We start from the raw sequence: 55,863 nt of genomic DNA, 5'->3' as shown, positions 1-55,863 counted from the left end.
GACCGGCCGGCGGTGGCGTACCGCGTCGGCGACGGTGAGCAGGACCCCGGCGTCCGGGGTGTCGAACTCGCCGGGCCGGTCCGTGAAGGCGAGGGCCTCCAGGAGGGTGTCGAGGCGGCGCGCGAGGTGCCTGGGCAGCACCCGCCGGATCTTCGCCGCCGCCGTCTCGCTCGCCGTGAGCTCTGTCGTCAGCCCGGCCCGGCGGCCGGCGACCAGGCCGAGCAGGACGGCCAGCGCCTCGTCGTCGCCGAGCATGAGCGGCGGCAGGCGGTACCCGGGGGCGAGCCGGTACCCGCCGTAGCGGCCGCGCACCGACTCCACGGGCACGTCGAGTTCGATCAGCTGGTCCACGTACCGCCGTACGGTGCGCCCTTCGACGCCGAGCCGGTCGGCGAGTTCGGCCACGGTCCGGGTGCCGCCCGACTGCAGCAGTTCCAGGAGGGTCAGCACACGGCCGGTGGGTCGGGACATGGACACAATCTAGCGCGAATACCGGACCGATTCTGTCCACTATTTCTCCTAGCCTGCGTGGTGTCAGGCTTCAAGCACAGCCAAGGGAGATCCCATGGACTTCGTCTCGATCCGCATCATCACCGGCGACGTGGCACGCCTCGTCGAGTTCTACGAGCGAGCCACCGGGGCTCGGGCGACGTGGGCCACGGAGGACTTCGCGGAGCTCAGGACGGCCGGCGCGACCCTCGCGATCGCCGGCACCCGCACCGTCCCGCTGTTCGCCCCGGGCTCCGCCCGCCCGGCGGCGAACCACAGCGTGATCACCGAGTTCCTCGTCGACGACGTGGACCGCGTCCACCGGGATCTGAAGGGCTTCGTCACCGACTTCGTCACCGAGCCCACCACGATGCCGTGGGGCAACCGGTCGCTGCTGTTCCGCGACCCCGACGGCAACCTCGTCAACTTCTTCACCCCCGTCACCCCGGCGGCCGTCGCGAAGTTCGGGCGCTGACGCCTCGGCCGTGGCCTCAGAGGGCGGCCAGCCAGGCCGCCGTGTCGTCGGGGTGCGCGAAGCGGTGGGTGTCGAGAGGGGCGAAACGGGGATCCCCGACCCGGCGCCCGATCTCGCGGCTTCGCGGGCCGTGCTGGGACCAGGCCCACCAGGCCGGGTGCTCCCGTCTCAGCCACCCCGACCAGGTCTCCCTGTTGCCGCCGAAGAGGGCCTCGCGTGTGACGGTCCGCCGGACGGAGCGGCGCAGCACACGGGGCATGACGACGCGCCTGGGGTAGTCCAGCCAGACCACGGTGTCGGCCCGGTCCCAGAGCAGGTCACGGACTTCCGGATAGCCGAGTGAGTCGATGATCCAGCGCGGCCCTGCGGTGAGCCGGGCCACGTCCGCGGACAGTTCGCCGTTGACGGCCCAGCCGGGGCCGTTGAAGTACAGGGCGTCCATCTCGAGGTAGGGCAGGCCCAGACGACCGCTCAGGGCCCGGGCGAGCGTGGACTTGCCCGCTCCGGTGACACCCACCACCAAGATCCGTTCCATCGGTGCACCCTATCCCGCGGCCCTCAGCCTGGGCTCCCCTGAGTACGGCTACTCATGCCGCCGCGCGGCCGGGCGGGGACGATGGGCCGTACCGGCGGGCGGGAGACGGGGGGACAGGGGTCATGGGCAGGTTTCTCGGAGCGGTGGCGGCCGTCGTCGCGGCGGCCGCGGCGTTGATCGTCGCGTACGTGGCGGGGGCGCCGGCCGCCGTGGTGTTCGCCGTGGGCGCGGGAGTGCTGAGCCTGCTGTGGCTGCTGCTCCTGCTCACCCTGCCCTGGAACCTGTACTTCCGGGCGCATGCGGTGCTCGCGGAGATCGCGGTCAGCCGGGAGAAGGGCATGACGGTCCCGGCGGCCCGGGACGCCGAGGCCGCGCGCATCGCCCGCGCGATGCTCCGGGCGGCGGTCGCGGGGCACCTCGTGACGGCCGCGGTCCTGATCGCGGTCACTTGGGCGACGGGCGAGTTCACGGGGTACTGGTTCGCCGCGTTCTTCCTGCTCAGCACCTTCTTCCGGCCGGCCGGAGCCTACTTCGGCCAGCTCCGCAGGCGCCTGGGCAGCCTCCTCAAGGACGTCACGTATCCGCGGGACGACGTCGTCGAACTGCACGCCCGGCTGGACCGCGCCGAGACCGGGTCGCGGGTCCTGGAGGAGAAGGCGGCGGAACAGTACCGGGCCCTGGCCGACCTCCGGCGCACCGTCGACGCGTTGGCCCAGCGCCACGACGAACGGGCCGAGGCGGCGGACCGCCGGATGGTGGCGCTGGGCAGGCAGTTCGAGTCCACGGTGAACCGGCTCACCGACAACCAGGAACTCATCGCGGGCGTCAAGGCGTTCCTGCGGCTGCTGCGGTCCGGCGACGCCGCCGACGGCACCCCGGCCGCCGGGTGACCGGCCGCTGTTCCCGCCCGCACTGTCTAGGGTTGGAGCATGGACGCCAGTACAACACCTCCCGCTCCGGCCGCCGTTGACCCCGCGGAGCTGCTCACCGACCCGTACGCCGGGTACGCCCGGCTGCGGGAGGCCGGGCCCGTGCACCGGGTCGCCGGCACCGACGGGCTGCCGGCCTGGCTGGTGACGCGGTACGAGGACGTACGGCAGGCCCTGGCCGACCCGCGGCTCTCCCTCGACAAGGCCCACGCCAAGCCCGGTGGTTATCGCGGGCTCGCGCTGCCGCCCGCGCTCGACGCCAACCTGCTGAACATGGACCCGCCGGACCACACCCGCGTCCGGCGCCTGGTGTCCCGGGCGTTCACGCCCCGCCGTGTCGCCCTGCTGCGCGAACCCGTCCGGGTGACCGCCGGCGCGCTGCTCGACGCGATGGCGCCCCTCGGCCGTACCGACCTGATCGCCGCCTACGCGGCGCCGCTGCCCGTCGCCGTGATCTGCGAGCTGCTGGGCGTACCCGAGGAGGACCGGCCGGACTTCCGGTCCTGGACCGACGCGCTCGTCGTCCCGGACCCCGCCCGCCCCGGGCGGGCGAAGGAGGCCGTCGGGGCGCTGCTGGCCTTCTTCGCCGGGCTGCTCGCCCGCAAGCGTGCCGAGCCCGCCGACGACCTGCTCTCCGCCATGATCGCCGTGCGGGACGAGGAGGACCGGCTCAGCGAGGACGAGTTGATGTCGCTGGCCTTCCTCATCCTGTTCGCCGGGTACGAGAACACCGTCCATCTGATCGGCAACGCCACGCTGGCCCTGCTGGAGAACCCCGGGCAGTTGGCCGCGCTGCGCGCGGATCCGGCCCGGATCGGTCCGGCCGTGGAGGAACTGGTCCGCTACGACGGGCCGGCGCCGCTCGCCATCCGCCGCTTCCCGACCGAGGACGTCGTCATCGGCGGGGTCACCGTCCCGGCGGGCGAGACGGTGCTGCTGTCCCTGGCGGCGGCCCACCGCGACCCGCGCCGCTTCCCCGAGCCCGACCGGCTCGACCTCGCCCGCGACGCCACCGGGCACCTGGGCCTCGGCCACGGCATCCACTACTGCCTGGGCGCGCCGCTGGCCCGGCTGGAGACCGAGATCGCCCTCGGCGCGCTCCTCGCACGCTTCCCCCGGCTCGAACTCGACGTCCCGGCCGACCGGTTGGAGTGGCGTCCGACGATGCGCACCCGCGGGCTGCGCGCCCTGCCCGTGCGCTACTGAGCGGGCCGGCCGACATGCGGCGGCCCCCCGGGTACCGCCGCGTGGGCGTCTCCGGGGGGCCGCTGCCGGCGTGCTCCGCCGTCAGGTGCTGGTGCGCCGGCGGGCCGGTGCACGGGAGGCCGACTTGGGCTCCCGGGGCAGCGGCTTCGTCGGCGCGGTGCCCCTGGCGTCGAGCACCTGGTTGTCGTCCGCGGTGCGGGGCACCAGGTCGCCGTCCTCGGTGGCCAGCACCTGGTCGCCGTAGAGGTCGTGCAGCCAGTTGGTCTGGTAGATGGTGTCGAGGTAGCGCTCGCCGAGGTCCGGTGCGATGGCGACCGCGGTGAGGTCGCGGGCGTCGTGCCGGGTCAGCCAGTCGGTCGCGCCGCTGACCACGGTCCCGGTGGAGCCTCCGAAGAGGAAGCCGTGCCGGGCCAGGCGGTGGCACATCCGGATGGTGTCCGGCTCCTCCACCTGGATCACCTCGTCGACGAAGGACTCGTCGAGCAGCGGCGGGCGCATGCTCATGCCGAGGCCCGGGATCATCCGGCGGCCCGGCTCGCCGCCGAACGCCACCGAACCGGCCGCGTCCACCGCGACGATCCGCACCGGCCGGTGCCACTCGCGGAAGTAACGGGCGCAGCCCATCAGGGTTCCGGTGGTGCCGGCCCCGACGAACAGCACGTCGAGTTCCGGGAACCGGCGGGCTATCTCCGGGCCGGTGGTGCGGTAGTGCGCCGTCCAGTTGCCCACGTTGGTGTACTGGCTGAGCCACACGTACCGGTCGTCCGACTTGCACAGCGAGCGGACGTACTCGATCCGGGTGCCCAGGAACCCGCCGTTGGAGTCCTGGTCGGCCACGATGTGCACCTCGCTGCCGAGCGCCTCCATCAGGAGCCTGGTCGACAGGTTGCAACGGGAGTCCGTCACGCACAGGAACCGGTAACCCTTGCTCGCGGCGATCATGCTGAGCGCGACGCCGAGGTTGCCGGAGGAGGACTCGACCAGGACGGAGTCCGCTTTCAGGATTCCGTCCCGCTCGGCGTTCTCCACCATCTCGTTGGCGGCCTTCAGTTTGATGGATCCGGCGAAGTTGAAGGCCTCGCACTTCAGGTAGAGCGGGTGTCCGCAGATCGACTCCAGGTCGACGTAGAGGTCGCCCTCGTTGAAGGCGTAGGGAGCGGAGATGACAGGCACGGCGGGCCTCCTGGTGCCGGGCCGAGGACGACGGCCTCAGCCGTAGCGGCGCAGTTCGTGGAAGAAGTCATCGATGAGACTGAGGTCCCCGGCCCGGGACACCTCGTCGTAGACGTACTTGCCGACGGCGAGGTCGAGGACGCCGAGTCCGAAGGGCGAGAAGATCACCGGGCGGTCGGGCGGCGGGGCGGCCCGGCCGGCCATGACGTCGCCGAGGGTTCCGTTGAGGAAGTCACGGTTCCCGGTGAGCTGTTCGACCAGGTGGGGTGACGTGTCGGCCTTCAGGCAGTGGTCGACGTCGTCGACGAAGTTGGCCGCGCCCATGAGGACCTCGGGGGCGAGGTCGCGCAGGGACACGTGCAGGACCAGCGGGTTGTGGGTGAACCAGGCCGGGTCCGTGACGTGGGGCTGTCCCGCGATGGTGGCGAAGACCACCAGGTCGCTGCCGCGGACCAGGTCCTCGGCGCTGTCGTGGACGGTGATCCGCGCGCCGGTGCCGGTCTGTTCCAGGTAGCCGCGGAAGCCTCCGGCGCTGTCGGCGGACAGGTCGTGCACGCCGATCTCGTCGAAGTCCCAGCCGCTGCCGGCCAGGAAGGTGTGGATGTAGCGGGCGATCAGGCCGGTGCCGAAGAAGCCGACCCGGCGGGGGCGGGTGCGGTTGCGGCTGAGCCAGTCGGCGGCCAGGGCGGCGGAGGCCGCGGTCCTGGTGGCGCTGATGATCGAGCTCTCCAGGCAGGCGAACGGGTAGCCGGTGTCGTGGTCGTTGAGGATCAGCACCGCGGAGGCCCGTGGCAGCCCGGAGCCCACGTTCTCCGGGAAGCTGGAGATCCACTTCAGGCCGTCCACCTGGACCGTCCCGCCGAGGGAGGCGGGCAGCGCGATGATCCGCGAGGTCGGCCGGTCCTCGAAGCGCAGGAAGTACGACGGCGGGTTGACCGAGTCCCCGGCGTCGTGCAGCCGGTAGACGGTCTCGACCAGCTCCACGAGTTCCTTCTCGCGGCCGCTCAGGGCGCGTTGCACCCGCTCACCGGTGATCACCGCGAAGGTCGGCGCGGATCCGCGCCCGGGCCGGGCCGCCCGGGCGGCCGTGGACAGTACGTCGGTCATCGCTCGCTCGCCTCCACGGCCGGGCAGTCCTCGGCCGGCCGAACGGGTTCGCCCATGCCGACGAGCACCTGCCGCTCACCGGTGAAGGCCTCTCTGCTGTGCGCGGTGCGGATGTTGTCCACGAGCAGCAGGTCACCCTGGTGCCAGGGCTCGCGCCGGGTGTGTGCCTCGTAGGTGCTGTTGATCAGCCGGACGACGTCCTCGCCGACCGGACTGCCGTCGCCGTGGCGGGTGTTGAACGGCAGCCCGTCGGCCCCGTAGACGTCCACCAGGTACTCGCGGACCTCGGGGGCGAGGGTCCACTCGTTGAGGAAGGCGATCTGGTTGAACCAGCAGCGGCGGCCGGTGACCGGGTGCCGGACGACGGCGTTGCGGCGCTGTTCGGTGCGCAGGGTGCCGTCGGGCTGCCAGGTGAAGTCGATGGCGTTGGCCCGGCAGTAGCGCTCGATCCCGGCGCGGTCGGCGGTGCCGAACGACTCCGCGAGGCCGGCGCCGATCTCGTCGTTGTAGGTGCGGGTCAGGATCCAGCCCTCCCGCTCGAACCGTTCGACGAGCCCGGCGGGCAGCGCTTGCAGCACCTCTTCGGCGTCGGCCACCGCCGTCGCCCCGCCCTCCTCGGGCGCGGTACGGCAGGCGAACAGCATCAGTCCGGGCACCTGGAGCTGGTAACTCAGCTCGTGGTGCATGCACATGGGCTGGTTGGCCGGCCAGGGCGTGGACGCGTACACGCCGGGCAGGTGGGCTTCACGGGGAGCGAAGGCCTCCCGCTCCGTCATGAGCTCCCCGGCCAGCTGTCCGAAGACGGCACCGACCTGGGCGGTGTCGCGCAGTCCGAGGCCGCGGACGACCAGGGCCCCGTGCTCGGTGACCTGGGCGCGCAGCGCCTCGCGGTGCTCGGCCGCCCACTTCGGGGGGTCGTCGGGGGGATCGACGCACAGCAGGGCCGGCTTGTCCGGCCGCAGCTCCACGTCGAGCGGTGATGCCAGGGAGGAGAACGGCATCTCGGTTCCTTTCGGTCGCCCGCCTGGGGTGTGACGGGTCAGGAGGAGGCGAGGGGGAGGACGGTGGTCAGGACGGCCTGCGCGGCCTCGGTGGGGCGAGTGCGCAGGAAGTGGTGGCCGCCGTCGGCGAGTTCGTGCAACTCGACGCGGTCGGCAAGGAGCTGCCAGTCCCGGTGCAGCCGGTCGTGGCCGGCGGTGTGCGGGTCGTCGGCGGCGACGACCACCGAGACCGGGGCGGACAGCTTGGCGGACGGCGGGGCTTCCAGGGCCGCGCCGAAGTAGCGGTGGGCCGCGGCGCAGTCGTGCCGGTAGGCGGCGGCGATGTGGGCGGCGTGCCGCGGGTTCAGCTCGGCGAGTTCGGGGTGGCCGCCGTCCGCGGCCAGGCGGCCCGCGATGTCGGCGTCGCTCAGGTGTGCCAGCTCGGTGGCGGCGGTGCGCCGTTCGGCGGCGGTGCCGAGCAGGTGCGCGGCAAGGAAGAGCCGTTCCACGGGTACGCCCCGCCGCTGGAGCCTCCTGGCCGTCTCGACGGCCGGTGCGGTCCCCGAGGAGTGGCCCCAGAGCAGGACCCGGGTCAGACCGCGTGCCGTGATCTCGGCGGCGACCTGCTCGGCCACCTCCTCGACGGACGCGAACGGCTCGGGGGGTTCGGCCAGGTTGTGGCCGGGCAGGTCCACGGCGAGGACCGCGAGGCCGCTGCCCGCGAGCGCGCCCGCCATCGGCTGGTAGTTGACCGCGTTGCCGCCCGCGTACGGGAAGCAGACCAGGGCGCTCCCGGGGGTGCCGCTCCCCTCCGCCAGGGTCAGCAGCAGCTCCGGGCGCTGCCGGGCCGGGCCGTCGAGGAGGGCGGCGAGGTCGGCGAGGACCGGGTGCCGGGTGATGTCCTTCAGGGACACCGCGCGGTCGAGGGCGAGGCTGAGTCTGACCGCCGTCAGGGAAGTGCCGCCGGAGTCGAAGAAGTGGTCGGTGCGGCCGATCTGGTCCACCGGCACCCCCAGCAGTTCGGCCCAGGCGGTGGCCACTCTCCGCTCGGTCGCGCCGAGTTCAGCCGCGCCGGCCCGGTGCGGCTCGCCGGCCGCCCGCTGTGCCTCGCCGACGGGGGCGGCTTCGGCCAGCCTGGTGAGGGCCTTCTTGTCGATCTTGCCGTTGGCGGTCAGCGGCAGGCTGTCCTGCCGGTGGAAGGCCGAGGGCACCATGTAGGCGGGCAGTGTCGCGCCGAGCGCCTCGCGCACGGCCTGCGGGTCCTGCCGGTCGCCGGAGTAGAAGGCGATGAGCTGCTTGCCGCCGCCGGTCCGCTCGGCGACGACCACCGCGCCGTCCCGTACGCCGGCCACCCGCAGCAGGCAGTTCTCGATCTCGCCGATCTCGATCCGGAACCCGCGGATCTTGACCTGGCTGTCCCGGCGGCCGAGGAACTCCAGCTTGCCGCCGGGGTGCCAGCGCCCCCAGTCGCCGCCCAGGTAGAGGCGTTCGCCCGGCCGGTACGGGTCGGTGCGGTACGCCTCCCGGGTGCGCTCGGGGTCGTTGACGTATCCGCGGCCCACGCAGACGCCGGAGAAGGCGATGAGTCCGGGGGCGCCCAGCGGTACCGGTGCCAGGTGCTCGTCGACGACGTGGACGCGGACGTTGTTGACGGGCCGCCCGAGCAGCACCCGGTCGGGCACCTCCGTCAGGAGTTCGTGGTTGGTGTCGTCGGACGTCTCGGTCAGGCCGTAGGCGTTGAGCAGGCCGATGCCCGGCTGGACCGCCAGCCAGCGCTGGACCAGTTCGCGTTTCAGCGCCTCGCCGGTCACCGACACGTACCGCAGGTCCGGCAGGGTGCGCGGGTGCTGCTCCAGGTAGGAGACCACGACTTCCAGGTACGACGGCACGAGTTGGGCCACGCCGACCCGGCCGCGTTCCAGGGTGTCGGTGAACCGGGCCACGTCCGTGATGGCGTCCTGCTCGACCAGCAGGGTCCGCCCGCCCGTCAGCAACGGGGCGAGGAGCTGCCACAGGGAGATGTCGAAGCACTGCGGGGCGGTCTGCGCGACCACCGTCCCGGCGCCGATCTCCAGGTCGTCGATCTTGGCGTGGAGGTGGTTGAGCATGCCCGCGTGCTCGCACATCGCGCCCTTGGGCTCGCCGGTGGAGCCGGAGGTGAAGTAGATGTAGGCGAGTTGACCGGCGTCGACGCCGATCCGGGGGTCGTCGTCGGCGTGCGGTTCGGCGTACGCCGTGTCGAACGGCAGCTTCTCGACGTCCGGCAGTCCGGCCAGCGCCCCGTCCAGGGTGGCGGTGCTGCCGGGCTCGGCCAGGGCGAGCCGGCATCCGGCCCGGGACAGGGTGGCCTCGATGCGGCCGGCCGGGAAATGCGGTTCGATCGGCAGGTACACGCCGCCCGCCTTGAACACCGCCAGCACCGCCGCCAGCCAGTCGAGGGTGCGCTCGGAGACGACGGCGACCACGTCCTCCCGGCCCAGGCCCCGGGCCAGCAGGGCGCGGGCCAGCCGGTTGGCGCGGCGGTTGAGTTCGTCGTACGTCCACTCCCGCGTGCCGTGCACGGCCGCCACGGCCTGCGGGTGCGCCCGCACCCGCTGTTCGAACAGTTCGTGCGCGCGGGCGTCCGGCAGGGGGCGGTGCGGCCCGGCCAGGCCTTCCAGCTGCTCGTAGCGTTCCTCTGCGGAGAGCAGGCTCTGCCGGGTGTGGTCGGCATCGGGGTCCGCGGTGAGCAGCCGCAGCGCGGTGAGGTGGTAGCCGCCGATGCGGGCGGCGGCCTCGGCGTCCAGGACGTCGGTGCGGTACCGCACGTGCAGCGTCAGCCGGCCGTCCCGGTCGGACCAGCGCACGTCCAGGACACACCCGTCGGCGTGGGCCGCCTGGACTCCGAATCGGCCCCAGGCGATTTCGTACGGGGGCTCGGTCAGGCCGAGTTCGCCTCGCAGCTTCGCCACCGGGTGGTCCCGGTGGGCCGAGACCTCGGTCTCGGCGTGGGCGGCGGCCGTGAGCAGGTCGGACCAGTTCCCCGGAGGGACGGACACCCGGCAGGGCAGCGGCTCGCCGCCGGCGTCGGTGACCAGGCCCGTGACCACGTCCGGCTCGCCGGAGAGCGCGGCCAGCACCTTGAGGTGGGCGGCCAGCAGCAGCACGTCGGCCGGCAGGCCCCGCAGGACCGCCGCCTGGCGCACCGCCCGCGTCACGTCGTCCGGCACCGGTGTCCGGTGTCCGGCCGTTCCCGGCGCCGGTTCCCGGACCCAGCGGGGCACGGCGGTGGCACCGCCGGCGGTCAGTGTCCGGGTCCAGAACTCCCGGTCCGTCTCCACGCGCGTTCCCATCGAATGACCTTCCTCAGCTCACGGTCGCCGTGGCGGCGTCGGCTGCTGTCGTGGCCCGGGCGACGCCTGCGGACCGGCTGCCGCCGTCCGGCATGTCCACCGCGGGATTGCCGCCCCACCGGGCGTTCGGGGGGACTTCCTCGCCCTTCATGAGGAAGGAGTCGGGTGCGAGCACCGCGCCGTCGCCCATGGTCACGCCGTAGTGCACATGCGCGGAGACGCCCAGCGTGCAGCCGGCGCCGATCGTGGTGACGTCGGACTTGAAGGTGCCGTCCTCCTGCGAGTGGCACTGGATCTTGCTGCCGGCGTTGAGGGTGCAGTCGTCGCCGATGGTGGCGAGGGTCCGCTCGGTCAGGTAGCAGCCGTCGTCGAACACCCTGCGGCCGATGCGCACTCCCAGCAGCCGCCAGACCAGGCTCTTGAACGGGGTTCCGTTGAAGATGTTGAGGAAGTGGTCCGGGACCTTCCACAGCCGTTCGTGCCACCAGAAGTACGGGTCGTAGATGGAGCACAGCCGGGGGCGCAGCGCGCGGAACGAGGCGAGGCAGCGCTCCACCAGGACGAAGTAGGCGGCGGAGAAGGCGAGCGTGAGCGCGAAGTAGCCTGCTATGACCACCTGTCCGACCACGCCGTACAGGTCCACGGAGGCGAGGCCGAAGAGGGTGAGCGCGAAGGTGTGCAGCCAGCGCACGAACAGCATCAGTGCCATCGAGCGGAGGTTGTAGCGGTTCTTCGCGGCCAGCCGGCGGCGGAACGTCTCGCCGGTCCGGAGATGGTCGAAGCTCGCGTCGCGGTCCACCGAGCGGGGGATCTCGAAGCAGGGTGAGCCGAGCAGCCCGACGCCTTCCCGGATCTCGCCGTCGATGGGCACCATCACCTTGGTCGCGAGCAGGCAGTTCTCGCCGGTCCTGGCGCCCGACGGGTAGGCGATGTTGTTGCCCAGGAAGTTGTGCGCGCCGATCGACGCCCGGGAGAGCCGGAAGGACGTGCTGGAGAAGTCGGCGTTCAGGACGGAGAGGCCGTCGGCCACCATCGTCCCGCTGCCGACGCTGACCAGCAGGGGTGTCTCGTGCTGCACCTCGGTGCCGAAGTTCGACCCGGTCTGCTCGACCCGCGACAGGTCGTATCCGATCCCGCGGAGGTAGCCCACGATGTAGGAGCTGTCGCCGAAGAGCCAGGCGAAGAACCTGACGTTCGTCATGCGGGCCGTGGTCCGCTGCAGCGCGTAGTGGAACCCGTAGAGCGGGTACACCTTGTCGGGCTTGACCAGGAGGCCCACCAGGCGCGGCAGGGTACACAGGGCCGCGAGTCCGAGGACGAGGAACCCGAAGAACAGTACGGCGGAGACCAGCAGCGCGTCGGGGAGCAGTTCCGACCAGCCGAGCGCGGCGGTGGACGAGTCGAGCCGCTCGCCGATCAGCGGTACTTCGGTGAACAGCATGTAGGCGCCGCCGACGGCCAGCGGGATGTACAGGAAGAGCAGCTGAAGCAGTGTGCCGAGGCCGAACCAGGCGCGGCGCAGGGTGCCGCAGTCGGCCGGGGCGATCCGGATGTAGTCGGTCCTGGTGGGTTCCGCGGGGGATCCGTGCCAGCGTTCGCCGTCCGGGACCGCCTGGCCCCGGTGCAGGGCGGAGGAGTGGCCGAGCTGGGCGCCGTCGCCGACGGAGGTGTCGATGTCCAGGACGGTCTTCTCGCCGACGAAGGCGTTCGTGCCGAGGGTGATGCGGCCGGTCTGGATGTGCCCGGCGTGCGCCCGGTAGCCGAGGAAGAAGGAGTCCTTGCGAATCACCGTGCCCGCGCCGACGGTCAGCAGGTCGGTGCAGACGGGCACGGAGTGGGAGAGGATCGTGACGCCCTTGCCGATGCGGGCGCCCAGGGCCCGCAGGTAGAGCACGTACAGCGGGGTCCCGGTGAGGAAGACCATCGGGTTCGCGTGCAGCAGCGCCTTGACGAGCCAGAACCGCAGATAGGTCAGGCCCCAGACGGGGAACTCGCGGGGGCGCCAGCGGCCGACGAGCAGCCATTTCGCGACGATGGGGAAGGCGCACAGCGCCACGAACGCGCCGCCTCCGAAGAGCACCGACCGCACATAGACGTCGGTCAGTCCCTTGCCGGTGGCGATCCACTCGTATCCCGTGGCGGTGACGTATCCGGAGAGCAGGGAGTAGCCCAGGAAGACGAGCAACTGGAGGGTTCCGCAGACCAGATGGTTCCACCGGGCGGGGCGCCGGCCCGGTGGCGGCGACGGTTCGGGCGGCTGCGGGGCGGGCACCGGATCGGCGGGGGCGGGGGCGGTCTCGCCGAGTGCCGCCGCCAGGCTCCGGATCGTGGGGTACCGGTAGATGTCCCGCATGGACGGCGAGGGCAGGTCGGCGGCCTTGCGTATTCGTGCGCAGAACTGGGCCATGACCAGGGAGTTCGCACCGAGGTCGGTGAAGAAGTGGCCGTCGACCGGGACGGTCTCGGCGTCGAGGAGGTCGGCCAGTGCCTGCGCGAGTCGCCGCTCGGTCTCCGCCCCCTGGGGCCGGTTCCGGTCAGGACGACGGCAGATTCATCCGGCTCCGAAACGACCTCGGAGGACTGTTCCACCATGCGATCTCCTGGAGAACGGGATGTTCCTGATCACGAACCGGCGGATTCAGTTTGTCCGGATAAGAGCAGTACCTGCCACTTGTCCCATGGGCTTGAGCGAGTGCCCCACATGAGCCGTCAGGCCCGCGTTCCCTTGGTTTCGCGCCCGGAAGAGGAGCGCGCGAATCACCCGAACGGCGGCCCCCCGGTCGGCGGCGCCCCGTGCGGGCACCGGCATCGGCCGGGGAGGAGGGACCCCGCGGGCGGTGGTCGTGGCCGGATCCGTGCCGCGCCGGCGGGAGTCCTCACCGGCGGCGCGTGGGCACGGACCCTCGGGCCGCGTCAGCCGTCGGCGCCGTCCGCCCCCGCGACAGCGGTCTCCAGCGCCGCGATGCCGACGAAGCGGCGCACGGCCTTCACGGGCATGTCGAGCCCCTCGGAGGCGGCGCGCTCGTCGCCGAAGACGTGGACCGCCTCGGCGACGGCGACGGCCAGTTCCGCTTCCGCCTTGCGGACCTTCACCTCGGCCTTGTCCACGGTGTCGACCACCGCCAGCTGGCGGCGCTGCTTCTCCTGAAGTCGCTGCTTACGGGAAGGCGTTCTGTCAGTGTTCTGCACAATCACGGCCAAGATCATATGCGGGCCGGTACACCCGCACGAAATCGGCAACTCCGGCCCGCGACAGCCTGGTTGGCCTCCCCCGCTCAGACCGTCAGCGTCGCCCACACCGCGTGGCCGCTGGTGAGCCTCGACCGGTCGACGCCCCAGGAGTCGGCGAGTTGCTCGACGAGCAGCAGCCCCCTGCCGCCCTCGTCGTCGGGGCCCGGGTCGCGCCGGGGCAGGCTGCGGCCGGAGTAGTCGTGGTCGTGGACCTCCAGCCGCACGCATCCGTCGCTGACGAGCCCCATCCCGCACAGGATCCGCACGCTCAGCGTGTGGATGACGGCGTTGGTGACCAGCTCGGACACCAGCAGCACCGCGTCCTCGCACACCTCGCGGGAGAGTCCCCATCCGGTGAGCCGGGCTCTCACGGAGCGACGGGCGACTCTGACGCTGGAGCGGTGCGAGGGCAGTTCGATCCAGTGCGCACGGTCGGGAGCGTCTACGTCTAACAGGTCGCGGGGGGTGGTCGCGTGGGGGGACACGATGGCTGCCTTCCGTAAGACGGGCGCGGCGGAGAGCGGGCGGAGCAGGCTGAGCAGGCAGAACGGGCGGAGCGGAGCGGCCGGGCGGGCAGGACTGGGCAACGGTCGCACGGGGCGCGTGACGTCGTCCGTGGTCCTGGCCGCGGTTACTCAAGTAATCATGCGCGCATGCAAGTTCAGGCTGCAACCGACTCCCTGATAATTTCAGCATGCCGGTTTCGGTCTGGCCGCTTCAGCAAGTGCCTGCCACACTCGACCGGGTGACAGTCCCTCAGGAGGTAGGGCGTGAGCGAAGGTCGTTCGAGCGCGGGGAGCACCAGTGCGCCCACCGTGCTGCGCATGATCCTGGGCCGCAGGCTCCAGGAGCGGCGGCAGGGAGCGGGCGTGTCACTGGAGGACGCGGCACGGGCGCTTCGGGTCACCCCTCTGACCATCCGCCGACTGGAGAAGGCGGAGGTGGCCCTCAAGCCCCTCTACGTGGAGAAACTGCTTGAGACCTACGGTGCCGACCGGGCGGAGCGGGACGAGTTCGTCGCCTTCGCCGAGCGGGCCAACGAACCCGGCTGGTGGCACACCTACCGGGACGTGCTGCCCACCTGGTTCAGCGCCTACGTGAGCCTGGAGACCGGCGCGACGACCCTGCGCACGTACGAGCCGCACTACGCCACGGGGCTGCTGCAGACCCGGGAGTACGCCCGCCACGTGCTCAGCGGCGGTTTCCCCGACGACAGCGACGAGGATCTGGAGCGTCGGGTGAACCTGCGGCTGCGCCGCCAGGCCCTGCTGGACGGCCCCGACGCGCCCACGCTGTGGGTGGTGATGGAGGAGGCCGTACTGCACCGGGTGGTCGGCGGGCCCGAGGTGATGCGGGAGCAGATCGAACGGCTGCTGGAGGCCTCGGAGCTGGCGCACGTCAGCGTCGACGTCGTCCCGTTCACCGCCGGCGCCCACGTGGGCGTGTGCGCCCCGTTCACCTACTTCCGCTTCGCGGAGCCCGAGCTTCCGGACGTCGTCTACACCGAGGTCCTGTCCGGTGCGATGTACCTGGACCAGCGCTCCGACGTCGTCGCCCACCTGGAGGCGCACAACCGCTTGTCCCTGCTCACTTCGGACGCGCAGAGCAGGGCGCTCCTGAACCGCATGCGCAAGGAGTACTCATGACCACCTTCGACGCCTGCTTCGACGGCGGTGTCCACGACGTGTACAACGGCATGCCCGCATCGGACCTGGGGGAACAGGGCTGGGAGTCGCCCTGGAGCGGCCCCAACGGCGGTCAGTGCGTACAGACGAAACAGCTCGCCGACGGCAGGATCGCCCTGCGGCAGTCGACGGATCCGGCCGGCCCCGCGCTGATCTACACCCCGGAGGAGATCACCGCGTTCGTCGCGGGGGTCAAACGGGGCCTCGCCGACCACCTCACCACCGGTTGACCACTCCCCCACGCTCCCCCCTCTTGAAAGGTCCAGCATGACCGACTCGCCCGCGGCGCGGGACATCGACACCAGCAGGCCCCACTCCGCCCGCATGTACGACTACTATCTGGGCGGCAAGGACCACTTCGACGTCGACAAGGTGGCCGCCGAGGCCGTTGCGTCCGCCTACCCGGGCATCTTCGTCTGCGCCCGGGAGAACCGCGCCTTCATGCACCGCGCCACCCGCGTCCTCGCCCGCGAGCACGGCATCCGGCAGTGGCTCGACATCGGCACCGGCATCCCCACCGAGCCGAACCTGCACCAGGTGGCCCAGTCCGTGGTGGCCGACGCGCGGGTGGTGTACGCCGACAACGACCCGCTGGTCCTCAAGTACGCCGAGCGTCTGATGCGCGGCACGGCGCAGGGCCGCACCACCTACATAGAGGCGGACGTCAACGACCCGCAGACGCTGCTCGACGACCCCGAACTGGCGGAAGTCCTCGACCTCGACCGGCCGGTGGCACTGTCCCTCAACGCCCTGATGCACTTCATCACGGACGCCCAGGACCCGTACGGGATCGTCAGCAGGCTGCTCGACGTGCTCCCCTCGGGCAGCGCGCTTGCGCTGAGCCACTGCACGCCCGACTTCGACCCGGACATCTGGCAGAAGGTCACCGACATCTACAGCAACGCGGGCACCCCGGTGCAGTTCCGCTCGCGGGCGGACGTGACGCGCTTCTTCGACGGGCTCGAACTGCTCGACCCCGGTGTCTCGGTGGGCCACCGCTGGCGCCCCGACGCCGAGCCGACCGCCACCGACGCGGAGGTCAGCCTCTGGACCGGGGTGGGCATCAAGCCGTAGAGCCACTGCGAGGGGGGAACAGCCTCCGGGCTGTCGTGCCGCATGGGGGTGCGGTACGACAGCCCGGGGGTGTCAGCCGATGTGGTAGCTGTCGCCGTAAACCTTCCAGTCCAACGGGGTGTTCAGACACAGGTTGCCCTTGTTCAGGAAGACCCGCTGCTCGGTGTCGACCCGGGTGGTGTCGCTGTGCGCCTCCTCCTGCTTCATGGCCCACACCCGGGCGTCCAGGAAGGCGTTGAGGTACGTCTTCTCGTTGCCGCCCTGCGCCGGCGGCTTGGCGTGGCCGAGGGCGCGCTTGCGTATGTTGCGGAAGCTGGTGGCGTCGTCGCCGTCGCCGTGCATGACGATGGCGTCGTAGTAGGTGAACTGCCCGAGCGTGCCGAGCCCGTCCGTCTTGCCCTGCTGCACGGCCGGGTTGAAGTACACACGGTCGCGTTCGTCGTTCTGGGCCTGCTGGAAGGCGGTGTCCTGGGCGGCCTTGCGCCAGTCCGCCGGGAAGTTCGGGTCCAGGCCGCTGTGCGAGTCGGTGCCGTTGACCCGGCGCAGGGCGGGGAGGTACTTGGCGAGCACGTTGCCGGGCTTGCGGTCGGTGTAGAGCTGGACGAGGTCGAGCATGTCGCCGGTGCCGGAGCAGAAGCCGATGATCCCGGCGGTGTAGCCGCGGCCGTCGCCGATGTCCTCGATGTACTTGTACTGCGCCTTCCAGTCGAGCGAGGAGTTCTCCGCGCTCGACACCAGCTTCATGGCGATCTCCTTCTTCGCCGGGTCGTCGAGGCCCACGCAGCTCGCGGCCGGCGCGGCGGCGGAGGCGTGCGCCGGGCGCAGCAGCACGGCTCCGGCACCGACGGCGGAGGCGCCGAGCAGGGCCAGCAGGGTGCGGCGGGAGGTCAGGACGGGGTTGGTCGTGGTGGTGTCGTTCGGGTTCCGCACAGCGGCTCCAGTGGGGGATTGAGGAGGTTCACCGATAGGAAGGTTTCCTATCAGTTGAGCGCACTGGTGTGTACCCGTCATGCAGAAAGTTCGTAGAGTCGAACAAGGCCGCCGACGCGGTCCGGGTCAGCCCGTGGCGGTCCAGGCGCGCGGGCCGATGCCGCGCCACTCGATCAGCTCGGGATCGTCGACCGTCGTACTGGCTTCGGGCAGGCCCGCGCGACGCAGGAACTCGACGATGTCGAGCAGGTGGTACGCGATGCCGACGTACTCCCCGCGGATGGTGACCCGCCGGCCGCCGTCGGGGCCGGGCGGCTGCACGATCACAGGCGCGCCTTCCATAGTCTCCGGATGCCCCCGGGCGGCCCGGATCATGCGGCGGGCCGCACTCTCGAACCGCACGGGACGAGCCGGCGCCGCCCGCGGCCCCCGCTCCTCGTGACGGTTGGCGGGGGGCGGGGGCGGCTACCCGGGCCGCGGCGGGCACGACGAGAGCGCCGCCGGGAGGAATCATGCCCGAGCTGCCGGACGTGGAGGGCTTCCGCGAGGTACTGGACTCCTGCGGCCGGGGACGCCGCGTCCGGCACGTGGAGGTGCGCTACGACACCGATCCGGTCTGCCCGCGCTGCGGCACTCTCCTGCGCTCCCGCCCGTCTCCGGCCGCCGCACGGTCTGGTGCCCGGCCTGCCGGCACTGACGCGGCCACCCGGCGCAGGCCGGGCCGGCCGCGGCACGCGGTCAGCGGACGACGTCGAAGACGTTCTTCTGCACGCCGTTCGCGTAGACCTCGTGCTCGACCAGCTTCAGCTGCTGGGTGTCCTTGTCCGAGGCGCTGAACAGCCGCTTGCCCGCGCCGAGCAGCAGGGGATGGACCAGCAGGTGGTAGCGGTCGATCAGGCCGGCGTCGGACAGCGCGTGGTTGAGCGCGGCACTGCCGTGCATGATGACCGGACCGCCCTCGGTCTGCTTGAGGGCGGCGACCTGGTCGATCGAGCGCAGGATCGTGGTCTCTCCCCAGTTCGACACCAGGTCACCCTCGGTGAGGGTGGTGGAGACGACGTACTTCGGCAGTGTCCTGTAGTGCGCGAACTCCGCCATGTCCGGCCATACCGGGCTGAACGCCTCGTAACTGGTCCGGCCCATCAGGACCGCGGTCGACTCCCTCTGCTCCCGCTCCTTGATCTCGAACGCCTCGGGGACGAACTCGACGCCCTTGAAGGTCCATCCGGAGTTCCGGTAGCCGGGCTCGCCGCCCGGGGCCTCGACGACACCGTCGAGGGAGATGAAGGCAGTGCTGATCAGGGTACGCATCGCGGATTCCTCGCGGTCCGGGGCCGCCGCGGGGCTCCGCGGTCTCCCCCACCCTCCAACCGACAACTTATTTTGTCAAGAAAACCTGCCTTGTCGGTCGCGCCACGACGGACACACTGGAGCACGGTGATGCCGTGCGGTCCCCCGCCCCTCAGGTACTCGACCGAGCAGGACCGTTCCCCCGCGGACGAGCGGCACCGGCACCGCGTCCGGCCGGATCGCGGGGCCCCCGGGGCCCGGCCTCAGCGCGGACCGACGCGCTCCCGGCGCAGCCTGCGGCCCACGACCAGCAGGTCCACGGCCGCCGCCACGGCCAGGGCCGCACAGACCGCGGCGAGGGTGACCAGAGCGCCACGGCCGGGGCTGTCACCCGCACCGGAGGCGGCGGCCCAGGCGGCGAACAGGGCAGCCGCCATGGCGAACAGGGGCAGGAAGAGACTGCTCAGCAGCCGGCGCAGCCGCATCGGGCTGCGGGCGGTGACCGGTTCGGTACCGGTCCGCATGCGGCGGCCACCGGCCGGCCCGGAGCGCGCCCGCCCGCGAGGATCGTGGTCCACAACTCTCCCCTTCCTCGGCGGTCTGGTGTCCGTCCACCGTCGCGTCGCCCACACCGGCACCGCCGAACCAACCCCTCCGCAGAATTGGTGGAATTTTCAACTACCCCTGTACGTTGTCGGCACCGAAGGAGGTCACGAGTGGACACCACCTACTACGACCAGGGAACCGCCGCCGAGCGCTGGGCGCGAGCGCAGCTGTTCTTCGACGCCAAGGACTACGCGGGCGCCGCGCAGGTGCTCGCCGGGCTGGTCGAGGAGGCGCCGGAGCAGACCGGACCCCGGCTGCTGCTGGCGCGCGCCTACTACCACTCGGCCCAACTGCGCCGCGCGGAGGCCGAGTTGCGCGAGATCATCGAGCGCGACCCGGTCGAGCACTACGCCCGGCTGATGCTGGGCCGTACGCTCCAGCGGCAGGCCCGGCACGAAGAGGCGGAGCCGCACCTGCGGATCGCCTCGGCGCTGGCCGGGGACTTCCCGGAGAAGTGAGCGGCAGCCGACGAGGAGGGGCCCCCGACGTGGTCGGGGGCCCCTTTCGCCGTCGTACGGTCGGCCCTCACAGCGGCGCGGCCGCGCGCAGGATCAGGAACAGCGTCACCGCCGAGTTGGCCGAGGACATCGCCGATGCGAGGGTGCCCGCCGCGGCGCTCCAGACGGCGAGGCCGGCCGCGGTGAACGTGGAGGGCCGGCCGCGAGCCACCGGGGCGGGGCCGAGCAGCGCGGCGACCCGGCGCGGCACCGGACCGGTGGCGGCGACCGCGGCCAGCGTCGGTGCCGGGGTGCCCGCGGAGAGCAGCGCGGCCTTGCCGATGGCCCGCGCGACCGTGCGCCGGTCCGCCACCGAGCGGGCCGCCTCCTCGTCCGCCCAGCGCTCGGCCGTGCAGCGGACGGCGGTGCGCAGGGGCCGCAGGAAGGGGTTGGCGCGTGCCGCCAGGTGGACGGCGAGCAGGTGCCGGTGGTGCCGCGCGGCGAGGTGGGCGCGTTCGTGGGCGAACAGGGCCCGGCGTTCGCCCGGGGCGAGGCCGTCCAGGAGCGCGGTGGTGACGACGATCCGGTCGGGCAGCGCGTAGGCGTAGGGGGTGCTGTCGGACAGTACGGCGACCGCACGGCCCGGCAGTGCGGTGAGCGCCCGGCGGGCCCGCCGGGTGACGCGGCGGTGCCGGTGGAGGGTGCGGCCGCACAGGACCGCGACCGCGGCGAGGGCGGGGATGGCGGCGCGGCCGGCGATCTCGTCGTGCGGGACGGCGGCCCGCACCTCCGGGTCGGACCAGCCGTCCGGGAGGGGGTTGCCGGGGAGCTGGGCGGTGCCGACCACCATCAGCAGGGCGAGGCAGAGCGTGCTGCACCCGGCCATGACCACGGCCACCGCGGTGAGCAGCCGGGTGCCGGTGCGCGGATGCAGCCGCCCCTCGGCCAGCCGGGCGACGGGCCACGCGGTCAGCGGCAGGACCAGCGGCAGAAAGACGAAGACCCCCATGGGCGGTCAGTCTTCCGTACCGCCCGGGCCCTCGGGCGGTACGTTCCGAGTGTTCACCGGGCCCGGTCCTGCGGCCTCCAGCAGGGCCCGCAGCACCTGCTCGTCACCGGGCGGCAGGGTGGTGACGAAGCTGGCGAGCACGGCCTCCCGGTCCTGTTCTCCGTCGAGGAGCCGGCGCATCCGCAGGGCGGCGAGCCGGGCCACGTCGGCGGTCGGCGTCCACAGGAAGGAGCGGCCCTGCCGTTCGCGGGCGACGACGTCCTTGGCGAGCAGCCGGGTCAGGATGGTCACCACGGTGGTGTACGCGAGGTCGCCGCCGAGCCGCTCCTGCACCCAGGCCGCGGTGACGGGGCCGCCGGCCTCGCGCAGCGTGGCCAGCACCTGGCCCTCCAGCTCCCCCTGCCCCCGCCGGGCCCGCGCCATAGCCCCGTCTCCCTCCGGCGTCGGCATGCGGTGACACGCGCATCGGCGTGTCCGACCACGCTACTTCACGCCGGCCCGGCCTCCGTACGTCCGCCGGCCGCGACTCGGCGACGAGCAGGAAGAGGGCGACCAGGACGCCGGCGTAGAAGTGCAGGCGCAGGACGAGGGGGCGCAGCGGGGCCCAGCGGCTCGGGGAGGCGGCCGGGACGACGGAGTGCGGGACCTCGTCCGTGGCGGTCGAGGGGGCGATGGACATAGAGGCTTCTCCGGGGACTGGTCGCGGGGCGGCGACGGTCCAGTAGTCGGACCGCTCCCCGGCGGAGTGCCCCGCACTCGAAGTGACCTGAGTCACACCCCATGCCATGGCATGCTGGCCCGATGGCATCTCCCAGCGATCGCGTACCCCTTGCCGAGCGGGTCGAGGAACTCCTCGCCCCCGGCGGCCCGTTGCCCATCGTCGCGGCCGGCGACCCGGTGCTGCGGCGCGGAGCCGAGCCGTACAACGGCCAGTTGGCCCCGGCCCTGCTGGCCCGCTTCGTCGAGTCGCTGCGGGTCACCATGCACGCGGCACCGGGCGTGGGCCTCGCCGCACCCCAGGTCGGGGTCCCGCTGCGGATCGCGGTCATCGAGGACCCGGCACCGGTGCCGGAGGAGGTGGGGGTGGCCCGGGGCAGGGTCCCGCAGCCGTTCCGGGTGCTGGTCAACCCGGTCTACCAGCCCGTCGGCACCGCCCGTGCCGCGTTCTTCGAGGGCTGCCTGAGCGTGCCGGGCTGGCAGGCGGTGGTGGCCCGGCCCGCGCGCGTCCGGCTGACCGGCGCGGACGAGCACGGGCACCCGCTGGACGAGATGTTCACGGGATGGCCGGCCCGCATCGTCCAGCACGAGACCGACCACCTCGACGGCACGCTGTACCTGGACCGGGCCGAGCTGCGCTCCCTCTCCTCCAACACGGCGATGGCGGAGCGCTGGACCCAGCCGACCCCGGCGGCGGCGGCCGAGGCCCTCGGTTTCGAACTGCCGTGACCACAGCGCCCCGTCAGGGGCGCGGGGTACTGCGCGACCAGCCACGACGGCGGTGCAGCCGGCCGACAACCGAGCGCGCAGTACCTTCACCAGGCTCAGCCGCGATACGCCTCGAGGAGCCGCAGCCAGACCTCGCTCAGCGTCGGATAAGACGGCACCGCATGCCACAACCGGCTGATCGGCACCTGTCCGGCCACGGCGATCGTCGCCGAGTGGATCAGCTCACCCACGCCCGGCCCCACGAACGTGACCCCGCGCAGGATCTCCGACTCCAGGTCGACGACCATCCGCGCCCGCCCCTTGTAGCCGTCGGCGTACAGGCCCGCCCCGGCGACCGACGAGAACTCGACGTCGACGGCCCGCACCCGGTACCCGGCCTGCTCCGCCTCCGCGAGGGAGAGCCCGACGGCCGCCGCCTCCGGGTCGGTGAAGACGACCTGCGGTACGGCGTGGTGGTCGGCGGTGGCCGCGTGCGCACCCCACGGCGTGTCCAGCAGCGGCGTGTCCGCGACGCGCGCCGCGATCGCCGCGCCGGCGATCCGGGCCTGGTACTTGCCCTGGTGGGTGAGGAGCGCCCGGTGGTTCACGTCCCCGACGGCGTAGAGCCAGTCGGTGCCCTCGACCAGGAGGGTGTCGTCGACGGACAGCCAGGAGCCCGGCTCCAGACCGACCGTGTCCAGGCCGATGTCGTCGGTGTGCGGGACGCGCCCCGTGGCGAAGAGGATCTCGTCGGCCTCGATGCGGTCGCCGCCGTCGGTCACGGCCACCACCGTGCCGTTCTCCCGGGTGACCGAGCGGACCGACGTACCGGTGCGGACGTCGACGCCGGCCTCCTTGAGCGCGTCGGCGACCAGTTCGCCGGCGAACGGCTCCATGCGGCCCAGCACGCCCTTGCGGCGGACCAGGAGGGTGACCCGGGAGCCGAGGGCCTGCCAGGCGGTCGCCATCTCGGTGGCGACGACACCGCCGCCGACGACGATCAGCCGGCCGGGTGCCTGCTGGGCGCTGGTGGCCTCGCGGCTGGTCCAGGGCTTGACCTCGGCGAGGCCGGGCAGGTCGGGCAGCTGGGCGCGGGTGCCGGTGGCGACGGCCACCGCGTGCCGGGCGGTGAGCGTGGTGAGGGTGCCGTCGGGGCCGGTCACGGTGACCGTGCGGGGCCCGGCGAGGCGGCCGTGGCCGCGGTACAGGTCGGCGCCGATGCCGTCCAGCCAGGCGACCTGGCCGTCGTCCTTCCAGTCCGAGGTGAAGTAGTTGCGGCGGGCGAGGACCGCGGCGGTGTCGAGGGGGCCCTGGACCGCCTGGGCGAGGCCCGGCAGGCGGCGGGCGTCGGACTGGGCGATGATCGGGCGCAACAGGGCCTTGCTCGGCATACAGGCCCAGTACGAGCATTCGCCGCCGACGAGTTCGCTCTCCACGACCGCGGTGGTGAGGCCGGCCGCACGGGTGCGGTCGGCGACGTTCTCCCCCACGGGCCCGGCCCCGAGCACCACAACGTCGTAAGCGATGGATTCCGTTTCCGTCATGGGGCCAGTCTTGCGGGTGGTGTGCGCGGAGGCCACACGGGTGGGCAGGCGGAATACCTGTCCGGCCGGACATGTTGTCGCGAGCGGTTCCGTCCCGCACCGGGGCGTCCCCCACATCAGGAAGAGGGAAGCACACATGAGCAGCACCGTGGAGCTCACCAAGGAGAACTTCGACCAGACGGTCACCGACAACGAGTTCGTCCTCATCGACTTCTGGGCGTCCTGGTGCGGCCCGTGCCGGATGTTCGCCCCGGTCTACGAGAAGGCCGCCCAGGACAACCCCGACCTGGTCTTCGCCAAGGTGGACACCGAGGCGCAGCCGGAGCTGGCGCAGGCCTTCGGCATCCAGTCGATCCCGACCCTGATGATCGTCCGCGACCAGGTCGCCGTCTTCGCCCAGCCCGGCGCCCTGCCGGAGGCCGCCCTGACGGACGTCATCGGCCAGGCCCGCAAGCTGGACATGGACGAGGTCCGCAAGAGCATCGCGGCGCAGCAGGGCGACGCGCAGGGCGAGTAGGAACGGGCAGGCCAGTGGCGCGGTGCCGGCCGGGGTCAGCTGGACTCGCGCTGCACGACCGAGGCGCCGAGCACCCGGTGCGTCTCCGGTTCGGCGCCGGGGTCCTGCACCACGCGGTCGACCAGTTCGGCCAGCTCCCGGCCGGAGGGCAGTGCGATGTGGATCGTGGAGAGCCGGGGCCGTAGCAGCCGGCCCAGCATCAGGTCGTCGGCGCCGAGCACCGCGGTGTCCTCGGGGACGCGCACGCCCATGTCCTGGAGGGCGCGCATCAGCAGCATGGCGTACTCGTCGTTGTACGCGAACACCGCGTCGATCCCCGACTCGGGCCAGCGCGCGGCGAGTTCGGCCGCCGACTGCTCCGTGTAGGCGAGCGGCACCGCGGTCACCCGGGCGTCGGTACCGTGCAGGGCCTGGCGCACGCCTTCGAGGCGGGGCCGGGAGTATCTCTCCAGGCCGGCCTCCTCGGGGACGACCACGCCGATCCGGCGCCGGCCGCGGGCGTACAGATGGCGTCCTGCGCAATGGCCGACGGCGTCGTGGTCCATGAGCAGGGCGTGGGCGCCCTCGACGCGTTCGGGGCCGAAGGTCACCACGGCACGGGCGCCGGCCCGCTTGAGGACCGAGACGCCCTCGGGGCCCAGTTCGGCGTCCGGGACCAGCACGGCCACCGGCCTCAACTCCGCCCAGGCGCGGGCCGCTTCGTCGCCGCGCAGGCCCGCGGTTCCGTACTGGACGACCGTGTAGTCGAGGCGACTGAGGGCCCACTGGAGTTCGTTGATGAACTGCCCGTGCAGCGGGCCCATCGCGATGGCCGGGGCGGGCATCAGGACCATCCGGCTGTGGCCGGCGCGCAGGCTGCGGGCGGCCGCGTGCGGGACGTACCCGAGTTCCTTCGCGGCCTCGTGGACCCGGCGGCGGGTGGGCTCGCTGATCCGGACGGCACTGGTGTTGTTGAGGACGTAGGAGACGGTCGCGCGGGAGACGCCCGCCAGGCGGGCCACATCGGCGCTCGTGGGGACCGCGCGCGGGACCGGCGACGCCGCGGGCGGTTTCGGGATGTGCACCATGACGTACGGCATCTTGGCAGAAGCCCGGGGAGGGGGGACGGGCGGGTCAAGGTGGTTGACAGTTAGACGAGTTGGGCCCTGATCAGCCGCCCCCAGGGGCCCTTCACGCGGACCCCGGAGGCCCCTCACGCGGACTCCGAAGGACTCCGAAGGCCCCCTCGAACGCGGACTCCGAAGGCTCTTCGCGCGGGCCTCGATCAGCCGGTCCGTGGGCTCTTCATCCCATCTGACGAACACGTTCGTCACGAACTTGTTCGCAACGAACGCGTTCGTTATGGTGGACGCATGCCAGCAACTCCCCGTTCCCGCCGGGAGCGTCCCGCCAAGCCCGCCCTGTCCAGGGAGGCCATCGTCGCCGCCGCCGTGGAGATCCTGCGCGCCGAGGGCCTGCACAAGGTCACCATGCGGCGCCTGGCCCAGGAGCTCGACACCGGACCGGCCTCGCTGTACGTCTACGTCCGCAACACCGCCGAGCTGCACGCGGCCGTCCTGGACGAGCTGCTCGGCTCCGTCGGCCCGGCACCGGCGGAGGGCGACTGGCGAGAGCGGCTGGAGCGGGTGCTCGTCGCGTACACACGGATGCTCATGGAGTATCCGAGTCTCGCCCGCTCCGCACTGACCGCGTGGCCGAGCGGCCCGCACTACCTGGACCTGATCGAGACCCTGCTGGGCCTGCTCGACGAGGGCGGGGTGCCGCGCGAGCGGGCCGCCTGGGGCGTCGACCTGCTGCTGCAGCGCGCCACCGCGACCGCCGCCGAGCACGCGGGCGAGGCGTCCCAGGAGGACTGGGACGCCCTCGGCCGGGCGCTGAGCCGGGTGTCGGACCGCACCCATCCGCACATCGCCGCCGCCTCCGGGGTGCTCCTGTCGGGCGCGCCCGAGGCCCGCGTGTCCTGGGCCTTCCAGGCCCTGATCAACGGCATCGAGCACACCGCCGTACCCGAACCCCATGACTAGGAGACCCCCATGTCCACTCCCCACCACCCCGTCGCGATCGTCGGGGCCGGTCTCGGCGGGCTCACGCTCGCCCGGGTGCTGCGGGTGCACGGCGTCGAGGCGGCCGTCTTCGACCTCGACGCGTCGGCGACGGCCCGCACCCAGGGCGGCATGCTCGACATCCACGACGATTCCGGCCAGCCGGCGCTGCGCGCGGCCGGGCTGTACGACGCGTTCCTGGCGCACGTCCACGCGGGCGGCCAGGCGACACGGGTCCTGGACAAGGACGCGCGGGTCGTGCTGGACATCCCCGACGACGGCACCGGCGGGCGGCCCGAGATCGACCGGGGAGACCTGCGCCGGCTGCTGACCGGCAGCCTCCCCGACGGGGTGATCCGCTGGGGCGCGAAGGTCACCGGCGCCCGCCCGCTCGGCGGCGGCCGGCACGAGGTGACCCTGGAGGACGGCGGCTCCTTCACGACCGATCTGCTGGTCGGCGCGGACGGTGCCTGGTCCCGGATCCGCCCGCTGGTCTCGGACGCGCGGCCCGCGTACACCGGGGTCTCGTTCGTGGAGGCGGACCTGCCGGACGCGGACGTACGGCACCCGGGGAGCGCCGAAGTGGTCGGCGCGGGCATGCTGTTCGCGCTCGGCGCGGGCCGGGGCCTCCTCGGCCACCGGGAGAGCGACGGCAGCCTGCACGTGTACACGGCGGTCGAGGCGCCCGAGGAGTGGCTGGACGGGATCGACTTCACCGACGCCGAGGCCGCCAGGCGGGCCGTGCTCGACCACTTCGGCGACTGGGACAAGTGCCTGCGGGCGCTGGTCGCGGACGCCGAGGGCCCGCTGGTGCCGCGGCGGATCCACGCCCTGCCGGTCGGCCACCGCTGGGACCGGGTCCCGGGGGTCACCTTGCTCGGTGACGCGGCGCACCTGATGTCGCCCTTCGCCGGCGAGGGCGCCAACCTGGCGCTGATCGACGGCGCCGACCTGGGCCTCGCGCTCGCCGCGCACCCCGGCGACCCCGAGGCCGCCCTGGCCGCCTACGAGGAGAAGATGTTCAGGCGTGCCGAGCGGTCCGCGGCGGACTCCGCGGCGAGCGCCGCCATGCTGTTCCGGGCCGACGCGCCCCAGGGACTTGTCGACATGTTCACCGGCGCCGGTCCGGACGGCGGCGAGATGGACGTCAGCGGGGCAGCGCCGTCCGCGTGACGCGGTCGACCAGGTCGGTCCAGCCGGCCTCCAGGCGCTCCATCGGCATCCCGCACTGCCTGGTCAGGTGGTGGATCTGGGCGGGGTCGAGGTAGGCGAGCAGCGTCTGGGCGAGCAGTTCGCAGTCGGCGGCCGGATCGATCTGCCGCAGCAGCACCGTCACGTGGGTGCGCAGTGCCTGGATCGGCGGATTGGCGTAGCGCCGGGTGGGCTCGGGCTGGGCGGCCAGCTGCAGGTCGAGCTGCTCGGCCGCGCGGTAGAGCACCGCGACGCCGAACGCCCTCAGCCGTTCGACCGGCGGGGCGCCGGGGCCGAGAGGCGGGGGCCCGCCCATGAAGTCCGCCTGGAGCTGTCGCGAGGAGTGGTCGAGCAGCGCCATCAGCAGTCCGGTACGGTCGCCGAAGCGGCGGAAGACCGTGCCCTTGCCCACCTCGGCCGCCGCGGCCACCGCTTCCATGGTCACGCCGGCCACCCCGTGCTCGGCGATCAGCCGGGCGGCGGCCTCCAGCAGCCGGGCGCGGTTGCGGGCCGCGTCGGCACGCAGGCACGGCTCTTCAGGAGCGGGTCCGACTTCGAGCAACTGTGGGGTGTCGAAGGGCTCCTGGGGCTGCGGGAGGGGCGGCAGGACGCTGGACATGAAGACAGCGTAAAGCATCGGGAACAGAACTGGACCGAGGTCCGCTTAGGGTGTTAGAAATTAACCGGACCTCGGTCCGGATTCGTTACGGCAGTGTTTCACCCCCCTTGGAGCTCCCCATGTCTGTCCGCATCCTTGCGCTCGTCGGCAGCCTTCGCGCCGGTTCGCACAACCGCCAGCTCGCCGAGGCGGCCGTCAAGCTCGCCCCCGAGGGTGCCGTCGTCGAGGTCTTCGAGGGCCTGGCCGACATCCCGTTCTACAACGAGGACATCGACGTGGCGGGCGACGTCCCGGCCGCCGCCGCGAAGCTGCGCGAGGCCGCCCAGGCCGCCGACGCGTTCCTGCTCTTCTCCCCCGAGTACAACGGCACCATCCCGGCCGTCCTGAAGAACGCCATCGACTGGCTGTCCCGCCCGTACGGCGCCGGCGCCTTCGGCGGCAAGCCGGTCGCCGTCGTCGGCACCGCCTTCGGCCAGTACGGCGGCGTGTGGGCGCAGGACGAGGCGCGCAAGGCCGTGGGCATCGCCGGCGGCAAGGTGATCGAGGACATCAAGCTGTCGATCCCCGGTTCGGTGACCCGCTTCGCCGAGACCCACCCGGCCGACGACACCGAGGTCGCCGCCCAGCTGACCGAGGTCGTCGCCCGCCTGCACGGCAACGTGGGCGTGGCCGCCTGACCCACCCCCCGAAAGGGGCCGGCGACCGCCGGCCCCTTTCGCGCGCCCCGCGTCCGCTCCCGCTCACTCGATCCCGGCGAGCCGCTCGACGGCCGGCGCGGCGAAGGTCTCCATCCAGCCCGAGGTCTCGCCGAGGCGCGGCGACAGGATGACGGTGTCGAGGCCGAGCTTGGCGTAGCCCTCGATGTCCCTCGTGAAGGCGTCCAGGTCGCCCGTGGTGACCGGCTCGGCGCCGTACGCGACGGTCTTGCGGATGGTGTCGTAGTCCCGTCCGACCTCGTCGCAGTGGCCGCGCAGCACCTCCAGTTTGTGCCGCAGCTCCTCCGCGGAGGAGGGGATGAGGTTGCAGGCGTCGGCGTACTGGGCCACCAGGCGCAGGGTCTTCTTCTCGCCCTGGCCGCCGATCATGATCTCGGGGTGCGGGGTGCTCACCGGCGCGGGCACGCAGAGCGTCTCGGCGAGCTGGTAGTACCGGCCCTCGAAGGGACCGTTGTTCTCCGGGTCCCACATCTGCAGACAGATCCTGAGCGCCTCCTCCAGCCGCTCGAAACGCTCCTTGAGCGGCGGGTAGGGCACGCCGAGTCCGTGGTGCTCACGGTCGTACCAGGCGGCACCGATGCCCAGGGTGGCCCGGCCGCCCGACACCACGTCCAGGGTGGTGGCGATCTTGGCGAGGAGCCCGGGATGCCGGTACGTCACTCCCGTCACCAGGGCGCCGAGCCGCACGGTCGAGGTGCGGCCGGCGAGGTAGCCGAGGGTGGTGTAGGCCTCCAGCATGGGGTCCTCGGCGCCGCCGTTGAACTCCATCTGGAAGTAGTGGTCCATCACCGACACCCAGCTGACGCCCGCCGCCTCGGCCGCGGCACCGGCGGCGGCGAGTTCGGCGCCGAGGGCGGGTCCGCCGCCGGGGTGGTTGAACCGGTTGATGTGCACGCCCACGCGCATGGCCGTTCTCCGTTCCGCCCTGAGGTTCCGCGCTGGAGTTCCGCGCTGGTGTTCCACATCGGTGTTCCGCGCCGACGTCCAGCGCCGGTCCCCTGATCCGCACTGATCGTCGTCCGCCACCTCGACGCTAGGTCCTGGAGCGCGCTCGAAGTCAAGCCCCGGCTTCGGCGGCCCGGCGTGTCCGCGCGTGTTTCCGGACAGGCACCCGCCGGACGGCGGGGAGCTTCGCCGACCGGCGGCCCCGGTGAGCGCACGACCGCCCGGATCATGGGCATACGAGCCGCAGAACCCCGGATCGAGGAGCCGCGATGACCGCCGTACCGCCCCCGTTCGACCCCGAACTCGCCGCCGCCCTGGAGCCGATCGAGGACGCGATCCCTCCGTCGTTCACGATGGCGGACATCACCGAGATCCGGCAGGGCCCGGGGATACGGCTCCTGGCCGAGCTGGACCTCACGATGGAGGGCGCGTTCGACGTGGAGGACCGTACGGTCCCCGGCCCCGCGGACGCCCCCGAGATCTCGCTCCTGGTCTGCCGCCCGGTCGCCCCGGCAGCCTCCGGTCCGCTCCCGGTGATCTACCACGTCCACGGCGGCGGCATGGTGGTCGGCAACAACCGGCTGGGCGTGGACGCCCCGCTGGCCTGGGCGAAGGAGCTGGGCGCGGTGGTGGTGTCGGTGGAGTACCGGCTGGCGCCCGAGCATCCGCACCCCGCGCCGGTCGAGGACGTGTACGCGGGGCTGCTGTGGACCGCGGAGCACGCGAAGGAGATCGGCGGCGACCCGGAACGGATCGTGATCGCGGGCGCCAGCGCGGGCGGCGGCCTCACGGCAGCCCTGGCCCTCCTCCTGAGGGACCGTCAGGGTCCGTCCGTGATCGGCCAGATGTTGCTCTGTCCGATGCTCGACGACCGCAACGACACCCCCTCCAGCCACCAGATGAAGGGCCTCGGCCTCTGGGACCGCACCTCCAACGAGACCGGCTGGACCGCCCTGCTCGGCGAGCGCCGGGGCGGCCCCGACGTCTCCCCCTACGCGGCCCCGGCGCGTGCCACCGACCTCACGAACCTCCCCCCGGCCTTCCTCGACGTCGGCTCCGCCGAGACCTTCCGCGACGAGACCGTCGCCTACGCCTCCCGCATCTGGCAGTCCGGCGGTATCGCCGAACTCCACGTCTGGCCCGGCGGCTTCCACGGCTTCGACGGCTTCGCCCCCCAGGCCGCCGTGTCCCGGTCGGCACGCGCGGCCCACATGGACTGGCTGCGGCGGGTGCTGGCCCGCTGACCGCCGGTCGGGTCCGCGGTCAGCGCGGGCCCAGCCCCAGTCTTCCGCGGTACGGCCACCGCGGGCCCGCCTCGGCCGTGATGGCGGCGCAGGTCGGGTGGGCGGGGCAGGGGGTGGTCGGGGTGAGGAGGGTGTTGGAGGTGAAGTGGAGGTGCTGGGGGTCGCCGCAGTCGGGGGCGGGGGGCCAGGCTCCCGGGTAGGGGCGGCGGGCGAGCCAGGCGGGGACCCTGTCGTCCCAGTAGTTGCCGGTGTAGCGGATGTTGCGGACGGGGCGGTTGCCCCAGTTCTCGCTGCATCCGCCGATGGAGGCGACGTAGTCGTGGACGACGTTGTCGCGGACGGTGACGCGGTTGCTGGAGTCGTCGGTGTAGATGCCGACGTTCCAGACGGCGCCCGGACTGTCGGTGACGGCGTTGCGGGCGACCAGGGCGCCGTCCGCGTAGGAGGGGCCCTGGTCGCCGCGCAGGTAGATGCCGCCGCCGTCGGCCAGCAGGCGGTTGGTGGCGAAGACCCGGTTGCCGAGGACGCGGTTGCGGCGGGTCAGGCCGCGCAGGTCCTCGCTGGGGCCGGAGAGGATGCCGGTGTAGGGGACGTGGTCGACCTGGTTGTGGGCGATGAGGGTGTCCTGGGTGGCGCTGTTCCAGACGGCGGAGGCGGCGCGGTACTCGGCGCCGATGCGGTGGATCCAGTTGTCCGTGATCCGGTTGCCCGCGTTCCTGCCGCGGGTGGCCGGTGGCAGGACGCCCAGCGTGATGCCGCCGTCGGAGATGTCCGTGAAGACGTTGCCGGTGACCGTGGTGTGCGAGGTGCCGGCGGTGAGGGTGAGGCCCTGGGCACCGAGGTGGACGAAGCGGTTGCCGGTGAGGGTGATGCGGTCCGCGTACCGGAAGGTGACGTTGCCGGGGACGGTGTGAACGGTGATGTCGCCGCCCTGGCCCGGGCGCATGTACATGCTCCAGGCGGCGGCGAAACCGGCCGGTTCGTTCGGTGCCAGCCAGGTGGCGTGGGCGAAGGTCAGGCCGCGGAGGGTGAGGTCGTGGAGCGGGCGGGAGGCCCCCGTCCCGGTGCCGCTGAGCAGGGTCTGGAGGGTGGGGGCGAGGACCTCGGTGCGGGTCATGTCCTGACCGGGTCGGGGGCGGTAGAGGAGGGTGTGGTGGCCGGGGCGGGAGCGGTCCAGGTACCAGGTGCCGGTGCGGGTGAGGAAGTCGGCGGCGTTCTCGACGTCGTGGGTCCGGGTGAGGGCGTCCGCGCCGTAGAGGGTCCGGGCCAGCCGCCAGCAGGGCTGGTCCATGGTGATCGTGGTCCTCGTGGGGGTGGCGGCGGACGCGGAGATCGCCTTCACGCCGCAGCGGCCTTCCGCGTAGTCGTAGCGGTAGACGACTTCGAGGTCGGCGGGGCGGTGCCAGGAGAGGGGCAGCCCGCTGGTCGTGGTGTAGCCGGTGGCGGTCAGGGTGAGTCTGCCGGGCAGGGGTGCGCCGAGGGACGCCCGTGGGGCCCGGTGGCCGTCGACGTAGAGCTGGCGGGTCTCCAGGCCTCCCACGTCGGCACGCCAGACGCCGGGGCGGCCGGGATCCGGGCGCCAGCCGGTGACGGGCCGGCCGCCGCTGAGGGTGACCGGTTCCTGGTGCGCGGTGCCGTAGCCGTACGCCTGGTAGACCACCCGGTGGCCGTGCCGGCCGGAGTCGGCGGCGGTCAGGCGGAGGGGGGAGGTGAGGCGGTAGGTGCCGGCGCGCAGGTTCACCGTGACGTCCGAGGTCATGCGCGGGGCGACGGCCCGTACCGCGCGCTGCGCGCGGGCCGGGGTCGCGAAGGGGTGGTCCAGGGTGCCGGGCCCGTGGTCGTCGCCCCAGGGGGCCACGTAGAGCCGGATGGGTGAGGGGTGGTGCGGGGCCGGTGTGCCGGCCGTCGATGCCAGTGCGGCCGCCACGGCCAGGGTCACGGCCGCACTCCCCCGTGCTGTCCTCACGTCTCGTACCTCCCGCTCGTCGGATGGACCCCATCGTCGGGCGGGCGTGGTCGCGGGCGCGTCGGCCGATCGTCTGTGCCCGGGCGTCCATGGTCCATGCCTCGGCATCTTTGGTCGCCCTTCGCGGGTCGGAAGGTGACGGAGCGGGGCCGGGGCTCAACCTCCGCTCGCCGAAGCCTTCTTGCTCGCCTCCCTGATCCTGGGGCAGGTGCCGCGGCGGCGGACGTTCTCGATGGCGTCGATGGCGGCGTCCGTCGGGTGCGGGGTGCGTTCGAGGAGGGCGGCGGCCGCCGTGATCCGGCCGGGCCGGCGGAAGCCGCACCCGGCCACGTCGCAGGCCGGCCAGGCCTGTCGGACGGGGTGCAGGGTGTCGCCGTCGGCGAGTCCCTCGATGGTGGTGACCGTACGCTCCGCGCAGTGGGCGACCGGGACCGTGCACGGCTGGATCTCCTCGCCGTACCGCCGGATGACGCGTCATGTCCGCATGTCCAGGAGCGGTTGACGCATGCCGGGCATCTGCTGGACTGGCCGGTGCGCACCCCGCAGGACCGGTTCCGGCTGCGACTCGCCCTCACCATGCACCATCTGATGGGCAGTCGGTGAACCGGCCGTCATCCGGTCAGTAGACGTCGCGGACGTAACGCCGCTCCGCGGCCAGCTGTCTGACGTACACCGTCGCCTCGTCCTCGGTCAGTCCGCCGTGCGCGCCGGCGATGTCCTTCAGGGCCCGCTCGACGTCGTTGGCCATCCGGGAGGCGTCGCCGCAGACGTAGAAGCGGGCGCCGTCCTGGAGCCAGGACCACAGCAGCGGGCCGTGTTCGCGCATCCGGTCCTGGACGTAGACCTTGGCACGCTGGTCGCGGGAGAAGGCGGTGTCGAGGCGACTGAGGGTGCCGTCGGCGAGCAGGGCGGTGAGTTCCCGCTCGTAGTAGAAGTCGGTGGCCCGGTGCTGTTCGCCGAAGAACAGCCAGTTGGGGGCGCGGTGGCCGCGGGCGCGGCGTTCTTCGAGGAAGCCGACGAACGGCGCCACGCCGGTGCCGGGGCCGACCATGACCATGGGGGTCGCCGGGTCGGCGGGCGGCCGGAAGTGCGGGGAGCGCTGGACGTGCACCGGGACCGGCGTGCCGGGTTCGGCCTCGGCGAGGAACGGCGAGCAGACGCCCTGCCTGCGTCGGCCGCGCAGGTTCTCGTAGCGGACGACGGAGACGGTGAGCGAGACCTGGTGGGGGTCGGTCAGCGGGCTGGACGAGATGGAGTAGAGGCGGGGCCGGAGCCTGCCGAGGACGCCGGCCCACTCCTGGGCGCCGGCCCGGATCCCGAACTCGGCGACGACGTCGACCGCCTGGCGGCCCCAGGACCACTTGGCCAGCCCGTCCTTGTTGTCGGGGCGCAGCAGCTTGCGCAACTCGCGCGGGTCACGGGTGCGTTCGGCGGCGAAGCGGAGCAGGTCCGGGGTGACGCGGGTGATGTCCAGGTGGCGGGAGAAGGCCTCGGCGAGGGGGACTTCGCCGACTCCGTTCACTTCCACGGCCGTTGCGGCGTCGAGACCGGTGACGTCCAGCCATTCCGCCACCAGGTCAGGGGAGTTGAGTGGGCGGACACCGAGCGCGTCGCCCGCCTCGTAGACCAGTGGGGTCTCGCCGTCGCGGGTGTCGAAGGTGAAGCGGCGGACCTCCTTGCCGGCGCCGGGCAGGCTGAGCAGCCGGTTGCCGACGAGGCGGGCGGTGAGGGGGACCGGGCGCCGGGACCTGGCGGGCGCGGGGGCCGGGTCCGCCGCGGCGGACGACGTGGGCTCGTGCTGCAGGGCCATGAGCACCTGGTCCAGCCAGGCCGCCGCCCGGGTCTCGTAGTCCGGTTCGCAGTCGGCGCGCGGCGTGATCCGGACCGCGCCGAGCTCGTCCATCCGGCTGTCCAGGCGTCGCCCGTGCCCGCAGAAGTCGTCGTAGCTGGAGTCGCCGAAGGCCAGCACGGCGTACCGGCGGCCCGCGAGGGGCCCGGCATCGAGGGCGGCGAGGCCGTCCCAGAAACCGGCGCCGTTGTCGGGGGCGTCGCCGTCGCCGAAGGTGCTGGTGATCAGGAGCAGGTCGGCGCCCGGGGGCAGGGCGGCCGGGTCGGCCTGGTCCATGGCGACGAGGGAGACCGCGTGGCCGCCCGCGGTGAGGCGCTCGGCGGCGGTGGCGGCGAAGTCCTCGGCGTTGCCGGTCTGCGAGGCCCAGAGCACCACCACCTGGCGGCCGGGCGTGGGCAGCGGGGCCGGGACCGCGGCAGACCGGGAGTACATGCCGGCGAGGGCGCCGTTGACCCACAGGGCGTGGTCGGGGCTGAACGGCGCGTCCGGCGAGAGCACGGGGACGCCCGGGGCGCCGGCCGGGATGCCGGCGAGGAAACCGACCAGGTACTGCCGTTCGGCCGCGGTGAGGACCGGCGGTGGGGCGGGGTCGAGGCCGAACACCGAGGCGGCGGACGGCACCGGCACCGCGGTGGGCGCGACGACGGCGGCAACGGGCCCGTCGAGGGCGGCGGGAGCCTCCTGGGCACCGGGCACCTGCACGCTCACCGGCGTGGCCACCTTGGTCAGCGACACCGCGCTCACCTTCAGCTCGGGCTGGAACGACAGGGGGTCCACCGCGTCGCTGGTCACCGCGTTGACGCTGAGGTACTCGCCGAACAGGTCGTTCCAGTGGAAGGGCGCGAAGCAGGTTCCGGGCAGCACCCGGTCGGTGACGACCGCGGGCAGTACCGCCCGGCCGCGCCGTGAGGCGACCTCCACGGAGTCGCCGTCGGCGAGCCCGAGCGCGGCCGCGTCCTCGGGGTGCACCTCGACGAACGGGCCGGGGTTGAGCCTGTTCAGCCTGGCGACCTTCGCGGTCTTGGTCAGGGTGTGCCACTGGTGCTGGAGGCGGCCGGTGTTCAGGACGAACGGGTGGTCGTCGTCCGGCATCTCGGCGGGGTCCAGGTGCGGCCTGGCGTGGAAGACGGCGCGTCCGGAGGCGGTGGCGAAGGTGAGGGTGCCATCGGTGTCGAGGTAGCGGACGGGGTTGCGGTCGGGTCCCTCGGCGGTGGCGGCCGGCCACTGGACGGGGGCGGCGCGCAGCCGGTCGTAGGTCACGCCCCGCAGGTCGTAGCCGGTCTGCGGGTTGTGGAAGCGCTTGATCTCCTCGAAGATCTCCTCCGCGCTGTCGTAGCAGAAGCCGTCCTCGTACCCCATCGCGCGGGCCACGCCGGCGATCAGCCGCCAGTCGGCGGTGGCCTCGCCGGGCGGGTCGGCGGCGGGGCGGGCGAGGGTGAGGGTGCGCTCGCTGTTGATGAGGACGCCCTCGGTCTCGGTCCACAGGGCGGCGGGCAGGACGACGTCCGCGTAGGCGTTGGTCTCGGTGTCGGTGAAGACGTCCTGGGTGACGACGAACTCGGCGGCCTCCAGGCCCTCGATGACGGACCGGCGGTTGGCGACGGAGGCGACCGGGTTGGTGCAGATGATCCAGCAGGCCTTGATCTCGCCGTCGGCCATCTTCCGGAACATCTCCACCGTGCCCTTGCCGACGCCGTCGGCGCGGATCGACCCGGGCGCCAGCCCCCACTGCTCCTCGACGAAGGCGCGGTCGGCGTCGACGAGCACCGACCGCTGGCCGGGCAGTCCGGGACCCATGTAGCCCATCTCGCGGCCGCCCATGGCGTTGGGCTGGCCGGTGAGGGAGAGCGGGCCGCTGCCGGGGCGGCAGATCTTCCCGGTTGCCAGGTGCAGGTTGACCAGGGCGTTGGTGTTCCAGGTGCCGTGCGTGGACTGGTTGAGGCCCATGGTCCAGCAGCTGGTCCACTCCCCCGCCTCGCCGATCAGCCGGGCGGCCGCGCGCAGGTCGGCCTCGGGGATGCCGGTGATGTCGGCGACGGCGGCGGGCGGGTAGCCGGCGAGGAACTCCGGCATCGCCTCCCAGCCCTCGGTGTGGGCGGCGACGAAGTCCGGGTCGGTGTGCCCGTTCGCGTGCAGCAGGTGGAGCAGTCCGTTCAGGAGGGCGAGGTCCGTGCCGGGTCTCACCTGGAGGAACAGGTCGGCCTTGTCGGCCGTGGCGGTCCGGCGCGGGTCCACGACGATCAGCTTCGCGCCCGCCTTCACCCGGTCCATCAGACGCAGGAAGAGGATGGGATGGCAGTCGGCCATGTTGGCGCCGATGACGAGGAATACGTCCGCCCGGTCGAGGTCCTGGTACGAGCCGGGCGGGCCGTCGGCACCGAGCGAGAGCTTGTAGCCGGTGGCGGCGCTGGCCATGCACAGCCGGGAATTGGACTCGATGTTGTTGGTGCGCAGCCACCCCTTGGTGAGCTTGTTGGCGAGGTACTGGGCCTCCAGGCTCATCTGGCCGGAGACGTAGAGGGCGACCGCGTCCGGGCCGTGCTCGTCGACGATCGCCCGCAGCCGGCGCGCGGTCTCCGCGACCGCCGCGTCCACGGCCGAGGGCACCGCCTCCGCGCCCCGCTCGGGCCGCAGCAGGGCGGTGGTCAGCCGGCCGGGAGCGGCGAGCATGTCGGCGGTGGTGGCGCCCTTCGTGCAGAGCCGGCCAAAGTTGGCCGGGTGCTCCTTGTCGCCGGACGCCTGCAGGACGGTACGGCGGCCGTCCGGGCCCCTGCCGACGTCCAGGACCATGCCGCAGCCGACCCCGCAGTACGAGCAGACGGTCCGCACCCTGCGGGTGCCGGTGCTGCGCGAGTCCGGCGCGGCCACGGGCGCCCCCTGTTCCTGCTCGTCTGCCATTTCCGTCCGGTCCCGACGGTAGGGAGGGCTGATTACACCGGCGTCACCGCTCCCGATCAACGGGGGTTAAGGCCGCCGCACAGCCGCGCTCGGGGCGATGTGAGCGAGAGCGCCCGAGGTACCGGCCGGAGCGGTTCCGGGATGCGCCGTGCCGGGACCTGTTGCACGATGAGGGCGGCCGAGGGAGGGGGCAGGCGAGGAGGACCGGGTGGACAGGGACACCTCCTCACGACGACGGGCCGCACCGGCACCGCCGGTCGAACCGACGGCACCGGCTGCGCCCACGGCACCGACGGGAGCGACCGCACGGGACACCCCGAGCTCACCGGGCGCCCGGGACACCCCGGAGGCGCCGGTCGCGCCCCCCGCACGGGGCACACAGGCTCCGGCCGGTGCGGACGCACCGCCCGTCGGCATCGACTACGTCGACATGCTCCGCGGCATCGTCGAGGACGCGGCCGTGGGCTTCGCCGTGCTCGGCACCGACCTGCGCTACCTCTACGTCAACCCGCACATGGCCCGGGCCACGGGCCTGCCCGCCGAGGCCTACCTGGGCCGCACCCAGCGCGAGGTGCTGCCGCACCTCAGGCGGCCCGACCAGGTGCTGCGGGACGTCATCCGCGACGGACGGCCCCGCGAGGCGGTCGTCACCGGCCGCACCTGGGTGGACTCGCCGTACCAGGTCCGCGAGTGGCGGTGCGTCTACCACCGGCTCGTGGACGGCACGGGCCGGGTGGTGGGCGTGGCCGCGGTGGGCCTGGAGATCAGCGAGCCGCAGCAGTACGTGTACGAGCTGGAGCGCGCCCACCGGCGCCTCGCGCTGCTGGACTCGGCCGCGTCCCGGATCGGCACCGGCACCGATGTCGCCGGGACCTGCCGGGAGCTGGCGGAGTTCGTCGTACCGGAGCTGGCGGACGCGGCCGGGGTGGAGCTCAGTCCGCCGGACACCGTGCCGGCGCGGCGTACGCCGACCCGGCTCGCGGCGTACGCCACGCGGCCCGGGCTGGTCACCGGTCTCGCGGCCCTCGACGCGCGCGGCGAGCTGGTCGGCTGGCCGCGCGGCACCGGGAACCGGCGGAACCTGGCGGCGGGCCGGATCTGGCGGCGCAACGCGATCACGGCGGCGCAGTGGCGGTCGCTGATCCCGCGCTGGGCGCCCGCGCAGGCGTGTCTGGCCGCCCAAGTCCACTCGGTGCTCCTCGCCCCCCTGGTCGCGGACGGCCGGGTGCTCGGCATCCTGCTGCTGGCCCGGGCCGGGGACTCCGCGCCGTTCTCGAACGAGGACGCCACGGTGGCCCGCGAACTCGCCGCCCGCGCCGCCCGCGCCCTGGACCGCGCGGTCCGCTTCGAACGCGAGCACACGATGGCCCTGGAGTTGCAGCGGGCCCTGTTGACCGAGCCCGGCCAGTTGCGGCAGCACGGCGGCGTGGAGACCACGGGCCGCTACCGTCCCGCCGATGACGGCTCGCTGATCGGCGGCGACTGGTACGACGTCCTGGCCCTGCCCGACGGCCGCACGATGCTGGTCATCGGGGACGTGATGGGCCACGGGGTGGACGCGGCGGTGGCGATGAGCCACTACCGTTCGACGATGCGCGCCCTGGCCCTCGCGGGGCTCTCGCCGGGCCGCATCCTCCAGCACGCGGACCGCATGGTCGCCGACTCCGGCTTCGAGCGGGTGGCCACCTGCTTCCTCGCGCTCGGCGACGCGGACGTCGCCACCCTCACCTACGCCAGCGCCGGCCACCTGCCGCCGGTCTGGATCTCCCCGCAGGGCGAGACGCAGCTGGTCCCGGTGCCGGTCGGCCCGCCGCTGGGCAGTGGGCTCGGCCGGTACGAGCAGCGGGTCACCCCGGAGCGCGGCGGAGTGCTGCTCCTGTACACGGACGGTCTCGTGGAGCGGCGCGGCGAGGACATCGACCGCGGGCTGGCCCGGCTGACGGGGCTGTCGCTGTCCCCCACCGATCCGCTGGACAAGATCGTCGACACGGTCCTCGCGCACCTCGCCGCCGGTTCCGAGGACGACATCGCGCTGCTCGCGGCCCGCGCGGTACGCGGCTGAGCGCCCGCCCGCCGTGCCTCCGGCAGCCGTGTGACACCGCCGCGTGTGACTCGTGCACCGCAGGTCTCAGTCGTGGGTCCCGGCCGCGGGTCTCAGTCGTAGGTGAGGACCATGCGGAAGCGCGCGGCCCCGGTGAGCATCTTCTGGTAGGCCTCGTCCGCCTGGTCCAGCGATACGGTCTCGATCGTCGGGCGGATCCCGTGCAGGGCGCTGAACTCCATGGTGTCCTGCACGTCCTGCGCGGTGCCGGACGGGTGGCCGCGGATCTCCCGCGCGGCCGTGAGCAGCTGGAGCGGACTGATCCCGAGCGGCTCCGGGTCGATGCCGATCACCACCAGCTCGCCCCGGGGTCCCAGCCCGTCCACGGCCGCCGAGATCGCCTGGGAGTTGCCCGCGGTGGCGAGCACGACCTTGGCGCCGCCGAGCGACTGCAGGGCCTCCGCGACCGGGGTCTCGGTCGTGGAGTCGACGTAGTGGTGGGCGCCGAGCTGCTTCGCGAAATCCGCCTTCTCGGCGCCGCGGGCGATGGCCACCGTCTCGAAGCCCATGGCCACCGCGTACTTCACGCCGAGGTGGCCGAGTCCGCCGAGGCCGACGACGGCGACCAGGTCACCGGGCTCGGCCGGGCTGCGCCGCAGGCCGTTGAAGGTGGTCACGCCCGCGCAGCCGAGCGGCGCCGCGTCGGCCGAGGTCAGCCCGTCGGGGATGCGGGCCAGGGCGTCGACCGGCGCGATCACCTGCTGGCCGAAGCCGCCGTCGTAGGACCAGCCGGGCACCTTCAGGTTCTCGCAGACGATGAAGTCGCCCTGGCGGCAGGGCTTGCAGTGGCCGCAGCTGCCGCCGAACCAGCCGACTCCCACGCGGTCGCCGAGCCGCCAGCCCCAGTCCTCGATGCCCTCGCCGAGTTCCTCGATCCGCCCGGCGATCTCGTGGCCGGGCACCACCGGGAACGTGACACCGGGCAGTGCGGCGGTGACGAAGAAGGTGTCGCTGTGGCAGATGCCGCAGGCCTCCACCGCGATCCGCACATGGCCGGGGCCCGGCCGCGGCACCTCCCGCTCGACGATCTCGAACGGCCCGCCCAGGGCGGGCACCTGCGCGACTCGGTACGTACTCATGCGTCTTCTCCCGGAACGGGTACGACGGGTAGGGTCCGAAGCCCCCTCACCCAGCACACCAGCTCCGGACCGATCGCGCGCGTCGAGCCCCGCCCGGCGCCGTCGCCCCCCGCTCCGGCGGTCGGCTCCCGACGTACCTGCGCAGCCAGGGCGGCATCAGCGCGCGGGTGGCCTTCGTGCCGACGTCGACGGAGGACGGCTCGTGGGCGTGCGTCATGTCCACCACCGACTCACCGAACCGTTCGACCTGGCGGCGGGGGGCTTCGCCCGGTTCCCCGGGGACATCCCCCACCGCCGTGTCCGCCTCAGCGAACGCGTGGTCGCCCGCATGGTCACCACACTGCCTCGGCGTCGGCAGATCAGCCCTGCGGTGCTGCAGGGCGGGCCCTGCGCCTGATCAGGAGGTGATGCCGTTGTACTGGTCCCAGGTGTAGGCGAGGTCCGGCGCGGCGGGCTTGCCGGGCCAGTCGAAGTAGTCCCAGACGAGTTCGGCGGGGTTGGTGGCGAGGTACCCCCGGCCGGGCAGGTCGTCGCCGTCGTCCCAGGCCCACGGCGGGTTGGCCGCGTCGGTGTCGCAGGCGCCGTTGGCCGGGCCGAGGACCCCGCCCGCGCCGCACTTGGCGCCGTAGGGGTTGGCACTGTCGTCGCCGGCGAAGTTGTCCGTGGTCGCGAACAGCGTGGTGAGGGTGCGGTTCGCCCACATGCCGTTCGCCGCGAAGACGTCCGTCAGGGTGTACTGCACGTCGCGGTCGTCGGAGCCGGCCGGCACCTCGGCGGTGGAGCCGGGGTAGTAGACGATGCCGTCGCCGCTCGCGTACTGGCTGCGCTCCTGGGACAGGTAGCCCTCGGCCCACGCGGCGTGGGTGTTGGGCTGCTGGGTGGTGAACGGGCGGCCGTGCCCGTCGTCGTGCGGGTCGCCCTGGAGCTTCAGCGTGCCGTCGACGCTCTCCTGGCCGCTGGTGAAGTCGCTTCCGGAGGGCACCCAGGAGTAGAAGTTGCTGTGCGCGACGGTGATCGCCGCCTTCAACTGGCCGTGTGCGGAACCGTCGTTGGCCACGACGACCAGGACTCCCTCGGCGTCGTTCTCGTGCTCGGTCAGGTCCTCCTGGTAGTTGTCGAGGACACCGTCGGACCAGTCGCGCGGGTGGAAGTACGTGTACAGCAGGTAGGAGAAGGACGGGGTCTGCACGACCGAGTAGTAGACGTGCGCCGCGAGCGGGAACTGGCCGGTGTTCTCCCAGTTGTTGCGCCCGTTGAGGTCACCGTCGTAGTCGTAGGACGTGATGTAGTCGGACTTGCCGCCGAGCGCGGTCTCGCCGGTGGAGTCGACGTCCTGGAAGTTGACGGGGGCCCACCACTGGGCGAGGGCGGCGCGGTCGGCGGCGGCGTCCGCGTGGGCCGCGGTCGGCTGGGTGAGGCCGGCACCGCAGACGGCGGCGAGTGCGGCCGTCACGGCGAGGGATCTGCGTCGGGTCAGAGGCACACGGAAACGGTGGGGGCGGCTGGTTGCCACGGTTCCTCCGGCGGCGGCGAAAGGAACCGGCACGTGGGTGAAGTCGACGTGCCGGTACGGGAGTTGATGCATGTTCCGGTGGTGCGTGTGCTGCCGCGCGTACGATACAGCGCGGCCCGGGCGGCCCGGCAGGGGCTCAGCAGGTGATGGTTCCCCTACGCGGCGCGTGACCGCTGTCGTCGCTGTCGCGGGACCACCACACCGGCCGGCCGCGGCCGCTCCGGCGCTCCCCCGTCCGTGGACCGGCCGCTGAACTCGACGAGCCCGCGGTGCAGCCGGTTGTTCGGCTCGGAGTAAGTCATGACCTCACCGGCCACGACCGCGCCGACCGTCCCCGCGCGGATCTCCCCTGCCGTGATGCCCGGCCGCGCGTCTATGCGGCGCCGGGGTCCGGCCGGCCGGTGCCGTCAGCGGTGGTCGTCGCGGGTTTGCTGTGGAGGACGTCACGGGCCTGTTCGGCGGCGCGGGCGATGCTCTCGCTGACGAAGTCGAGGAATCGCGCGATGTTCTCCAGGCGGTTGGCGGCGGGGGTACGCGGGCCGAGGACGGTGACGCCCTGACGGGCGGTCTCGGCGATCTGGGCCGTGCCGCGCGCACTCGCCATCATCGACCGGTACCAGACGTCGTCGTCGACGAAGTAGCTCTCGCGGCGGCGTTCGTCGCGCTCCCGGCGGACGAGCCCCTGCTCCTCGAGGAACGCGACCGCCTTCGAGACGGACGCCGGACTGACCTGGAGCCGCTGGACGAGTTCGGACGCGGTGAGGCCGGCCGCGTCGCTGACGCAGAGACAGGCCAGCACCCGCGCCATCATCTTGGGCGTACCCGACCGCATGAAGACGGTGGCGAGCGTCTCCTCGTACTCGGCCACGGCCTCGGCGTCCCGTCCGTGCGGCTGCGGCACCACCCCCGGCCCCCGGGAGGAGGCGGGCCGGCGCCGGTGCGCGCGGCGCTCGGTGGCGCGGTGGGCCAGGTCGGCGCGGTAGGCGGTGGGGCCGCCGTTGCGCATCACCTCACGCGTGACCGTCGAGGTCGGACGGTCGATACGGCGGGCGATCTCGGCGTAGGGGAGGCTGTCGGCCAGCCCGAGCGCGATCTGCTGGCGTTCCTGCTGACTGAGCCTGCCTCCCGGCATCGCGATCTCCTCGCTGTTCCCGCGGGGTGGCCCCCGACCCTCTCAAGGGTAGCGTTCACTGTCTATTCATTGCAATGATCCAGGCTTGCGCGTTGCGTTACCTTCAGAACAGTTGCAACACTTTAAGCTATCTGACATGCGGTTATATGTTTCTTACGCAACGAATCCATTGTCGCATCCCGGAAAGCAACGTAGCGTTTCCGTTGTCAGAAACAAGGAACGCCAACGGGAGACCACGATGCAGAAGTTCGACACCCCCGCCCCGATCTCCGCCGTCCTGGACATCCCCGCCGGACGCGTCCAGTTCATCGCCGCGTACCGCGCCGACACCACCGTCGAGGTTCTGCCCGCCGACCCCGCCAGGGGCCGTGACGTCAAGGCGGCCGAGCAGACCGCCGTCTCCTACGCCGACGGCGTCCTGCGGATCACGGCCGGGTCCCCCGGCAACCAGCTCTTCGGCCCCTCCGGCTCGGTGGAGGTCACCGTCCAGCTGCCCGCCGGCTCCGGCGTCGAGGCGAAGGCGGCCGGCACCGAGCTGCGCGGGGTCGGGCGCCTCGGCGACGTCGCCTTCGACGGCGCGTACCGCACCATCAAGATCGACGAGGCCACCAGCCTCCGCCTCACCGCGACCGACGGCGACGTCGAGGTCGGCCGGCTGGGCGGCTCCGCGGAGATCAGCACCGCCCGGGGCGACATCCGCATCAACGAGGCGACCCGCGGCACGGTCGTCCTGCGCACCCAGGACGGCGACATCTCGGTCACCGCCGCCACCGGCGTCTCGGCCGCCCTGGACGCCGGCACCGGCCACGGCCGCGTCAGCAACGCCCTCAAGAACGACGGCACCGCCGAACTCGACATCCGCGCCACCACGTCCCGCGGCGACATCACCGCCCGCAGCCTCCAGGCAGGCTGACCGGCCGTCCGCCCGAGGGGGCTCGGCGACCCGATCGCCGAGCCCCCTCGGGGTAACCGCACCAGCCGCTTCCACGCGACCGGATGGGGGAACAGGGACATCACGGCGAACGGCACTTCCTCGACCGGAGCGACCGGGGCGACCGGGGGGACCGGGGGGGACCGGGGGGACCGGAAAGGCCGTAGCAACCGGAAACATCGGAGCCGCCGCAAAGGCCGGAGCGACCGGAAAGGCCGGTACGGAGTGGACCGGTACGGTCCCGGTGGACGACACCGCTCTGGCCGTCAGCGACACCGGCGGCCCCGGTGTCCCGGTGGGCTACCTCAACGGCCCGTTCGCCACGCGGGGACACTGGCGCCGGGTCGTCGCCGAACCGGGCCCGGAATGGCGGCACATCACCTACGACGAGCGGGCTCGTGGCAGGAAGCCGCAGCGCTCCGCGGACTACTCCTTCGAGGCCGCGGTCCGGGACGTGGACGCCGTCCTCGCGGCGAGCGGAAGGGGTTCCCGGCCGTCGCCAGGGCCGTACGAGAGGTCGCCGCCCCGGGCAACGGACGTCCGCCCCGCGAAGGCGATTCACATATCTGAACTTTGCGCACATGTGTATACGCGCGCGCCGCCCCGTGCGAGACTCCTTCAACTCCCCCGCTCACCGGTTCAGTTGGAGAGGAAGGCACCCATGCACATGTCCCGCAGGGCCGTGCTGGCCACCGCAGGCGGCGCCGCGGTCGCGTCCGCCGTACCCCAGTCCGCGCAGGCGCTCACCGGCCAGGTGCCGGCGGCGACGGAGGCGGTGCTGCGTGACGCGGCGGACTACGCGGTCGCGAAGGTGCGTGCCGTCGCACCCGGGGTGACCGCCTTCCCCGTGGGGACGAAGTTCGAGAAGTGGGTCTACTCCCAGAACGGCGACTGGGTCGGCGGGTTCTGGCCCGGCGTCCTCTGGATGAGCTGGCTCCACAGCGGCGACGACAGCCTGCGCGCCCTCGCCCTGGCATCGGCCGCGAAGCTCGCCCCCCGCCGGTACGACACCGGCACACACGACCTGGGCTTCCTGTTCACCCCGTCCTGGGTCACCGCCTGGCGGCTGACCGGCGACACGACCTGGCGGGACGGCGCCGTCCAGGCGGCCCGCTCACTGCTCCAGCGTTACAACCCCCGTGGCCGCTACCTGCGGGCCTGGGGTGCGCTGGGCACCGCCGACAACGCGGGGCGCATGATCATCGACACGATGATGAACCTCGACCTGCTCGTCTTCGCCGCCCGGGAGACCGGCGAGAGCGCGTTCATGGACGCGGCCGTGGGACACGCGCAGACCACGCAGCGCCTCTTCCCGCGGCCGGACGGCTCCACCCCGCACGCCTACGATCTCGACCCCGCCACCGGCACCCCCGTCGGCCCGAACACCGTCCAGGGCTACAGCCCCACCTCCTGCTGGGCCCGCGGACAGGCCTGGGGCATCTACGGCTTCACCACGATGTACCGCCGCACCGGCGACCACCGGTTCCTCGCCACCGCCCGCACCCTCGCCGACTACGCGGTCAAGGCACTCGGCCCGGACCACGTACCCGTCTGGGACTACCGCGCACCGCAGCAGCCGTACGACGTCAAGGACGCCTCCGCCGGGACCGTCATGGCCTGCGGGCTGCTCGACCTGGCCGCCGCCACGGGCAGTTGGTCCTACCGCACCACCGCGCTGCGCATCCTCGGCGCCCTGTGCGAGACCTGCCTCACCACCCACTCCACCCGCGCCGAGGCCGTCGTGGCCCGCTGCACCCGCAACCGCCCGGCCGAGGACGGCATCGAGATCTCCCTCCCCTACGCCGACTACTACCTCCTCGAAGCGATCCTGCGCGTCCTGCGGCCCCACGACCTGGACCGCGCGATCGACCTCTCGACGGTCTGACGGCGCGGGACGGTGCCGGGCGCCGCCGTCGGCGACAGCCGGCCGGGCCGTGACGGGGGACGCCGTCCGCGAGGGGTCGGGAGAACAGAAAGTGCCGTCGCACTTCCCAGGTGACTGCTGTTCGGAACCGTGCAGGAGACGCCGGCTCTCCCGGCCGCAAGCCAGAACGCTCAGTGCGGTGAGACGCTCGCGAAGGCGTTCCTGGAGCACATGCGGGCCCCGCGGTCATGCGGAATCCTCACCTGCTTCTCCGTCGGACACACCGTCACCGAGCCGGCCCGTCACGCGATCCGAGCCCCGCCCGAGCAGGTCTGGCATCCCGCCCCCGGTCAGGACGACGCCTAGGGAACGGTGCCCGTCGCCCCGGGGGCATTCGTCGGCGGTGCGGTGAGGGGGGACGGCGGGGGCGGGGACGCTTCTCCCGAGTCGGCCTGCACGACGAGGACCACCGCGATGACCGCGGTGGTCAGGGCGGCCATCGTGGCCAGCCACCAGATCCCGATCGCTTTCGCGTGAGCGGCCATGGCACCCTCCTTCGACGCGGAGCGTACGCCGTTGCCCGAAGACGGGACTCCCTTTTCACAGGATGCGACAGCCGACGCCCCACACCACCGGCCGCACGCCACATTCTGGCCGTCTTCCACGGTTGTCGCGCCGAATTGAGAAATCCACAAGCCAATTGACCCGGTATCACCGGAAACAACCCGACGATCCCCGAGCGCGTCCCGCCGCTCGCGCACGGCCGTCCGATCACGCGGGCGCTCCGCGCGCCCGGCACCCCACCCCCACGGCGACCGCCGCATCCTCGCGGCCGCCCGGCGACGGGCTTGTGGAGGTGATGTGCGGGCATACGGGATTTCACCCTACGAGAGGAGCCCCTCATGGCCGGCATCGTCGCAGCAGTCCTGTTCTTCATCGCCTTCCTGATCAACGCGGCGGACATCAGCACCAATGACACGTTCACCTCCACGAACGTCATGCTGCTGGGACTGACCGCCCTCGCCCTGCACGTGGCGGGGATCGGCACCGCCCGGACGTACCGGAGCCGCCGCTGACCGCGCGCCCCTGACCGCTTCGCTGCGCGGCAGACGGGCACCGGCGCCCCCAACCCTTGCGACACCTATCGAATCTCGATAGATTTCCATCGCAACTCGATGGAAGGACAGGTCGTGGGAAAGCTGGCAGTGCGTACGCTGCGCGCCGTGCTCGCGCTGGTGCTCACCGGCACCGGGCTCATACAGGCAATGATGGTCTGGACGTTGGTGAGCGGGAACGACCCGGAGGACGGGACGCTCCCGCTGACCGCACTGCGCCTGATCACGGTCCTGGGCATGGTCACGGTCCAGGTCGCAGTGGTCTGCGTGTGGCGGCTCGTGACGATGGTGCGGCGCGGAACCGTGTTCTCCCACGCCGCCTTCCGGTACGTGGACGGCGTGATCGGCGCGATCACGGCGGCCGCCCTCCTGTGGTTCGCGGTCACGGCCGTCAACGCGCCGGGCCAGCGGGACGACCCGGGCGTCACCGTCATCATGGGCGGGATCGGCGTGGCCGTCCTCGGGGTCGCGCTCATCGTGCTCGTGCTGCGGATGCTGCTCGCCCAGGCGGTCGCCCGCGACGTCGAAGCGACGCGGATGCAGGCCGAGTTGGACCAGGTGATCTGATGCCGATCGCCGTCGACATCGACGTGATGCTGGCCAAGCGGAAGATGTCCGTGGGCGAACTGGCCGACCGCGTGGGGATCACGCCCGCCAACCTGGCGGTACTCAAGAACGGTCGCGCCAAGGCGGTGCGCTTCGCGACCCTCGCCGCGCTCTGCGAGGTACTCGAGTGCCAGCCGGGTGACCTGCTGCGCTGGGAGGCCGAGGGCACTGCCGCCGACTGACGCGGGCCTGAACCGCAACGCCGCTGGACCGAATGAACGCAGATTGTCGGGATAGATCCGACAATTAACGCTTTGCCACGAAAGACATCGGTAATCTGCGAACCCGGAGACGACCACCGGGAACTGGAGATTCACTCGCATGTCCAAGATCGCCCTGTTCGGCGCCACCGGCACCATCGGATCCCGCGTCCTGGACGAGGCGCTCCGTCGCGGGCACCTCGTCACAGCGGTCGTGCGCGACCCGGCGAAGCTCACCCGGAACGACCCCGGCCTGACCGTGGTCACCGGCGACGTTCTGGATCCCGGGTCCGTCGCCGAGGTCGCCAAGGGGCAGGACGTCGTGGTCAGCGCGGTCGGCGGAGGCGACGGGCCGGGCCACATCGCCACCATCAGACCCAGCGTCGAATCCCTGGTCACCGGCATCCGCAGCCTGGGTGAACCGGCACCCCGGCTCGTCCTCGTCGGCGGCGCCGGGTCCCTGCGCACGCCGGACGGCAAGCAGGTCTGGGACGCCGAGGGCCTGCCGGAGTTCCTGCTCCAGATCATGCACGCCCACGGGGACGCCCTGGACTTCTGCCGCACCGTCAGCGACGTGAAGTGGACCAACCTCAGCCCCTCCGCGACGATCGAGCCGGGCGAGCGGACGGGTGTCTATCGCATCGCCAAGGAAGACCTGCTCATCGCCGACGACGGCAGCAGCCGCATCTCCGCCGAGGACTACGCCGTCGCCCTGCTCGACGAGATCGAACGGCCACGGCACACCGGCGAGCGCTTCACCGTCGGCTACTGAACCGCACCCCTTCGCCCATTCGAGTGAACGCGGCACCGGACTGACCCCGCGCGCCGGTTCGGCCCGCCCCCGGCGGGGGCTTTGACCGGCTACCAGATCAGGCACCAGTAGTCGCCGTAGTGCCCGACGCCGATGCGCCCGACCCGCGGCACGAGGCTCGGGTTCGGCTGCCCCACGGCCGACAGCGAGCAGACCGGGTCGCCGACCGCCCGGGCAGCCGCCATCCGCTGGGCGGCGGCCACGGCCTGCGGCGACGTGACCCAGGTGGTCGTTCCCGGTCCGTTGCCGGTGGTTGTCGGGGCCGGAGTCACGGTCCCTGGTGTCTGCGCAGGCCGTGAGGTGAGCGGGGGCACGCTCGGCCGGGTCGCCGTGAGGGACGGAGACGGCGGGGGCGCGCTCGGCCGGGTCGCCGTGAGGGACGGAGACGGCGGGGGCGCGCTCGGCCGGGTCGCCGTGAGGGACGGAGACGGCGGGGGCGCGCTCGGCCGCGTGGTCGTGAGGGACGGAGACGGCGGGGGCGCGCTCGGCCGGGTCGCCGTGAGGGACGGAGACGGCGGGGGCACGCTCGGCCGCGTGGTCGTGGGGGACGGCGAGGGCGGGGGCGAGCTCGGTCCGTGCGGGGTGACGGACGGTCTGGGCGTGGGGGTGGGGGGAGGTGCCGGCTTCGTGGTCGGCGTGTGCACCGGTGGCGGGGGGAACAGGGGCGTCCGGTGGGGCGACGGCCGGGTGGCGGTCGGCACCGGCGGTAGGGTCCGGGTCGGCCTGGGCGCGGGGGTCCGGGTGGGCCTCGGCGTCGCCGGCGCCGGTGAACTCGGCGCCGACGGCCGCGGCGAAACGGACGGGGACGGACTCGGCGCCGTCGCCGAGGGCGACAGCGAGGGCGTCACCACGGGCGACGGCGTCGGGTGCGCGGCGCTGCCGCCGTGGTCGGACGACAGCAACGCCCAGGCCGCCAGACCGCCCCCCAGGGCGACCACGGCCGCTCCGCCCGCTATCCACGGAGCCCGCCGCGATGGCCGCCGGTGCCGGTTCATGATTCTTACTGTCCATCCGATCGCCGACGGCCTCAAGCCGGAGCCGAGCCGCCGCCCGCTTCCGCAGGCCACTTCCGCAGCCCGCTTCCGCAGGCCACTTCCGCCGGCCACTTCCGCCGGCCACTTCCGCCGGCCGTCCGCCGGAGCGGTACTCCTGGGCCGGCACGGCGGCGAGCACCGGGGGCGCGACAACCGGACCACCTGACGGCACCGACGACGGCGACGGGCCCCCCTGGGCGCTCCCCTGGGCGAAGGCGTGTCAGCCGGCCTGCGTCGCTTCGGTGAAGAGGGCCCGGTCGGGCTGGCGTTGGGTGCCCCCGTGTGGTTCTCTGTCTCCATGACCGTGCTTGTGACCCGCCGCCACGTGGACTACGTGCGTGTCACCGCGACCGGTTGTCGCGCCGAGAGCTGACGCTCCGCTCCGGCCCTTTCTCCCTCTCCCGCAGTTCCGCCTGTTCCGCTTCTCCCCTCTGCCACGGGCGCGTGCCCGCACGCGCGCGCCGTCGCATCCTCGCGTCTGCCCGCACAAGGAGTACCCGCCATGAGCCAGCCCATCGACTCCGTCACCGCCGGTCACACCGCCGACGAGACACCCGCCGGACCCGACACCTCGGCCTGGTCCTTCGAGACCAAGCAGATTCACGCCGGGGCCGCGCCGGACCCGACGACGGGAGCCCGGGCGACGCCGATCTACCAGACGACGTCGTTCGTGTTCCGGGACACCCAGCACGCCGCCGACCTGTTCGCCCTGGCCGAGCCCGGCAACATCTACACCCGCATCCACAACCCCACCCAGGACGTCTTCGAACAGCGCGTCGCCGCGCTGGAAGGCGGTGTCGCGGCCGTGGCACTGTCCTCCGGGCAGGCGGCCGAGACGCTGGCCATCCTGACGCTGGCGAGTTCCGGGGACCACATCGTCTCCAGCACCTCGCTGTACGGCGGCACGTACAACCTGTTCCGGCACACGCTCCCGAAGCTGGGCATCGAAGTGTCCTTCGTCGATGATCCGGACGACGTCGACGCCTGGCGGGCGGCCATCCGGCCCCACACCAAGGCGCTGTTCGCGGAGACGCTGGGCAACCCGCGCGGCAACGTGCTCGACGTGCGGGCCGTCGCGGACGCCGCCCACGCGGCGGGCGTGCCGCTGATCGTGGACAACACCGTTCCGACTCCCTATCTGCTGCGGCCCATTGAGCACGGCGCGGACATCGTCGTGCACTCGGCCACCAAGTTCCTCGGGGGGCACGGCACCGCCATCGCGGGCGTCGTCGTGGACGGCGGCACCTTCGACTTCGGTGCGCACGTAGAGCGGTTCCCCGACTTCACCGAGCCCGACCCGAGCTACCACGGGCTGCAGTACTGGCCGGCGCTCGGCCCCGGCGCCTTCGCGATCAAGCTGCGCGTGCAGTTGCTGCGCGACCTCGGCCCTGCCCTCTCCCCGCACTCCGCGTTCCTGCTGCTGCAGGGCGTGGAGACGCTGAGCCTGCGCATCGAGCGGCACTCCGCGAACGCGCTGGCGCTGGCGGAGTGGCTGGAGCAGCGGGACGAGGTCGCCGCCGTTCACTACCCGGGCCTGGCGTCCAGCCGGTGGTACGAGGCGGGGCGGAAGTACCTGCCGCGCGGTGCCGGTGCCGTGGTCTCGTTCGAGCTGCGGGACGGCGTCGAGGCGGGCAAGCGGTTCGTGGACGCGGTCGAACTGTTCAGCCACCTCGCCAACATCGGTGACGTACGCAGCCTGATCATCCACCCCGCCTCCACGACCCACAGCCAGCTGGACGAGGAGCAGCTGGCGGCGACCGGCACCTCGCCGGGCCTGGTGCGCCTGTCGGTCGGCATCGAGAACCTCGCCGACCTCAAGGCCGACCTGGAGGCCGGTTTCCGCGCGGCCAAGGGCGCGTCCTGAACGCCGGACCCACCACCGGGGTTCCCCTTCCGCCGGCCACCGGGGCCTGGCGGGAGGGGGACCCGGCCGGGCGCCGGCAGTGGTACGTGGCCGAGAAGCCACTGTCGCTGGAGGCGGGCGGTGAACTGCCCGACGTCCGGCTGGCGTTCGAGACCTGGGGGGAGCTCGCGCCGGACCGCGCCAATGCCGTGCTCGTCCTGCACGCCCTCACCGGTGACAGCCATGTCGCCGGGCCCGCCGGACCCGGCCATCCGGCCCCGGGCTGGTGGAACGGGCTGGTCGGGCCGGGTCTGGCGCTGGACACCGACCGGTGGTTCGTCGTCGCCCCGAACGTCCTGGGCGGCTGTCAGGGCAGTACGGGACCGGCCTCGCCGCGTCCCGACGGTCGTCGCCGCTGGGGCGGCGCCTTCCCGTTCCTGACCCAGCGCGACCAGGTGGCCGCCGAGGCCGGGCTGGCCGACGCGCTGGGTGTCGAGCGGTGGGCGCTGGTCGTCGGCGGCTCGATGGGCGGGATGCGCGCCGTGGAATGGGCGGTGACCCACCCCGAGCGCACCGGTGCGCTGCTGCTGCTCGCCACCACGGCGGCGGCGAGCGCGGAGCAGATCGCCTGGGCGAACATCCAGCTGCACGCCATCCGAGGCGATCCGCACTGGCAGGGCGGCGACTACCACGACACCGGCCACGGGCCGCACGCCGGCCTCGGCCTCGCGCGCCGCCTGGCCCACGTCACCTACCGCAGCGAGCCGGAACTCCAAGTCCGCTTCGGCCGTGCGCCTCAGGGTGCCGAGGACCCGTTCGGCGGCGGCCGGTACCAGGTCGAGTCGTATCTCGACCACCACGCCGCCAAGCTGATCCGGCGCTTCGACGCGGGCAGTTACGCGGTGCTGTCCGAGGCGATGAACGCGCACGACGTCGGCCGTGACCGTGGTGGCGTGCGTACCGCCCTGGGCCGCGTGACCGCCCGCACCCTGGTCGCGGGCGTCGACTCCGATCGCCTCTACCCGCTCGCCCAACAGGCCGAACTGGCAGCGAACATCGGCACGGCGGACGACGTCCGGGTCATCGAGTCCCGGTACGGGCATGACGGTTTCCTGATCGAGACGGAGCAGGTCGCCGCGCTCGTGGCCGAGTTGGTCCCCAGGGCTCTACCCGACGGCCTGCCGCAGCCTTCCCGTGGCCCCGCGGAACGATCGTGAACGCGGCCGGCCCCGTCGGACGGCGCCCGCCTGTCCGGGTTCACCGTCCGGCGGCCGGTGTTGATGATGTCCACCCAGTCCTCCTTCGGGCAGCGGTGGGCGCGGCCGCCGGGTCCCGGAGGGCCTCCACGAGTTCCCGCCTGGCGGCGAACGCCTTCGCCAGTACCTTGGCCCGGTAGGGGTTCGCGACGTCCAGAGCCGACGCCACCGCGACCGCCTCGTCCAACAGCGCCAGGCGCTGCCCGGGCAGCTCCCGCACCAGCGGCGACGCACTGGCCTCGACCAGAACGTACGCCAGCTTCGACCCGTACACCTCCGGCTCGACCTGAGTCAGCAGACGGTAGATCCGCAACCCCTCGGTGCCGCCCACCACCCGCCGGTTGGCGCTGAGCAACTGGACCCTCGCCCGCATGACCATGTCCTGATCCATCGATCCCCCTCCGTTCCCCCACCCCCGCCTGCGCCCGTCCCACGGCGGGACAGCACGACGAACGCGGCGGCAGCCGGGAACGGATGCCGACACGCACGTCGGTGAGTGGATGACGACGAGTCTGCGGGCGGGCCCCCACCCCGGACGAGCCTGAACGGACGTGCGCTCCGTCCTACCGCACACCACGTCCGAGCAGGCATGATGGACCTGACACTCACTCACGCCCCGTCACCGCAGTGCTCAGCCCCAGGGCGCCACCGCCACGAACGAACTGTCCCGCCGGAACAGGTCGGTTCCGTTCGAGAGGTCCACGCGGAGTCGGTAGTCGTAGTGGCGCAGGTAGTAACCCGGGTAGTTGTACGACTCGAAGCGGACCGAGCCGTCGGCCGTGCCCGTGCGGGCGATGAACGTGGCGTCCCGGGCGAAGGCCGTCGTGCCGTCGTCCGGGTCGAAGCGGCCGCGGAAGTCGTAGTGGCGCAGGTAGTTCCCGGAGACGTCGCGGAAGGAGCAGGCGTCGGCGTCGGCGAGGCCCGCGACGACCGTGAAGGTGGCCGCCTTCTTGTCGGCGGTGGCGCCGGCGCCGGTCACCACCGGGAGGTCGAGGAGGGCGGACACCTCCTCCCAGTACCGGGTGGGGTAGTTGACCGACTGGAGGGAGCGGGTCGCGTTCCTCGTCACCGACGGGCCGCTCGGCACCGTCTCCTTGATCACCGTGAAGTGCCGGGCCGTGCCCGAGAGGGTCGGCAGGGCGGTCGGCGCGGACCACGTGGCGAACGTGTCGTAGCTGTCGCTGCAGTAGTAGTTGCCGTCGCCGTAGCCGTCGAAGAAGATCCGCCAGCCGCCGTTGTCGAGCTGGATCACCGAGGGGCCCTCGCGATAGCTGCCCCAGCCCGCCCAGTCGCCGGTCCTGGAGATCGTGTAGGGGCCCTGGAGACTGGCGGCTGTGCCGTACTCGATGTACTTCGCCGTCTCGTTCTTCGTGAAGGCGTGGTAGGTCGAGCCGATCCGCACGATGTACGTGTCGATGTGGTTCGGGCCGATGCCGGAGAGCGCGGTCGGTGAGGTCCAGGCCGTGAGGGCGGAGTCGGTCGCCGTCAGGACGTACGGGGTGAAGATCCACTCGTCGTCGGTGGTCGAGCAGGACACGATGACGTTGACGCTGCCGTCGCCGTCCACGAACCACTCGGGCGCCCAGGCCCGGGACAGGTTCGTGATGGGGACCGGGTAGTCGTACAGGAACGTCCAGTCGGTCCGGTCCGCGCTGCGGGCGAAGCCGATCGTGGTGCTCTCGTCCTGCCAGGTGTGGGTGGTGTAGGTGACGTAGTAGTAGCCGTCCGTGTGCTTGAAGACGCTGGCGTCGCGGATGCGGTTGGCGGGCGGGGTGTAGGCCGAGGACCGCAGGAGTCGGAAGTCGGTGGCGTCGTCGGACTGGTAGACGTTCACTGTCCCGTCGTCGCTGTTGAGGAACGGGACGATGGTGTAGCGGCTGGCGTGGCCGCTCGCGGGGGCGGCCGCGTCGGCCGTGCCGAGCAGGCCGGGCACCTCGCCCAGGGCAAGGGCCGTGGCGGGCAGGGCGGCCAGCGCGCGCAGCAGGGTGCGACGGGACGGAGCGGGGGGACGTGTGGTCACGGCGGCTCTCCGGGGTGCTCGTGCAGACCCGAACACGGCGATGCGTCCGGTATGTCGAACGGAGTTCGAGAAGTCGACGCAGAAAGTAGGAGTCACGCCAGGTACACGTCAATGCTTTGCGCAGGACTGGGGCACGGCCGGACGCCGCCTGTGCGAAACCTGTGCCGACGGGGCCGGATCGACGTTACTCTCCGGTAAACGATGCGCCCCGGAGGTGGGTCCCCGTATGCCGTACGACCGTTCCGCAGGGCTCGCCCAGTCCGTACACGCCCTGGCCACAGGCGAATTGACCTCGCGTCAGCTGGTCGAGGAAACTCTCGCGCGCATCGAGGCCACCCAGGACTCCCTCAACGCCTTCCGGATCGTGCGCCGTACGGCCGCCCTGGCCGAAGCGGACGCCGCCGACCGCGAGTTGGCCGCAGGGATGCGGCGGCCGCTGCTCGGGGTGCCGGTCGCGGTGAAGGACGACACGGACGTGGCCGGCGAGCCGACCGCTTTCGGCTGCCCGGGCGAGTTCCCGCCGGTGGCCGAGGACGGGGAGGCGGTACGGCGGCTGCGCGCGGCCGGGGCCGTGATCGTCGGCAAGACCAACACGTGCGAGCTCGGGCAGTGGCCGTTCACCGAGGGGCCGGCCTTCGGTGCCACCCGTAACCCGTGGCAGCCCGGACACACTCCGGGCGGTTCCTCGGGCGGGTCGGCGGCAGCCGTCGCGGCGGGCCTGGTGCCGGCCGCGCTCGGCTCGGACGGCGCCGGGTCCGTGCGCATCCCGGCCGCCTGGACCCACCTCGTCGGCATCAAGCCGCAGCGCGGCCGCATCTCCACCTGGCCGCGCGGCGAGTCGTTCCAGGGCATCACGGTCAACGGCACCCTGGCCCGCACGGTCGCCGACGCGGCCCTGCTGCTGGACGCGGCGA

General features: G+C 72.6%; 53 protein-coding genes and 1 pseudogene (2 of these 54 cut by a window edge). 24 read left to right on the top strand and 30 right to left on the bottom strand.

The window, feature by feature from the left end:
- Positions 1-471 carry the 5' end (the start) of a helix-turn-helix transcriptional regulator gene (locus tag BLW82_RS37950; protein ID WP_093506301.1) on the bottom strand. Its footprint begins 516 nt before the window's first position, so only the first 471 of its 987 coding nucleotides appear in the window; it begins with the start codon at positions 469-471; the stop codon falls past the left edge of the window.
- Between the two features lie 94 nt (positions 472-565).
- On the opposite strand from BLW82_RS37950, the gene BLW82_RS37945 reads away from it, so the two are divergent.
- A complete protein-coding gene (locus BLW82_RS37945) occupies positions 566-964 on the top strand; it encodes a VOC family protein (protein ID WP_093506299.1) in 399 nt (132 codons plus the stop codon).
- Between the two features lie 16 nt (positions 965-980).
- On the opposite strand, the gene BLW82_RS37940 is transcribed toward BLW82_RS37945, so the two are convergent.
- The gene (locus BLW82_RS37940) at positions 981-1,499 is read right to left on the bottom strand and encodes a P-loop NTPase family protein (protein ID WP_093506297.1); all 519 of its coding nucleotides are present in this window, start codon (positions 1,497-1,499) and stop codon (positions 981-983) included.
- 122 nt (positions 1,500-1,621) lie between these two features.
- Between BLW82_RS37940 and BLW82_RS37935 the strand changes: the two genes are divergently transcribed.
- Positions 1,622-2,389 carry a hypothetical protein gene (locus tag BLW82_RS37935; RefSeq protein WP_093506295.1) on the top strand — a complete coding sequence of 256 codons (768 nt, stop codon included), beginning with the start codon at positions 1,622-1,624 and terminating at the stop codon, positions 2,387-2,389.
- 39 nt (positions 2,390-2,428) lie between these two features.
- A complete protein-coding gene (locus BLW82_RS37930) occupies positions 2,429-3,634 on the top strand; it encodes a cytochrome P450 family protein (protein ID WP_093506293.1) in 1,206 nt (401 codons plus the stop codon).
- An 81-nt stretch (positions 3,635-3,715) separates the two neighbouring features.
- Here BLW82_RS37930 and sbnA read toward each other — a convergent pair whose 3' ends face one another.
- From sbnA to BLW82_RS37895, 7 genes are all read right to left on the bottom strand, one after another.
- The gene (gene sbnA, locus BLW82_RS37925; protein WP_093506291.1) at positions 3,716-4,807 is read right to left on the bottom strand and encodes a 2,3-diaminopropionate biosynthesis protein SbnA; all 1,092 of its coding nucleotides are present in this window, start codon (positions 4,805-4,807) and stop codon (positions 3,716-3,718) included.
- Positions 4,808-4,843: 36 nt separating this feature from the next.
- A complete protein-coding gene (sbnB, locus tag BLW82_RS37920; protein ID WP_093506289.1) occupies positions 4,844-5,914 on the bottom strand; it encodes a 2,3-diaminopropionate biosynthesis protein SbnB in 1,071 nt (356 codons plus the stop codon).
- Positions 5,911-6,915 carry a TauD/TfdA family dioxygenase gene (locus tag BLW82_RS37915; protein WP_093506287.1) on the bottom strand — a complete coding sequence of 335 codons (1,005 nt, stop codon included), beginning with the start codon at positions 6,913-6,915 and terminating at the stop codon, positions 5,911-5,913. Before BLW82_RS37915 ends, sbnB begins: the two co-directional genes overlap by 4 nt.
- 38 nt (positions 6,916-6,953) lie before the next feature.
- Positions 6,954-10,226, bottom strand: coding sequence for a non-ribosomal peptide synthetase (locus BLW82_RS37910; protein ID WP_093506285.1), 3,273 nt, complete (start codon positions 10,224-10,226; stop codon positions 6,954-6,956).
- Between the two features lie 13 nt (positions 10,227-10,239).
- Positions 10,240-12,711: a Pls/PosA family non-ribosomal peptide synthetase gene (locus BLW82_RS37905; protein WP_256216255.1), complete on the bottom strand. Its 2,472-nt coding sequence runs from the start codon at positions 12,709-12,711 to the stop codon at positions 10,240-10,242.
- A gap of 428 nt (positions 12,712-13,139) precedes the next feature.
- Complete coding sequence (locus BLW82_RS37900; RefSeq protein ID WP_256216086.1) at positions 13,140-13,421, bottom strand: hypothetical protein; 282 nt, start codon at positions 13,419-13,421, stop codon at positions 13,140-13,142.
- A gap of 80 nt (positions 13,422-13,501) precedes the next feature.
- The gene (locus BLW82_RS37895) at positions 13,502-13,942 is read right to left on the bottom strand and encodes an ATP-binding protein (protein WP_093506281.1); all 441 of its coding nucleotides are present in this window, start codon (positions 13,940-13,942) and stop codon (positions 13,502-13,504) included.
- A gap of 285 nt (positions 13,943-14,227) precedes the next feature.
- Between BLW82_RS37895 and BLW82_RS37890 the strand changes: the two genes are divergently transcribed.
- The 3 genes from BLW82_RS37890 to BLW82_RS37880 are packed head-to-tail and all read left to right on the top strand — an operon-like array spanning position 14,228 to position 16,216.
- A complete protein-coding gene (locus BLW82_RS37890; RefSeq protein WP_093506279.1) occupies positions 14,228-15,103 on the top strand; it encodes a helix-turn-helix domain-containing protein in 876 nt (291 codons plus the stop codon).
- Positions 15,100-15,372, top strand: a complete 273-nt coding sequence (locus tag BLW82_RS37885; RefSeq protein ID WP_093506277.1) for a DUF397 domain-containing protein — start codon at positions 15,100-15,102, stop codon at positions 15,370-15,372. The genes BLW82_RS37890 and BLW82_RS37885 overlap by 4 nt, the downstream gene beginning before the upstream one ends.
- A 37-nt stretch (positions 15,373-15,409) precedes the next feature.
- Positions 15,410-16,216, top strand: a complete 807-nt coding sequence (locus tag BLW82_RS37880; RefSeq protein WP_093506275.1) for an SAM-dependent methyltransferase — start codon at positions 15,410-15,412, stop codon at positions 16,214-16,216.
- A gap of 72 nt (positions 16,217-16,288) precedes the next feature.
- On the opposite strand, the gene BLW82_RS37875 is transcribed toward BLW82_RS37880, so the two are convergent.
- The 4 genes from BLW82_RS37875 to BLW82_RS37855 form a co-directional block, all read right to left on the bottom strand.
- Positions 16,289-17,146: a chitosanase gene (locus BLW82_RS37875; RefSeq protein ID WP_256216085.1), complete on the bottom strand. Its 858-nt coding sequence runs from the start codon at positions 17,144-17,146 to the stop codon at positions 16,289-16,291.
- A 126-nt stretch (positions 17,147-17,272) separates the two neighbouring features.
- Entirely contained in the window at positions 17,273-17,488 is a 216-nt protein-coding gene (locus BLW82_RS37870) for a hypothetical protein (RefSeq protein WP_093508481.1), read from the bottom strand.
- Positions 17,489-17,884: 396 nt separating this feature from the next.
- Positions 17,885-18,457 (bottom strand): dihydrofolate reductase family protein, encoded by a 573-nt coding sequence (locus BLW82_RS37860; protein ID WP_093506269.1) that lies wholly within the window; start codon positions 18,455-18,457, stop codon positions 17,885-17,887.
- A 242-nt stretch (positions 18,458-18,699) separates the two neighbouring features.
- On the bottom strand, positions 18,700-18,960 hold the full coding sequence (locus BLW82_RS37855; RefSeq protein ID WP_093506267.1) for a DUF6343 family protein: 261 nt from the start codon (positions 18,958-18,960) through the stop codon (positions 18,700-18,702).
- A 192-nt stretch (positions 18,961-19,152) separates the two neighbouring features.
- On the opposite strand from BLW82_RS37855, the gene BLW82_RS37850 reads away from it, so the two are divergent.
- Entirely contained in the window at positions 19,153-19,500 is a 348-nt protein-coding gene (locus BLW82_RS37850; protein WP_093506265.1) for a tetratricopeptide repeat protein, read from the top strand.
- 67 nt (positions 19,501-19,567) lie between these two features.
- Here the strand turns inward: BLW82_RS37850 and BLW82_RS37845 are convergent, their stop codons facing one another.
- The 3 genes and pseudogenes from BLW82_RS37845 to BLW82_RS45855 form a co-directional block, all read right to left on the bottom strand.
- Positions 19,568-20,488: a M56 family metallopeptidase gene (locus tag BLW82_RS37845; protein ID WP_093506263.1), complete on the bottom strand. Its 921-nt coding sequence runs from the start codon at positions 20,486-20,488 to the stop codon at positions 19,568-19,570.
- Positions 20,489-20,494: 6 nt separating this feature from the next.
- A complete protein-coding gene (locus tag BLW82_RS37840) occupies positions 20,495-20,911 on the bottom strand; it encodes a BlaI/MecI/CopY family transcriptional regulator (protein WP_093506261.1) in 417 nt (138 codons plus the stop codon).
- Positions 20,912-21,017: 106 nt separating this feature from the next.
- A pseudogene (locus tag BLW82_RS45855) lies at positions 21,018-21,167 on the bottom strand (PepSY domain-containing protein); the annotation flags it as partial.
- A 122-nt stretch (positions 21,168-21,289) separates the two neighbouring features.
- Here BLW82_RS45855 and BLW82_RS37835 point away from each other — a divergent pair.
- Entirely contained in the window at positions 21,290-21,934 is a 645-nt protein-coding gene (locus BLW82_RS37835) for a peptide deformylase (RefSeq protein ID WP_093506259.1), read from the top strand.
- Positions 21,935-22,029: 95 nt separating this feature from the next.
- On the opposite strand, the gene BLW82_RS37830 is transcribed toward BLW82_RS37835, so the two are convergent.
- Positions 22,030-23,457, bottom strand: coding sequence for a dihydrolipoyl dehydrogenase family protein (locus BLW82_RS37830; protein WP_093506258.1), 1,428 nt, complete (start codon positions 23,455-23,457; stop codon positions 22,030-22,032).
- A 136-nt stretch (positions 23,458-23,593) separates the two neighbouring features.
- Between BLW82_RS37830 and trxA the strand changes: the two genes are divergently transcribed.
- The gene (trxA, locus tag BLW82_RS37825) at positions 23,594-23,974 is read left to right on the top strand and encodes a thioredoxin (RefSeq protein WP_093506256.1); all 381 of its coding nucleotides are present in this window, start codon (positions 23,594-23,596) and stop codon (positions 23,972-23,974) included.
- Positions 23,975-24,009: 35 nt separating this feature from the next.
- On the opposite strand, the gene BLW82_RS37820 is transcribed toward trxA, so the two are convergent.
- Positions 24,010-25,053 (bottom strand): LacI family DNA-binding transcriptional regulator, encoded by a 1,044-nt coding sequence (locus BLW82_RS37820; RefSeq protein WP_093506254.1) that lies wholly within the window; start codon positions 25,051-25,053, stop codon positions 24,010-24,012.
- Positions 25,054-25,326: 273 nt separating this feature from the next.
- Between BLW82_RS37820 and BLW82_RS37815 the strand changes: the two genes are divergently transcribed.
- Positions 25,327-25,998 carry a TetR/AcrR family transcriptional regulator gene (locus BLW82_RS37815; RefSeq protein WP_093506252.1) on the top strand — a complete coding sequence of 224 codons (672 nt, stop codon included), beginning with the start codon at positions 25,327-25,329 and terminating at the stop codon, positions 25,996-25,998.
- A 9-nt stretch (positions 25,999-26,007) separates the two neighbouring features.
- Positions 26,008-27,189, top strand: a complete 1,182-nt coding sequence (locus tag BLW82_RS37810) for an FAD-dependent oxidoreductase (protein WP_093506250.1) — start codon at positions 26,008-26,010, stop codon at positions 27,187-27,189.
- On the opposite strand, the gene BLW82_RS37805 is transcribed toward BLW82_RS37810, so the two are convergent.
- Positions 27,164-27,844, bottom strand: a complete 681-nt coding sequence (locus BLW82_RS37805; protein WP_177233197.1) for a TetR/AcrR family transcriptional regulator — start codon at positions 27,842-27,844, stop codon at positions 27,164-27,166. The genes BLW82_RS37810 and BLW82_RS37805 overlap by 26 nt on opposite strands.
- A gap of 101 nt (positions 27,845-27,945) precedes the next feature.
- Here BLW82_RS37805 and BLW82_RS37800 point away from each other — a divergent pair, with 101 nt between their 5' ends.
- On the top strand, positions 27,946-28,503 hold the full coding sequence (locus BLW82_RS37800) for an NAD(P)H-dependent oxidoreductase (protein ID WP_093506248.1): 558 nt from the start codon (positions 27,946-27,948) through the stop codon (positions 28,501-28,503).
- Positions 28,504-28,566: 63 nt separating this feature from the next.
- Here BLW82_RS37800 and BLW82_RS37795 read toward each other — a convergent pair whose 3' ends face one another.
- Positions 28,567-29,448 (bottom strand): LLM class F420-dependent oxidoreductase, encoded by an 882-nt coding sequence (locus tag BLW82_RS37795; protein ID WP_093506246.1) that lies wholly within the window; start codon positions 29,446-29,448, stop codon positions 28,567-28,569.
- A gap of 308 nt (positions 29,449-29,756) precedes the next feature.
- On the opposite strand from BLW82_RS37795, the gene BLW82_RS37790 reads away from it, so the two are divergent.
- On the top strand, positions 29,757-30,731 hold the full coding sequence (locus BLW82_RS37790) for an alpha/beta hydrolase (RefSeq protein WP_093506244.1): 975 nt from the start codon (positions 29,757-29,759) through the stop codon (positions 30,729-30,731).
- 19 nt (positions 30,732-30,750) lie between these two features.
- On the opposite strand, the gene BLW82_RS37785 is transcribed toward BLW82_RS37790, so the two are convergent.
- The 3 genes from BLW82_RS37785 to BLW82_RS37770 form a co-directional block, all read right to left on the bottom strand.
- On the bottom strand, positions 30,751-32,670 hold the full coding sequence (locus BLW82_RS37785; RefSeq protein WP_256216084.1) for a right-handed parallel beta-helix repeat-containing protein: 1,920 nt from the start codon (positions 32,668-32,670) through the stop codon (positions 30,751-30,753).
- Positions 32,671-32,853: 183 nt separating this feature from the next.
- The gene (locus BLW82_RS37780) at positions 32,854-33,090 is read right to left on the bottom strand and encodes a 2Fe-2S iron-sulfur cluster-binding protein (protein WP_371131522.1); all 237 of its coding nucleotides are present in this window, start codon (positions 33,088-33,090) and stop codon (positions 32,854-32,856) included.
- 226 nt (positions 33,091-33,316) lie between these two features.
- Positions 33,317-37,444 carry a bifunctional nitrate reductase/sulfite reductase flavoprotein subunit alpha gene (locus BLW82_RS37770; RefSeq protein ID WP_093506236.1) on the bottom strand — a complete coding sequence of 1,376 codons (4,128 nt, stop codon included), beginning with the start codon at positions 37,442-37,444 and terminating at the stop codon, positions 33,317-33,319.
- A gap of 208 nt (positions 37,445-37,652) precedes the next feature.
- Here BLW82_RS37770 and BLW82_RS37765 point away from each other — a divergent pair, with 208 nt between their 5' ends.
- Positions 37,653-39,506, top strand: a complete 1,854-nt coding sequence (locus tag BLW82_RS37765) for a SpoIIE family protein phosphatase (protein ID WP_093506234.1) — start codon at positions 37,653-37,655, stop codon at positions 39,504-39,506.
- Positions 39,507-39,598: 92 nt separating this feature from the next.
- Here the strand turns inward: BLW82_RS37765 and BLW82_RS37760 are convergent, their stop codons facing one another.
- From BLW82_RS37760 to BLW82_RS37745, 3 genes are all read right to left on the bottom strand, one after another.
- Positions 39,599-40,624 (bottom strand): alcohol dehydrogenase, encoded by a 1,026-nt coding sequence (locus tag BLW82_RS37760; RefSeq protein ID WP_093506232.1) that lies wholly within the window; start codon positions 40,622-40,624, stop codon positions 39,599-39,601.
- Positions 40,625-41,021: 397 nt separating this feature from the next.
- A complete protein-coding gene (locus BLW82_RS37750; RefSeq protein WP_143063736.1) occupies positions 41,022-42,107 on the bottom strand; it encodes a hypothetical protein in 1,086 nt (361 codons plus the stop codon).
- Positions 42,108-42,510: 403 nt separating this feature from the next.
- Positions 42,511-43,269 carry a GbsR/MarR family transcriptional regulator gene (locus BLW82_RS37745; protein WP_093506228.1) on the bottom strand — a complete coding sequence of 253 codons (759 nt, stop codon included), beginning with the start codon at positions 43,267-43,269 and terminating at the stop codon, positions 42,511-42,513.
- Positions 43,270-43,507: 238 nt separating this feature from the next.
- On the opposite strand from BLW82_RS37745, the gene BLW82_RS37740 reads away from it, so the two are divergent.
- Together BLW82_RS37740 and BLW82_RS37735 are read left to right on the top strand one after the other, a co-directional pair.
- Positions 43,508-44,182 carry a DUF4097 family beta strand repeat-containing protein gene (locus tag BLW82_RS37740; protein ID WP_093506226.1) on the top strand — a complete coding sequence of 225 codons (675 nt, stop codon included), beginning with the start codon at positions 43,508-43,510 and terminating at the stop codon, positions 44,180-44,182.
- Positions 44,183-44,861: 679 nt separating this feature from the next.
- Positions 44,862-46,085, top strand: coding sequence for a YyaL domain-containing protein (locus BLW82_RS37735; RefSeq protein WP_093506223.1), 1,224 nt, complete (start codon positions 44,862-44,864; stop codon positions 46,083-46,085).
- A 341-nt stretch (positions 46,086-46,426) separates the two neighbouring features.
- Here the strand turns inward: BLW82_RS37735 and BLW82_RS37725 are convergent, their stop codons facing one another.
- Complete coding sequence (locus BLW82_RS37725) at positions 46,427-46,609, bottom strand: hypothetical protein (protein ID WP_093506219.1); 183 nt, start codon at positions 46,607-46,609, stop codon at positions 46,427-46,429.
- A 357-nt stretch (positions 46,610-46,966) separates the two neighbouring features.
- Between BLW82_RS37725 and BLW82_RS44730 the strand changes: the two genes are divergently transcribed.
- From BLW82_RS44730 to BLW82_RS37710, 4 genes are all read left to right on the top strand, one after another.
- Positions 46,967-47,140 (top strand): hypothetical protein, encoded by a 174-nt coding sequence (locus BLW82_RS44730; protein ID WP_177233196.1) that lies wholly within the window; start codon positions 46,967-46,969, stop codon positions 47,138-47,140.
- A gap of 114 nt (positions 47,141-47,254) precedes the next feature.
- Positions 47,255-47,746: a DUF2975 domain-containing protein gene (locus BLW82_RS37720; protein WP_093506217.1), complete on the top strand. Its 492-nt coding sequence runs from the start codon at positions 47,255-47,257 to the stop codon at positions 47,744-47,746.
- Entirely contained in the window at positions 47,746-47,967 is a 222-nt protein-coding gene (locus tag BLW82_RS37715) for a helix-turn-helix domain-containing protein (protein ID WP_093506215.1), read from the top strand. The genes BLW82_RS37720 and BLW82_RS37715 overlap by 1 nt, the downstream gene beginning before the upstream one ends.
- A 139-nt stretch (positions 47,968-48,106) precedes the next feature.
- Positions 48,107-48,757, top strand: a complete 651-nt coding sequence (locus BLW82_RS37710) for an NAD(P)-dependent oxidoreductase (RefSeq protein ID WP_093506213.1) — start codon at positions 48,107-48,109, stop codon at positions 48,755-48,757.
- Positions 48,758-48,846: 89 nt separating this feature from the next.
- On the opposite strand, the gene BLW82_RS37705 is transcribed toward BLW82_RS37710, so the two are convergent.
- Positions 48,847-49,068 carry a hypothetical protein gene (locus tag BLW82_RS37705; RefSeq protein WP_093506211.1) on the bottom strand — a complete coding sequence of 74 codons (222 nt, stop codon included), beginning with the start codon at positions 49,066-49,068 and terminating at the stop codon, positions 48,847-48,849.
- A 58-nt stretch (positions 49,069-49,126) separates the two neighbouring features.
- Between BLW82_RS37705 and BLW82_RS37700 the strand changes: the two genes are divergently transcribed.
- From BLW82_RS37700 to BLW82_RS37690, 3 genes are all read left to right on the top strand, one after another.
- Positions 49,127-49,996 (top strand): hypothetical protein, encoded by an 870-nt coding sequence (locus BLW82_RS37700; RefSeq protein WP_143063735.1) that lies wholly within the window; start codon positions 49,127-49,129, stop codon positions 49,994-49,996.
- A gap of 336 nt (positions 49,997-50,332) precedes the next feature.
- Positions 50,333-51,694 (top strand): bifunctional o-acetylhomoserine/o-acetylserine sulfhydrylase, encoded by a 1,362-nt coding sequence (locus BLW82_RS37695; RefSeq protein ID WP_093506207.1) that lies wholly within the window; start codon positions 50,333-50,335, stop codon positions 51,692-51,694.
- Entirely contained in the window at positions 51,691-52,890 is a 1,200-nt protein-coding gene (locus tag BLW82_RS37690; protein ID WP_093506205.1) for a homoserine O-acetyltransferase MetX, read from the top strand. Before BLW82_RS37695 ends, BLW82_RS37690 begins: the two co-directional genes overlap by 4 nt.
- Before the next feature lie 40 nt (positions 52,891-52,930).
- On the opposite strand, the gene BLW82_RS37685 is transcribed toward BLW82_RS37690, so the two are convergent.
- The gene (locus tag BLW82_RS37685; protein WP_256216083.1) at positions 52,931-53,320 is read right to left on the bottom strand and encodes a hypothetical protein; all 390 of its coding nucleotides are present in this window, start codon (positions 53,318-53,320) and stop codon (positions 52,931-52,933) included.
- Between the two features lie 240 nt (positions 53,321-53,560).
- Complete coding sequence (locus BLW82_RS37680) at positions 53,561-54,949, bottom strand: AbfB domain-containing protein (RefSeq protein ID WP_093506204.1); 1,389 nt, start codon at positions 54,947-54,949, stop codon at positions 53,561-53,563.
- A gap of 226 nt (positions 54,950-55,175) precedes the next feature.
- On the opposite strand from BLW82_RS37680, the gene BLW82_RS37675 reads away from it, so the two are divergent.
- Positions 55,176-55,863 carry the beginning of an amidase gene (locus BLW82_RS37675; RefSeq protein ID WP_093506202.1) on the top strand. 737 nt of this gene lie beyond the right edge of the window, so only the first 688 of its 1,425 coding nucleotides appear in the window; the start codon lies at positions 55,176-55,178; the stop codon falls past the right edge of the window.

Origin of the sequence: Streptomyces sp. Ag109_O5-10, from assembly GCF_900105755.1 — a bacterium.
Lineage (GTDB): Bacteria > Actinomycetota > Actinomycetes > Streptomycetales > Streptomycetaceae > Streptomyces.
Note: the sequence above shows the minus strand (reverse complement) of the source record. Positions and strands in the feature narration are given on the sequence as shown.

Coding starts and splice junctions, on each gene's coding strand:
- BLW82_RS37745 (WP_093506228.1), bottom strand. CDS start 43,269: ATGCCGGGAGGCAGGCTCAGTCAGCAGGAACGCCAGCAGATCGCGCTC.
- BLW82_RS37840 (WP_093506261.1), bottom strand. CDS start 20,911: ATGGCGCGGGCCCGGCGGGGGCAGGGGGAGCTGGAGGGCCAGGTGCTG.
- BLW82_RS37790 (WP_093506244.1), top strand. CDS start 29,757: ATGACCGCCGTACCGCCCCCGTTCGACCCCGAACTCGCCGCCGCCCTG.
- BLW82_RS37810 (WP_093506250.1), top strand. CDS start 26,008: ATGTCCACTCCCCACCACCCCGTCGCGATCGTCGGGGCCGGTCTCGGC.
- BLW82_RS37795 (WP_093506246.1), bottom strand. CDS start 29,448: ATGCGCGTGGGCGTGCACATCAACCGGTTCAACCACCCCGGCGGCGGA.
- BLW82_RS37880 (WP_093506275.1), top strand. CDS start 15,410: ATGACCGACTCGCCCGCGGCGCGGGACATCGACACCAGCAGGCCCCAC.
- BLW82_RS37815 (WP_093506252.1), top strand. CDS start 25,327: ATGCCAGCAACTCCCCGTTCCCGCCGGGAGCGTCCCGCCAAGCCCGCC.
- BLW82_RS37740 (WP_093506226.1), top strand. CDS start 43,508: ATGCAGAAGTTCGACACCCCCGCCCCGATCTCCGCCGTCCTGGACATC.
- BLW82_RS37885 (WP_093506277.1), top strand. CDS start 15,100: ATGACCACCTTCGACGCCTGCTTCGACGGCGGTGTCCACGACGTGTAC.
- BLW82_RS37940 (WP_093506297.1), bottom strand. CDS start 1,499: ATGGAACGGATCTTGGTGGTGGGTGTCACCGGAGCGGGCAAGTCCACG.
- BLW82_RS37935 (WP_093506295.1), top strand. CDS start 1,622: ATGGGCAGGTTTCTCGGAGCGGTGGCGGCCGTCGTCGCGGCGGCCGCG.
- BLW82_RS37945 (WP_093506299.1), top strand. CDS start 566: ATGGACTTCGTCTCGATCCGCATCATCACCGGCGACGTGGCACGCCTC.
- BLW82_RS37725 (WP_093506219.1), bottom strand. CDS start 46,609: ATGGCCGCTCACGCGAAAGCGATCGGGATCTGGTGGCTGGCCACGATG.
- BLW82_RS37770 (WP_093506236.1), bottom strand. CDS start 37,444: ATGGCAGACGAGCAGGAACAGGGGGCGCCCGTGGCCGCGCCGGACTCG.
- BLW82_RS37835 (WP_093506259.1), top strand. CDS start 21,290: ATGGCATCTCCCAGCGATCGCGTACCCCTTGCCGAGCGGGTCGAGGAA.
- BLW82_RS37805 (WP_177233197.1), bottom strand. CDS start 27,844: ATGCTTTACGCTGTCTTCATGTCCAGCGTCCTGCCGCCCCTCCCGCAG.
- BLW82_RS37860 (WP_093506269.1), bottom strand. CDS start 18,457: ATGCGTACCCTGATCAGCACTGCCTTCATCTCCCTCGACGGTGTCGTC.
- BLW82_RS37695 (WP_093506207.1), top strand. CDS start 50,333: ATGAGCCAGCCCATCGACTCCGTCACCGCCGGTCACACCGCCGACGAG.
- trxA (WP_093506256.1), top strand. CDS start 23,594: ATGAGCAGCACCGTGGAGCTCACCAAGGAGAACTTCGACCAGACGGTC.
- BLW82_RS37715 (WP_093506215.1), top strand. CDS start 47,746: ATGCCGATCGCCGTCGACATCGACGTGATGCTGGCCAAGCGGAAGATG.
- BLW82_RS37800 (WP_093506248.1), top strand. CDS start 27,946: ATGTCTGTCCGCATCCTTGCGCTCGTCGGCAGCCTTCGCGCCGGTTCG.
- BLW82_RS37735 (WP_093506223.1), top strand. CDS start 44,862: ATGCACATGTCCCGCAGGGCCGTGCTGGCCACCGCAGGCGGCGCCGCG.
- BLW82_RS37910 (WP_093506285.1), bottom strand. CDS start 10,226: ATGGGAACGCGCGTGGAGACGGACCGGGAGTTCTGGACCCGGACACTG.
- sbnB (WP_093506289.1), bottom strand. CDS start 5,914: ATGACCGACGTACTGTCCACGGCCGCCCGGGCGGCCCGGCCCGGGCGC.
- BLW82_RS37830 (WP_093506258.1), bottom strand. CDS start 23,457: ATGACGGAAACGGAATCCATCGCTTACGACGTTGTGGTGCTCGGGGCC.
- BLW82_RS37760 (WP_093506232.1), bottom strand. CDS start 40,624: ATGAGTACGTACCGAGTCGCGCAGGTGCCCGCCCTGGGCGGGCCGTTC.
- BLW82_RS37930 (WP_093506293.1), top strand. CDS start 2,429: ATGGACGCCAGTACAACACCTCCCGCTCCGGCCGCCGTTGACCCCGCG.
- BLW82_RS37820 (WP_093506254.1), bottom strand. CDS start 25,053: ATGCCGTACGTCATGGTGCACATCCCGAAACCGCCCGCGGCGTCGCCG.
- BLW82_RS37710 (WP_093506213.1), top strand. CDS start 48,107: ATGTCCAAGATCGCCCTGTTCGGCGCCACCGGCACCATCGGATCCCGC.
- BLW82_RS37845 (WP_093506263.1), bottom strand. CDS start 20,488: ATGGGGGTCTTCGTCTTTCTGCCGCTGGTCCTGCCGCTGACCGCGTGG.
- BLW82_RS37685 (WP_256216083.1), bottom strand. CDS start 53,320: ATGGATCAGGACATGGTCATGCGGGCGAGGGTCCAGTTGCTCAGCGCC.
- BLW82_RS37855 (WP_093506267.1), bottom strand. CDS start 18,960: ATGCGGACCGGTACCGAACCGGTCACCGCCCGCAGCCCGATGCGGCTG.
- BLW82_RS44730 (WP_177233196.1), top strand. CDS start 46,967: ATGGCCGGCATCGTCGCAGCAGTCCTGTTCTTCATCGCCTTCCTGATC.
- BLW82_RS37870 (WP_093508481.1), bottom strand. CDS start 17,488: ATGGAAGGCGCGCCTGTGATCGTGCAGCCGCCCGGCCCCGACGGCGGC.
- BLW82_RS37915 (WP_093506287.1), bottom strand. CDS start 6,915: ATGCCGTTCTCCTCCCTGGCATCACCGCTCGACGTGGAGCTGCGGCCG.